Origin of the sequence: Flavobacterium coralii (assembly GCF_019891545.1) — a bacterium.
In the GTDB taxonomy this organism is placed as follows: Bacteria; Bacteroidota; Bacteroidia; order Flavobacteriales; family Flavobacteriaceae; genus Flavobacterium; species Flavobacterium coralii.
In genome coordinates, this window is record NZ_JAHDIU010000001.1 from 57,672 (window position 1) to 113,807 (window position 56,136).

Here is a 56,136-nt window from a genome sequence, read left to right on the forward strand (position 1 = left end):
CCTGAGGGTAAATGTAAGCACTACTGAACGTGTGCTTATGGTTGCTGCAGGGGCATACCTGCTTTACCGTGCTTTTAAGAAAAATGACAACAAAAAAATGATGGAAGGCATTACAGGCGGTACAATGCTTTTTCGTGGTGTAACAGGATACTGTCCTGCTTATGATGCTATAGAGCGCTCTAAGATGCTGAAAGGCTCTAATGTGGTTATTACAACTGCAATGACAGTTGATAAGCCTGTAAGTGAAGTTTATGATGCATGGAGAAATCTTGAAAACCTGCCGCTTTTCATGGATCACCTGCATAGTGTTACCGAAATAGACCAGTATAAATCTGAATGGAAAGCAAAAGTACCTGGAGGGCTTGGCACTATTAGCTGGGATGCCGAGATTTTAATGGATGAACCTAACAAGCTTTTAAGCTGGCATTCATTACCGGGTGCTACTGTACATAACTCGGGTAAGGTAAAATTTGTCGACAGGGGTACAGCTACTGATATTGAAGTAACCATTTCATACCATGCCCCGCTTGGCAAAGCAGGAGAGGCGGCAGCCAAATTGTTTAATCCGGTTTTTGAAGGAATAGTAACAAAGGACATTGAAGGATTTAAAGAATTTATCGAAGCGGGTACAGCTCCCGCACATTAATATAAAGGCTGCCTGTCATGGCAGCTTTTTTTATTTCAAGTATTTACAAGTGCCAATTTATCTTTTACTGTAACACCCTTACAAATAAAAAATTGCTTAATTTTGCACCTCTTAAACGGAGATATAAAATATGTTAGACAGGCTACAGTATATAAAGCAGCGTTTTGATGAAATTTCAGATTTAATTATCCAGCCGGATATTATATCCGACCAAAAACGCTATGTACAGCTAAACAAAGAATATAAAGACCTTAAAGCACTGGTAGAGAAGCGTGATGAATATGTAAAGCTTACCAACGATATTAAGGAAGCCAAAGAGATAATTTCAGATGGCAGCGATGCGGAGATGACAGAAATGGCCAAAATGCAGCTTGAAGAGGCTAACGACAGGCTGCCGCAGCTTGAAGAAGAAATTAAGTTCATGCTGATACCAAAAGACCCTGAAGATGCCAAAAACGTAATGGTAGAGATTCGTGCCGGTACCGGTGGCGACGAAGCCAGTATTTTTGCGGGCGACCTTTTCAGGATGTACACTAAATACTGCGAAAGCAAGGGCTGGAGAACCAGCGTTGTAGATGTTAACGAAGGTACATCAGGCGGGTTTAAAGAGGTTATATTTGAGGTAACCGGTGAAGATGTTTACGGAACCCTGAAGTTCGAGGCAGGCGTTCACCGCGTTCAGCGTGTACCCCAAACTGAAACACAGGGGCGCATTCACACCTCGGCGGCAACGGTTATGGTACTGCCAGAAGCAGAGGAATTTGATGTACAGATAGACATGAACGATGTGCGTATCGACTTGTTCTGTTCGTCAGGGCCGGGCGGGCAGTCGGTTAATACAACCAAATCAGCCGTTCGTATGACGCACATCCCTACAGGACTTGTAGCACAGTGCCAGGACGAGAAGTCGCAGCACAAGAACAAAGACAAAGCGCTACAGGTACTGCGTTCCCGTTTATATGAAATGGAGCTTGCCAAGAAACAGGAAGAAGATGCCGCCAAGCGTAACAGCCAGGTAAGTAGCGGAGACCGCTCGGCGAAGATACGTACCTACAACTACCCGCAGGGTCGCGTTACCGACCACCGTATAGGCCTTACCCTGTATGACCTTGACGGTATTATGAACGGAAGCATCCAAAAGATAATAGACGAGCTTCAACTGGTTAACAATACCGAGAAGCTTAAAGAAAGTGAAGTTTTTTAAAAAGTATAAAATTAAGTAACCCGCCAATCGGCGGGTTTTTTAATAATTGATAAACTCGTCGTTAAGCATTTTATCAACATATACCCATGTATCGCCTTTTTTCTTCATGATAATGAGCACATCTTTGATGCGGCCTGAAAGTATAACGTTACCACTTATCACCATTGAAAATATTGCATATCGGTTATTATCATAGTACATCACACCTGAAAAAACAAAAATCTTTTTGGGATTTCTAATGATTTCTTCAACCTCTTTTATATGTAGTTTTGTATTTTGATAGAATTCTTTTTGATATGTATTCGTAATCATCCTGTGGGGAATTTTAAAATCCGAAGTTACCCATTTACCATGTGTACTGTCTTTAGCAAACCTTTTAGTAAGGGCCTCCCAAGCCTCTTTTTTGTAATACTCCGACTCCAAAAAATTTACAGCATATTTCTCAAAGACCGGATCAGGCATAGTACCAGTTTCCATAGTACGTATAGCACGGGCATATGATAATCTATTTTCATGGATGTAGATGATAGAGTCTTTAGGAATCAACGTTTCAACGTAATCTACTATTGGCTGGTTGTTATAATAAGCAGGAACATTCTTATCAACAGTTTTGCAGGATATAAGTATAAATAATGAAAGTATAAATATGACTTTTTGCATCTACAGGTAAAAATAAAATTATTAATCTATTATTATAACGTCCGGCGGAATTCTAACCTCATCTTCAAGCTTCCATATACTATTTTCTTTCTTCATAATTATTACTGCCTCATCATAATCCATTTTAGAAGAGTGTGGTCTACCCTGCATGGTTGTAACCTTGAACATACAATATATACCATTATCATCATATATAATATTTGAAAAGTCATAAAGCCGTCCCTCTATATAAAAATTACCACGCATCATTCTTGATATTTTTTTCTCTTCCATAATTTTATACTCAAAGCCTAAGTCATTCTCACCCCAATACTGCAAATTATCATTATCTTGATCTTTATAAAATTGTTCAAATTGCTCTTTATGATAATATATTGATTCAGTGAATTTCTGAGCTTCATTTTGATTGGAAAGCCACCCATGTTGCAGTGTTTTATATACATATTTTAGAGGTGTTTCTAAACTAAAAACTCTCACTGGTTTTCGGTGTTGATTATAAAAATTTACATAATCTGAAATAGGTTGGTAAATTGTAGAAGCCTGTGTTTTACTGCTAGTGGTTTTGCAGGAATAAAAGCTTAAAAAGATTAATGGAAGTATAAAGAAATATTTCATAGAAGATGGTTTGCCTTAAAGATAACAAATTCCTGTTTTTTCCAAAGCTTATCTTCCATTAGGCTACTCATGTATATTGTTTTATTTTTGCACCAAACAACAACTGCATGACAACACAACAACTACATGAACAAATAATACAAAAGCAATCCTTCCTGTGTGTGGGACTTGATGTTGACCTTGACAAGATTCCGCCACACCTCCTGCAAACCGAAGACCCTATATTTGAGTTCAATAAAGCGATTATAGATGCCACGCATGATTTGGCCGTAGCCTACAAACCCAACACGGCGTTCTATGAGGCGCACGGGCTTAAGGGCTGGCACTCGCTCGAAAAAACCATTGCGTACCTAAATAACATGCATCCTGAGGTGTTTACCATTGCCGATGCCAAGCGCGGCGATATAGGCAATACCTCGGCTATGTATGCTAAGGCATTCCTGCAGGACATGGCGTTTGATTCGGTTACCGTGGCGCCCTATATGGGTAAAGACAGCGTAGAGCCATTCCTTGCTGTTAAAAACAAGTTTACCATTTTGCTGGCACTAACCTCTAACGAAGGCGCATTCGACTTCCAGACGCAAAAGGCAGGCAATGAAGAGTTGTATAAAACCGTTATTAAAACCTCTAAAACCTGGCAGGGCAGCGAAAACCTGATGTATGTGGTTGGGGCTACCAAAGCAGAATATTTTAAAGAAATAAGGGAGATTGCCCCGGATAATTTTCTACTCGTTCCCGGAGTTGGTGCACAGGGCGGCAGCCTTGAAGAAGTGTGTAGGTATGGGATGAACAAACAGGTTGGGCTTTTAGTTAACTCCTCACGTGGTATTATATATGCTTCTAAAGGCGAAGACTTTGCCGAAAAAGCCCGCGAAGAAGCCCTGAAGATACAGCAACAGATGGCAGTCATACTGAATAAATAGTAAACTGTTTCGGGTTGCGAGTTACGTGTTACGAGTGACAGGAGTATTGAAATACGTTTCGTCACGCAACCCGCAACCCGTAACCCTTAACTCACAACCCGCAACCCTTAACCCGCAACATGAAGACTTTCACCGACCAACTGGGCAATACCATAACACTTGCTACGCCTCCGCAGCGTATTATATCGCTTGTGCCTTCGCAAACAGAGCTGCTATTTGATTTAGGACTGGAAGAAAGGATTGTAGGGATAACAAAGTTTTGTGTTCACCCGTACCATCTTAAGTCGACCAAGAAAATTATTGGCGGTACAAAAAAAGTACACCTCGAAAAAATAAAGCTGCAGAATCCCGATATCATCATAGCAAACAAAGAAGAAAATACAGAGGAGATTGTAGCCTCGTTACAGGAAATTGCACCGGTATGGGTTAGTGATATCGCTACGATTGAAGACAGCCTGCACATGATTACCGAATTTGGTAAGATGTTCTCCGTGCGTACTAAAGCCCAACAATGGATAGATAAGATAAACTACGGGCACGCCGACTTCATTAAATTTATGGAGGGGAGGGAGCCGCTTAAAGCTGCCTATTTTATCTGGAAAAACCCGTATATGGCAGCAGGGGGCGGCACGTTTATCAATGAAATGCTCAAGCTGAATAAGTTCGTGAATATTTATGAAGACAGGGGGCGATACCCCGAAATCATAATCCAGAAAATGCGCATACAGGGCGATCCTGATGTGGTTTTTCTGTCTTCAGAACCCTATCCGTTCAAAGAGGAAGATGCTTTCGAGGTGGGGCGTTTTACACACCACGCCAAAACCGTTTTTGTAGATGGCGAAATGTTTTCCTGGTATGGCAGCAGGCTTGTAAAAGCTTTCGATTATTTTAAGCAACTACATAATAGATTGTAAATTTTATTATATTTGTTAAATAACTATAAAATTACAATCTAATTATGACTTCTCGTAGGATTACCTTTCATGTTTTAAAAATGTTTAAAAACAATAATAAGTCGACTTTATATAATGATTTTGATTTTGAAAGCTTTTTTTATTGGTTTAAAGATTTATCTGATGATTTAAAGGTCTATTACATTAGCAAAACTAAATTTACATCAATAGACTATTTTGAAGAGATCGATAAAAAATATTGTCAAGGTTTCAACAGAGTTTTCTTTGGGATGTTTAGCACGGGTAATCACGGTTCGAGAAGAAATTTAAAAGATAGCAAGGATAATTCCAAACGAGACAATCCTAAAAGAATTTCAGAAGGAGAGGAACAAGAAAATTATTTTTTGTTATGCTTTAACTCACCTGGAAATGTTGAATTGATATTACAGAATGCTGGTCGAGGTGTTACCTCTATAAATATTAAAAATTATTTTGATAAATTTTTTAATAGATTTCTATCTGAACATGGTTATGACAAAGAATTTATATTAAAAGAAGGCACTATTGTTGAAACGACTGACATAATGATAGACAGATTAGATAGAATAACTAAAACAAAAATTTTCATAGATAAATCGATTTTATCAGATGAACTTGATATATCAGATAGAACAGTGCAAGCAAAAGCTGATTTGATTATTGATGTGAGAGCTAGAAGGGGACAAGATATTAGAGAATTCCTTGAGGACTTAAGGCAAAAAGTTGTATATAAATCAAAGATTGATAAAGTTTGGATAGAAGGTAAGGACAATAATGGAAATTCAAGTAATTTTTTTATTGATCAAGTACAAAAGTCTGTATTTATTGATGTTGAGATTGATTTAAATACAGCAGCAATTGTAATGCCGGAAGTAAAGAAAGCTTTATTAAATTTAATCTAATGTATAAGAGCTACTTAATATTAGTTAATGATTATATCCTTATCTCAAGAAAAAACTTAATTTTTGATGTTCTCATTCCTTTGATAATTTCAATCGTTTTAGGAATATTGCTTTTCCATAAAAAAGTGTTTATAACAGTCGATGTTTTGGTTAATGTTACTACTGTATTAGGTATTTTAGCAGGTTTTAGTATGACTGCGATAACTATACTTACATCGTCAAACAGTGAAAACATAAAAAAATTAAAAAAACGTACATTAAAAATAGATTTGGATGGTGTACAAGTAAGTTATTTTCGAAAACACTATATATTAATAAGTTATTCAATATTAGTATGTTTATTTTCAATAATTTTGAACACAATTTGCTTCTTAGTGCCTTGGTCCACTCATTTCAATCATCTTTGGGTTTCAATTTTTAAAACACTTGATTTTAGTATTATCTTGCACATATTTTTTTTGAATATAAGAAATATAACTTCCCTTTATTTTATTTTTTTTAATGATACAAATCAATAGCTACAGTTTTTTCAGCATTGTAACGTATTCATCAGCCGTGTCAAACTCTTCATAACCGGTGCGGCCTAAAACCCTTCCGTACTTATCCAGCAAAACGATGTAAGGGAAAAAGCCGTTACGGTTATAGCGCTCGGTAAGTATCATGTTCATGGCGTTAACATCTACCGGTTCCGGCATACCGCCTTTCTGCGGAAAGTCAGCTTTCAGCAATACCCATTTTTCTTTTGCTTCAGCTTTAAACTCGGCTGTCTGCCATAATTTCTCTTCCAGTTCCTGGCAGCGCGGGCACCAGTCAGAGCCTGTAAATACCAGTAGTATCTGTTTCTTTTCTGCTGTCGCCTTTCGTTTGGCGGCATCAAAATCGGTAAGCCATTCCTGAGAATGGCAGGCTGCGCCCAGCATTATGCATAATAAAAATATGCTCGTTTTCACGCCTGTTCTATTTTTCGCAAAATTAGGAAAGTAAGCTGTGCCTGCAATAGGCCGGTAATTAATTTTGGGAGTAATTTAATAGAGTTAGGCAAACAAAAATGCCGATATTGTACAATACCGGCATTTTTCTAACTAACCCTAACCAAATGTGAGAAAACCATTTATTTTGAACTGCAAATTACTTAATTATTAAGCAGTCTATTGTTAAGGCTATGTTATTTATATGTTATTGATAATTAAAGTGATATGCTATTTGTCCTGTAGTGCAAAAACCCTTTTAAGTAGTACAGAGGTGCGTTCGTTTATATTATTGCGTATCTCTTTTTCCTCTACTGCTATCATAGTAAAAACACCATCAAGCGCTTTGTTAGTAACATAGTCGGTAAGGTCAGGGTTTACTTTATCTACCAATGGTACCGAGTTATATTTGCTAATTATAGTACTCCATATTTTGTTGGCACCCACCTTATCAAAAGAAGATTTTATTACCGGGTTAAACTTTGCATACAGTTGTGTGGTTGTGGTGCGCTCCAGGTAACTGGTTGCGGCAGTATCATTACCCATTAATATGTTTTTGGCATCGTTAAAGGTCATTTGCTTAACTGCCGAAACAAATATAGGTGTTGCTTCTTTTACGGCATCTTCGGCTGCGCGGTTCATGAGTTTAATACCTTCATCAGCAAGGCTTGCAAGCCCTATTTTTCGAAGCGTGGCATCTACTTTTTGCAGTTCCTGCGGCATCAGTATTTTTACAAGCTGGTTTTTGTAAAAGCCATCGGTCTGCGTAAGTCTTGTAACCTGCTGGTCTATACCTTTATCCAGTGCTTCTTTAAGTCCGGCGGCAATATCTGCATTACTAAGTACGCCTGCGTTGGGCAATTGAGACGCTACCTGTTGCAGCTCGGCACAACCTGACAATAAAAAAGAAACAGCAAGTAAGAGTGCAAAAACCTTCTTCATAAATTAAAACGTTACGATTAATCCTGTAAAGCAAATACTTTTTTCAGTAAATCGGAAGAACGTGACGATAAATTTGTCCTAATATTTTTCTCTTCTACCGCTATCATGGTAAATACCCCATCAAGCGCTTTGTTGGTAACATAATCGGTAAGGTTAGGGTTTACTTTGCTAACCAGTGGCAGGCTATTGTATTTATCAATAATTTTTGCCCACACTGCATTTGCACCTACTTTGTCGAGCGACTGGCTCACAACCGGGCTGAATTTAGAATACAACGGGCTGGTGGTAGTTCGTTGCAGGTATTGCGTAGCCGAATTATCAGCGCCCATCAAAATATTCTTCGCATCAGTAAAGCTCATGTTCATAATGGCATTGGTAAATATGGGGGTAGCCTCTTTAACCGCATCTTCGGCTGCACGGTTCAATACTTTAATGCCTTCATCGGCAAGGCTTGCCATTCCCATTTTGCGGAGAGTTTTATCTACCTTTTGCAGTTCTTCAGGTAATAAAATTTTCACAGCCTCATTTTTATAAAACCCGTCAACTGCGGTTAATTTTTGTACTTGGTCATCAACGCCTTTTTTAAGTGCTTCTTTAAGTCCTGAGCCTATTTCTGCATTGCTTAGTGCAGAAGTTCCGGTAGAGGTATTCAGTTTTTCTTTTGCCTTGTTCAGTACATTCTTAAACTGGGCATTTGCACTTACAGCAACTAATATAGTCAGGATTAATACTAATGATCTTCTCATAGTTTTTATTTTTCTTAACAGAAACAAAAACTGTTCCAATAAGCTTTATCAATGTATCTATAAGAACAAGTGATTAATAAGTTAAATATAGCTGGTTTAGCTACACTACATTTGCTGTAGAAATCAGGATGGACAGCATAATAAGATAAGAATTTCATGTGTAAGTAAGGTTGGATTGTTTGGCTCCCGTATTAAAGCGGGGGCTTTTTTTTATATGTTATTTAACGCTGTAAGGACAGGTATAGCAATATAAATAAACTAACTTAGTAACAGCCATTTACAATCAGGCCCGTATGAAAATACTTGAACTTGAACTGCTGAGCGACAACCTTATCCAAACTGAAGCTTTCTACAGAAGGGTGCTGGGGCTGCAGCCTTACCTTAAGCAGGACAATCGCAGGCTGTATTATCAAATAGGCTTTACAAGGCTGATTTTTAGTAAATCAGAAGATGTTAAGCCTGTTTACCACTTTGCTATAGATGTTCCTAACAATCGGTTTACAGAAGCACTACAGGCAGTTAAGCCATTGGTGGACATATTACCGGTTCAGGGTAATGATGTAGCCGATTTTACAAATTGGGATGCCCGCTCTTTTTATTTTTACGATAATAACGGAAATATAGTAGAGCTGATAACCCGCTATGCCAGCCGCAGTTATGATAATGCCGCTTTTAGTGCTGCTTCTTATATCTCTATAAGCGAGATTGGGCTGGTAGCATCTAAAGTGCCTGCATTTGCCGATATACTGAATCTTAAGTTTGGCATTCCTGATTTTCACCGGCAGCCACGCGGCGGAAAATTTACAGTTTTAGGCGATGATGACGGTTTGTTCATAGTAGCCGAGAGCGGCAGGGAATGGTTTCCGGTACATGATAAGGCTCATACTTTTAGAACACGAGTGCTTTTTATGCAAGATGGTGCTCTACATCATTTTGTTAAGTAAGGTTTGTTTGTTATGTTTGTTTCTGATGAAAATCTTTAAACTCATAGTAATATTTATAGTTATTGCTGCAGCACTAACTGCCGTGCTGTATTATGCTGCCGGTTTTAATATAAGCGACTCTTTATTCATAGGTATATTTACCACATTGCTCTCTCAGGCAATACCCGATGTGCTAAAGTTGACAAAGCAAAATACCAGTGAAAAGAATAGGCAATAAACACTTGTCATATATATTTTTATCTGCTGCATCTGCTTTGAAATTTTTAATAATTCCGTAAATTGCGTGCTTAAAATTGAATATTATTCATAATGGAACAAGCACAGCCCTATACTCCTAAAAATAAAGTAAGAATAGTAACTGCCGCATCATTGTTTGACGGACACGATGCCGCCATAAACATAATGCGCCGAATTATACAGGCAACCGGTGTAGAGGTGATTCACCTGGGGCATGACCGCAGCGTGGAAGAAGTTGTAAATACCGCCATTCAGGAAGATGCCAATGCTATTGCCATGACCTCTTATCAGGGTGGGCATAATGAGTACTTCAAGTATATGCATGACCTGCTTAAAGAAAAAGGGGCAGGGCATATAAAAATATTTGGTGGCGGTGGCGGTGTTATCCTGCCGGACGAAATAAAAGAACTTCATGATTACGGAATTACGCGTATATATTCGCCTGACGACGGGCGCGAGCTTGGCCTTCAGGGCATGATAAACGACCTTGTACAAAAGGCAGACTATCCTGTTGGCGATTCGCTTAACGGAGAAGTTAATCATCTGGAAGAAAAGAACCCAACTGCTATTGCAAGGGTTATTTCGGCTGCGGAGAATTTTCCGGATGTAGCAAAAGAAACGCTTGATACTATCCATAAAAAAAATGAAACCACACATATTCCTGTATTAGGTATAACCGGTACAGGCGGTGCGGGTAAATCATCTTTAGTAGATGAGCTTGTACGCCGTTTCCTTATCGATTTTCCTGAAAAAACCATCGGCCTTATCTCGGTTGACCCGTCTAAACGCAAGACAGGTGGGGCACTGCTTGGCGACCGTATCAGGATGAATGCCATAAATAACCCGAGGGTATATATGCGTTCGCTGGCCACAAGGCAAAGCAACCTTGCCCTTAGTAAGTATGTTGCAGAGGCAATACAGGTGCTTAAAGCGGCTAAATATGACTTAATAATATTAGAAACTTCGGGTATCGGGCAAAGCGATACCGAGATATTAGACCATAGTGATGTATCACTATATGTAATGACACCGGAGTTTGGTGCTGCCACACAGTTGGAGAAAATCGATATGCTTGATTTTGCTGACCTTGTGGCAATTAATAAGTTTGACAAGCGGGGTTCGCTTGATGCACTTCGCGATGTGAAGAAGCAATACCAGCGCAACCACAACCTATGGGATGCCAACCCTGACGAACTGCCTGTGTTTGGTACCATTGCCTCGCAGTTTAACGACCCGGGCATGAACACGCTTTACAAGCGTATAATGGACAAAATAGTAGAAAAAACAGGTGCAGAACTGAAATCTACTTTTGAGATTACACGCGAAATGAGCGAGAAGATATTTGTGATACCGCCAAACCGCACGCGCTACCTTAGCGAAATTGCAGAGAACAACCGCAAGTATGATGAGGTGGCTGCCACGCAGCAGGAAGTGGCCCAAAAGCTGTATGGTATTTATAAGACCATAGAAACCGTATCGGGTAAAAAACCCGAAATAACTAAAGCCGGGATAGAGGAAACTTCTGTTAGCCTTACTGCTTCTGAAGGGGCAGACGGCAGGCAGGAATTGCTGTCGCTTTTACTGAAAGAGTTTGACCGTGTAAAGATGGATCTCGACCCGTATAACTGGGAAGTGATACTTACATGGGATGATAAAGTAAACAAATACAAGAATCCGGTATATTCATTTAAGGTACGAGATAAGGAAATAAAAATACAAACGCATACCGAGTCACTTTCTCACACGCAGATACCAAAGGTGGCATTGCCGAAGTATCAGGCATGGGGCGATATACTACGCTGGTGCCTTCAGGAAAATGTGCCGGGAGAGTTCCCATACACATCAGGGCTTTACCCTTTTAAAAGGGAAGGCGAAGACCCAACCCGTATGTTTGCCGGAGAAGGTGGTCCTGAACGTACCAACAGGCGTTTCCATTATGTTAGTTTGGGTATGCCTGCAAAGCGTTTGTCTACCGCGTTTGACAGTGTAACCCTTTATGGTAACGACCCTGATTACAGGCCGGATATTTACGGTAAAATAGGTAACGCAGGTGTATCTATCTGCTGCCTTGACGATGCCAAGAAGCTGTATTCAGGTTTCAACCTGGCCCACCCGATGACTTCGGTGAGTATGACTATTAACGGGCCTGCGCCTATGCTGCTTGGCTTCTTTATGAATGCGGCTATAGACCAGCAGTGTGAATTATACATCAAAGAAAACGGCCTTGAAAAAGAGGTTGAAGAAAAGATAAACAAAATATACGCCGATAAAGGCATGGAGCGCCCTAAGTATAACGGGCCGTTACCGCAGGGTAATGACGGGCTTGGGCTTATGCTGCTTGGCGTAACCGGAGACCAGGTACTGCCTGCCGATGTATATAACGAAATTAAGATACGCACACTAAGCCAGGTACGCGGTACCGTTCAGGCGGATATACTTAAAGAAGACCAGGCACAAAATACCTGTATCTTCTCTACCGAGTTTGCCTTGAGGCTTATGGGCGACGTTCAGGAGTACTTCATACAAAAGAATGTAAGGAACTTCTATTCGGTTTCTATATCAGGTTACCATATTGCCGAAGCAGGAGCCAACCCGATTACACAACTTGCCTTTACACTGGCTAACGGTTTTACGTATGTAGAGTACTACCTGAGCCGTGGCATGAATATTAACGACTTTGGGCCTAACCTGTCGTTCTTCTTCAGTAACGGTATAGATCCTGAATATGCGGTTATTGGCCGCGTGGCAAGGAGAATATGGGCTAAGGCGCTTAAAAATAAATATGGTGCTAACGAGCGTGCGCAGATGCTTAAATACCACATACAAACATCAGGGCGTTCACTGCACGCACAGGAAATCGACTTTAACGACATACGCACCACATTACAGGCATTGTATGCTATTTATGATAACTGTAACTCACTACATACCAATGCTTATGATGAAGCCATTACTACCCCGACAGAGGAAAGCGTACGCAGGGCAATGGCAATACAGCTAATCATCAACAAAGAGCTTGGGCTTGCCAAGAATGAAAACCCGATACAGGGTTCGTTTATAATAGAAGAGCTTACCGATTTGGTAGAGGAAGCTGTGCTTACTGAATTTGACCGCCTTACAGAGCGTGGGGGCGTGCTGGGCGCTATGGAAACGATGTACCAGCGCAGTAAAATACAGGAAGAAAGCCTGTATTATGAAACGCTGAAACACACAGGCGAATTCCCGATTATTGGTGTAAACACTTTCCTGAGCAGTAAAGGTTCGCCAACGGTTATCCCGGCAGAGGTTATACGTGCTACCGAAGAGGAAAAGCAGTTCCAGATAAAAACACTTGAAAACCTGCAAAAGGTGTATGCGGATGCGGTTAAAAATCAACTGGCTAACATTCAGGATGCTGCCATTCAAAACCAGAATATCTTTGAACAACTGATGGAGGCGACCAAAGTTTGCTCATTAGGGCAGATTACTTCAGCATTGTTTGAGGTAGGTGGGCAGTACAGGAGGAATATGTAATACTGATTGAAGATTAAAGGATTTAAAGATTGTTCAACTATTACAGATATAACTATGAATACTGAAAAAATTACTGTTACAGCCACGGTTGATGCTGATGCTGCCAAAGCATGGCAATTCTACACACAGCCGGAGCATATTACGCAATGGAATTTTGCTTCGGACGACTGGCAGTGCCCGTGGGCGGAAAATGATATGAAACCCGGCGGTAAATATATTGCCCGTATGGAAGCAAAAGACGGCAGTATGGGTTTTGATTTTGAAGCGGTTTATGATGAGGTGAATCCGGGTGAGTCGTTTACCTACACCATGCCCGATGGCAGGAGGGTAGATGTAACTTTTACTGCAAACAATAATAGTACTGATGTAACGATAGTTTTTGACCCTGAAAATATACACCCCGCAGATTTCCAGCAAGCGGGCTGGCAGGCCATACTCGATAATTATAAAAAGTACACCGAGAATAATTAATCAAAAAGCCTTTCCACGTCAGGAAAGGCTTTTTGATTTGAATTAAAAATTGTTTATTTGCTCCTTAAACATCAAACTAATTATCAATGAAAATTAAATTATTTCTTGCTTTTATAGCTTTCTCATTGTTGTCGTGCTCATCGGATGACAATGAATCTGTTAACTCTAATACTGATGATAATCCTCCGGTTGAAAAAGAACTTATTAAAATAGAAAGGCAATATTTTAGTGACCAATCAACTGAAGTTGATTATATTGAAGAACAAATATACGATAATGGACTTCTGAAAGAATTAAGAGCTTATCGTTTAAGTACAGGCAATGTACACAGGGAAGCATTTTATACTCATGATAGTGAAGGTAGACTTATTGAAGTACACTATGAATATATCTTCACAGATAGAACTGATTACCTACATCAGATTCTTGAGTATGATAATCAAGGCAGGCTTACGAGCATACAACATAATATTTCAAGTACAAGCCCACATACTTCTCAGGGAAGTATAGACTTTAACTATGATGTACCCAATCAGGTACTGAGATCTTCATTTCAAGTTGATTCTTTCGGGCAGACTACCATCAGTAACACTTTTTTCTTTCTTGACGCAGAAGGTAACGTTTATAAATCGGCAGGTACTTCCGAGAACTCTGACTACATAGAAGGAACTTATGAAAATGGAAACTTAACTCAAAGGAAAATCTTTGAATTCGATGAAAATATTGGTGATTATGTGATTACTCAAACAGCATTTTATACATATGATATGGAAACTGAAGTTAAAGGGGATTACATTAATGTAAACTTAAGCGATGGCGGTGTATATGATATTGGTTTAAACCAGTTTGGAGCATTTAAAGCAAATGAAAATTTATACTGGGAGAGATCGGTGTCATTAAGAAGAGCAAATTATCCACTGCAAATATCTGAAGGAGGAGGGGTTGTAAAAAGAGAATATGAATTTGATGACGATGGGTACCCTGTTATTGTTACTTATATAGGGACTAATAATATTCCATATAAAAGAGATATTATTACTTATGAATAATAACTAATCAAAAAGCCTTTCCTGACGTGGAAAGGCTTTTCTCTTAAAACACATACCCCAACAGGTAGTATAGTATTATAAATGCTATAATGGTGCCAACACACCCCAGGCCCAGTTTGCGGGCGCCCCAGCCGGCAAGTAATGCTTTTAATAAACTTTTCATTGTAGGTTTAGTTTTTTATTAAAAGTAGCAACAACCCGCCATAGTGCATACAACATTAACTTTTAATAAACAAAGCCTTCCGTTAAGAAGGCTTTGTTGTAAATAATCCTGTTTGGCTATAAAAACTTGTACCCTAAGATAAGCCCGAATGTTTCATATTCTGAAGCCCAGTACTGGTACCTGTTCAGTAATCCCCTGCTGAAATCGTAGCGTATCTCGGCGCTCAGGTTACCTGTGGCGTAGCCTGCTCCTGCGGCAAAGTGGCTTGTTTTTTCAATGTCCAGTTTGTTGAGGTTGTATTTAATTGCGGCATCGCCCACCACAAAATCAAAAGACATCATGGCATTTACAAATATCTTCGAATCGTTGGTTATATAAAAGTAATGGCGTGCACCAACGGGCAATGATACAGAATTATACTCGGCGGAATAGCTGGTAGCACCATTATTTCCGTCAGCCGAATACGTACTGTAATACGGGTCTATAAACAATGACCATTTGTTATTGTTAAACGGCAGGATATATTCCATTTCGGCACCTATCCTGAAAACGGCTTTACTCTCAAAATCCATAGCATAATTATTTACAACATTTTCTGTAGTTAACATTGCAAGGCCTGCCCCGGCTTTTATCTTAAGGTTTACACTGTCCTTGTTTTGCTTTGCAGTAAGGTTTTTGCTGTCGGCATCGCCGTTATACTCTACAAAAAGATCTACAAGCGGAGCTTTTTTATATTGCAGTCTCTCAAACGTATTGGTAGAAGTTATTTTATCTTTCATCAGGTTGTAGAGTTGCTGTTTATAGGTACTGTTTTTCATTATTACACCATTTACAACATATTCTTTGTGCAGCAGTTGTTCGGCGGTTTCATGGTTCCCTGTGCTGAAGAAGTATTTAATCATGTTGCCGTCTTCATACTTATACAGGGTTGCATTACCTTCAACCAGCACATTCAGGAAAATAGTTTCCTCTTTCCATTGTGCTTCCGCTGTGCGGTCTAGCTTATTCACATCGCTTGCAGAACGTTCCATTTTGGTTGTAAACCTCCTGAATTTGTATGCATTATCTACACTAAATTCTTTCACGGTCTTTATATCGGCAATAACAGGCTGTTCATTCTCGCTCATCTTAAACTGAAATTCAGTTGGGGAATTTTTCCAGGCTATATTCAGTATAAGACAATCTATACGGTTACCGCTGTTAGTAATGTAGTAGCCCGGCTGGTAAGTGTTTTGTGCAGTAGCAATAGCGGCAATGCTGACTGTAAACAGTAGCATGATGAGTTTTTTCATTGGTTGGTTTTAACGGTTTGTCGGCTAAAATAGCCATTTTCTTCAATATAACAGTTCATCCCTTTCATTTAACAGTTCGGTACTATTTATTATTAAAGCTGTGTCTGCCTGTGCAAATTTGCAGTATCAAAACCAACCGACAGAATGAAAACTCTATTTACAATTTTACTGGCATTAACGGCAACATTAGCAGGTGCTCAAACAACAATAAGCGGAAGCGTAACTGATGAAAAAGGCAATCCTGTAATTGCTGCAAACATTTACCTGCAGGGTACATATGATGGTGCCCTTACAGCAGAAGACGGTACTTTTTCTTTTAAAACAACAGCAACAGGAGAGAAAATATTGGTAGTATCCTATCTTTCTTATGAAGAAATCCAACAGCCAATAACAGTAGAACAATATAAGCCACAAACATTTAAGCTGCGCGAAAATGTAAACACTCTTGATGCGGTTGTAATATCAGCAGGTACTTTTCAGGCGGGCGATAATACCAAAGCAACAGTTTTAAAACCGCTCGATATTGTTACAACGGCAGGTAGCGCAGGCGATATAATCGCGGCACTGCAAACACTACCCGGCACGCAGGCGGTAGGCGAAAGCGGAAGGCTTTTTGTACGTGGCGGCGAGGCCGACGAAACACAAACGTTTGTTGATGGCATAAGGGTAGCCCAGCCTTATGGTGCGGCGGCTGCTAATATACCGACACGCGGCAGGTTTTCGCCTTTTCTTTTTAAGGGTATGACATTTTCTACAGGAGGCTATTCGGCAGAGTATGGAGAAGCGCTGTCAAGTGTTTTATTGCTGAATACAATAGATGAACCGGTACAGGAGCAAACCGACATTTCTTTAATGACTGTTGGCCTTGGCCTTGGCAATACCCAAAAATGGGAAAAAAGTTCACTTACCTTTAATACTGCCTACATCAACTTAGAACCCTATCAGTGGCTTGTGCCGCAAGATGTAAGCTGGAATAAGCCTTACCAGTCGTTATCGGGTGAAACGGTTTACAGGTACCAGCTTAAAAACGGTTTGTTTAAAGCCTATGCCGCTTTTGACAGTGCCGATTTCAGCATTAACCAGGAAAGTATAAACGCGACAGTACCTGTAAGAACAGGTATTGATAATAACAACCTGTATGTTAATACATCCTATAATGGCGTTCTACCTAATATGTGGACAATACACACGGGGCTTTCTTACGGTTACAGCAACAATAAAATAGGAATTGATGTTAATGATGTAAATAATGATGAACACAGCAGCCATATAAAGCTAAAGTTTAAAAAGACTGTAACCAACAGGTTTAAACTTACGTTTGGCGCCGACTATTTTCTGACTGATTTTGATGAAAAGTACAAAGAACCTACAGGTTTCAGCTTTAAAAGCGGTTATACGAATAACATAGCTGCCACTTATGCCGAAACAGATATTTTCTTTTCTAAAAAGTTTGCGCTTAAAGCAGGTTTAAGAAGCTCATATTCGCAAATTCCTGATGAGGTATCAGTAGAGCCACGTGCGGCACTTGCTTATAAAACAGGTAAAAATGGACAATTTTCTTTGGCGTATGGCGATTTTTACCAAACTCCGCGTCAGGACTACCTAAAGTATGCCCAAAACCTGAATTATGAAAAGACAAAGCACTATATTTTGAATTATATGTATAGTCCCGACGGTTATACACTCAGGGCAGAAGCATATTATAAAGATTACGGAAACCTTGTAAAGTTTGATACCAACGCACCACAGTATAATTCGGTATTTAGTAACAGTGGTGACGGTTACGCCAAAGGGATCGACCTTTTTTGGCGCGATAATAAGTCGGTTAAGAATTTAGAGTATTGGGTGTCATACTCATATATAGACAGCGAGCGTGATTACAGGAACTACGAATATTCTGTAACGCCATCTTATATTGCAAAGCATAATTTTTCTGTAGTTACAAAATATTGGGTTAACAGCCTTCGTTCGCAATTGGGTGTTACCTATATGTATAACTCCGGAAGGCCTTATGATAACCCTAACGAAGATGCTTTTATGAATGGAAAGACTACTGCATACCATAACCTTAGCCTTAGCTGGGCATGGCTGGTTAGCCAGCAGAAAATTGTTTACTTTTCTGTTTCTAATATAACAGGCAACCAAAACATATTTGGCTATGAATATGCCAATGCGCCCGGTACAGACGGAACATTCGCAAGGCAGGCAATCACGCAGCCGGCTGACAGGTTCTTTTTTGTTGGCTTCTTTTGGACAATAAGTGATAACAAGCAAACTAACCAGTTAGATAACCTGTAATCAATAAAAAAGCCCCTGATATGGGGCTTTTACTATGGTGGTCATTTTTATTAGCTGTTGTACTGCTTCAAAGCTTCTTTTAAAATGGTGATAGAACGTTTAAGATCTTCTTTATTCAGCACATAAGCAATACGGATTTCATCCATACCTACATTAGGGGAAGAGTAAAAACCTGCCGCCGGGGCAACCATTACGGTTTCGCCCTCAAGTTCAAAACTTTCAAGCAGCCATTGTGCAAATTTATCGGCATCATCAACAGGCAGTTTGGCAATACAGTAAAAAGCACCTTTTGGTGTGGCAACCTTAACACCTTCAATTTCGGTAAGGCCTGCAACAAGCGTGTCGCGCCTGTCTTTATATTCTTTTATAACTTCGTCAAAATAGTCCTGCGGGGTGTCAAGTGCGGCTTCACTGGCTATCTGTGCAAGCGTTGGCGGGCTAAGGCGCGCCTGTGCAAACTTCATGGCAGCAGCCATAACAGCCTTGTTTTTAGAAACAATACAGCCTATCCTGGCACCGCACATACTGTAGCGTTTAGAAACAGAGTCTATCATTATAGCGTGCTCCTCTATGCCCGGCACATTCATTACCGAGTAATGCTGGTCGCCATCATAGGTAAATTCGCGGTACACCTCATCAGCAATCAGGAAAAGGTCATGCTTTTTAACCAGTTCTGCAAGTTGCTGTATTTCTTCCTCAGTATATAAGTAACCAGTAGGGTTACCGGGGTTGCATATAAGTATCGCTTTTGTTTTTGCAGTAATCAGTTTTTCAAAATCGGCTACAGGAGGCAGTGCAAAACCTTCCTCTATGGTAGATATTACCGGAACAACCTTTACGCCCGAAGCTACCGAAAAGCCATTGTAATTGGCATAAAAAGGCTCAGGTATGATTATCTCATCGCCTGCATCCATTGTGCTGCCTAAAGCAAACAGCAGTGCCTCAGAGCCGCCTGTGGTTATTATAATATCAGCCTTGTTAACCTGAACATTGCTTTTCTGGTAATAAGCCGCCAGTTTTTCCCTGTAGCTGTCAAACCCTGCCGAGTGGCTGTACTCCAGTATTTCAGGAATATTATCTTTTACGGCTTCCAGTGCGGCATGGGGCGTTTTAATATCAGGCTGCCCTATGTTAAGGTGATATACTTTTACTCCTTTTTGCTTGGCTGCTTCCGAGAAGGGAACCAATTTCCTTATAGGCGATTCAGGCATTTGCTGCCCTTTTAATGATACTTTAGGCATTGAAATAAATATTTACATATGTGTTGGGCAAATTTCTGATATTTTTTACATATTTTATAATTTTTACACCCTCAAATTCTGTAAAAGACAATGTTTTATTGTTATAAAAAATGCCCCTGCTTTGCAGGGGCATGAGTATTTGTAAAGTTATACCGTTTTATTGATTAGGTATAGCTTTTTTCTTTTCGAGTATATTGACATTTTCGGGGGCAATAACTTCCCCTTTAATTTTTACAGCCACCATGCCATTTTCTACGTTTACCGCATTTGTCATTATGGTAATGGTTTTACGGATTGGCCCCGGGTTCATGTTATATTTTATCTCAATCTTATCACTCTTGCCCGGCATTATTGGCTCTGTCGGTTTAGAAGGTACCGTACAGCCGCAGGTAGATTTTACATCTTTAACGATAAGAGGTTCATTACCCGTATTGGTAAACTCAAACGTGCGGATGCCGCTGTCTTCACCTTTATATACCGTACCAAAATCTACAGTATCAGATTTAAACTCAATTTTTGGCCCGTTCTGGGCATAGCCTGCCGCACTGATAAGTACTGCGGCTACTAAACCTAAAAATTTTTTCATTTTCTAATTTTTAATGTTCACCGTAAAAATAGCTAAGTTAATTTAAAGGGCAAATAATGCGCCCTGTTTTTTTTAAATTATACTTATATGGTTACTTTTGCATACAATTTTACAAAAATTAAACCAATTTTTGCAATACTTTATATACTAAATAAATTATGACTATACCTTCTCAATTTGACGCCAAAGCGGCAGAGCAGAAATGGTACGATTACTGGATGGAGAATAATTATTTCCATTCGGTGCCCGACAGCAGAAAGCCTTATACAATAGTAATACCGCCGCCAAACGTAACAGGGGTACTGCACATGGGGCATATGCTTAACAACACCATTCAGGATGTATTGATAAGGCGCGCGCGCCTTAAAGGCTTTAATGCCTGCTGGGTGCCGGGTACCGACCATGCATCTATTGCTACTGAAGCCAAAGTGGTAGACAAACTGAAGAAAGAAGGAATAAATAAAAATGACCTTACACGCGAAGAATTTTTAAAGCATGCTTGGGAGTGGACTGACAAATATGGCGGCGTAATACTGGACCAGCTTAAAAAGCTGGGCGCATCATGCGACTGGCAGCGCACCAAGTTTACTATGGATGATGATATGACCGCTTCGGTTATAAAATCGTTTGTAGACTTGTATAACAAAGGGCTTATATACCGCGGTTACCGCATGGTTAACTGGGACCCTGAAGCTAAAACTACCCTTAGCGATGAAGAGGTAAACTATGAAGAAAGACAGGGTAAACTGTATCATATAAGATATCAGGTAGAAGGAAATGAAGAATATATAACTATTGCCACCACACGCCCTGAAACAATATTAGGTGATACTGCTATTTGCATTAACCCTAATGATGAGCGTTACACCCATTTAAAAGGCAAAAAAGCTATTGTACCTATAGCCAATCGCATCATACCCGTAATTTTTGACGAGTATGTAGATATGGAGTTTGGTACAGGCTGCTTAAAAGTTACACCAGCACACGATGTTAATGATAAAGAACTTGGCGACAGGCACAACCTTGAAATTATAGATATTTTTAATGAAGATGCCACGCTTAACAGTTACGGCCTTCATTATGAAGGTAAAGACCGTTTTGAGGTTCGTGATGCCATAGCCAAAGAACTTGAAGAAAAAGGTTTCCTTGTTAAGACAGAAGTACATGTAAATAAAGTAGGTACCAGCGAAAGGACAAAGGCGGTAATAGAGCCGAGGCTTAGCGACCAATGGTTCCTTAAGATGGAAGGATTGGCAAAGCCTGCCATAAAAGCAGTACTGGAGAGTGATGAGGTAAAGCTGTACCCAAGCCGTTTTAATAACACGTATCGCCACTGGATGGAAAACATCCGCGACTGGAACATATCGCGCCAGCTATGGTGGGGGCAGCAGATACCGGCTTATTATTTTGGTGATGGCAAAGAAGATTTTGTAGTTGCCGAAACAAAAGAAAAGGCGCTTGAACTTGCTAAAGCCAAAACAGGTAATAGCTCACTTACTGCCGATAGCCTTAAACAAGACCCGGATGCGCTTGATACATGGTTTTCTTCATGGTTATGGCCTATGGCTGTTTTTGGTGGGATACTCAATCCTGAAAATGAAGAATTTAAATATTATTATCCTACCAATGATCTTGTTACAGGCCCGGATATATTATTTTTCTGGGTGGCAAGGATGATTGTTGCCGGATATGAATATACTGGCGAAAAGCCTTTCAGTAATGTGTACCTTACCGGCCTTGTTCGCGACAAGCAGCGCAGGAAAATGTCGAAGTCCTTGGGCAATTCGCCTGACCCGCTTGACCTGATAGAAAAGTTTGGTGCGGACGGAGTTCGCACAGGCTTATTGTTAAGCGCCTCTGCAGGAAATGACATTATGTTTGATGAAGAGCTTTGCAGCCAGGGGCGTGCTTTTGCAAATAAAATCTGGAATGCCTTCAGGCTTATAAAAGGGTGGGAGGTAAGTGATGCCATACCGCAACCTGAACACAGTAAAATGGCTATTGAATGGTACGAGGCCAAATTGCAGAAAACACTGGCAGAGATAGAAGACCACTTTGAAAAATACCGTATATCTGATGCTTTAATGGCTATTTACAAACTGGTATGGGATGATTTCTGCTCATGGTTCCTGGAGATGATCAAGCCGGGTTACCAGCAGCCTGTAGATAAGGCAACTTATGAAAAAGCCATTGAGATGCTGGAAAGTAACCTGAAGCTGCTGCATCCGTTTATGCCATTCCTAACTGAGGAGATATGGCAGTACATAACTGAAAGAAGTGCTGATGAAGCCCTTATTATTGCAAAATGGCCGGAGCTTAAAAGTTTTGATGAAAAAATCATTAGTGAGTTTGAAACAGCTTCAGAAGTTATATCTAACATAAGGTCGATAAGAAAAGACAAGAACATACCGTTTAAAGACGCAATAGCGCTTAAGGTTGTTAATAATGAAAATACTGCTGCTACATTTGACAGCATTATCAGCAAACTGGGTAACATTAGCAGCCTTGATTATGTAACAGAGGCCGTTAGCGGTGCTCTTGCCTTCAGGGTGGGCAGCAACGAATACTTTATACCTGTTGCCGGTGCCGTAAACGTTGAGGAAGAAATAGCCAAGCTAACAGCAGAGCTTGAGTATAACAAAGGTTTCCTTAAATCGGTTCAGGCTAAGCTTAGCAATGAGAAGTTTGTTAGTAGTGCTCCTGAAAAAGTAGTAGCTATGGAAAGACAGAAAGAAGCTGATGCCCTTGCCAAAATTGCAACTATAGAGCAAAGCCTGCTAAGCCTTAAATAAGTTTGGTACTTACTATGGATATAAATAAAAAGGCTGCCTTTATTAGGGCAGCCTTTCTTTTTGTGTTACTATTTAGTAATAGGTTATTTCCCTTTTTTCAATAAACTGAGGTTTCTCGTTTATGAAAATGATCTTTTCGGTCCAGTTACCTTTTTCATCATACTTAAAAACATACTTCCTGCTGTCAATCTGGTTTCCTGCACCATCTGTAATAATTGTTTCCCCAAGGCTGCCTTTGTCATCATAATTATAACTCATTTTCAGCGCAGGCTCACCATTTTTAACCACAGCAAAAGTCTGTTTATTGCCTTTGTCATCATAGGTATATACTTCCTGTGTTTCTGATTTGTCAAAATTATCATAAGAGGTTTTTGTCAGTAAGTTGCCATTTTTATCATAAACTGATTTCTCAGAATACTCCACCTCACCATCTTTATTGGTAACTTCTTTAAGGGCAAGTTTATCACCATCATACTCATAGCGGGTGGTGTATAATATATTACCGTCCTTATCATATCGCTTTTCAGCTTTTTTGCGGTTTTTGTTATCATACTGGTACGCATTTTTCACCTGTATGTACTCTGTACCCAAATAGAGATTTTCAACTAGCAGGTTACCTTTCTTGTCATATTCATAGGTAATCCTGTCTATGGGGTTGTCAACCTGGTTGTAAGAAGTTTTTTCTGCAAGCATCCCTTTTTCATAGCGCATTACCTTTCGGTCAATCTGGCTGTTATCAGGGTTTCTCCTTGCAATCTGCGTATTATGTGTTCCTGTTTCATCCCAGGCAAACTCTGTTTTAATACCGGGTGCATTATTAACAAACTGAATAATTTCAGTTTTGTGTTCACGCCCGTTGTATTTTATTTGTTCAAAAGGTCCGCCTGAAGAGTTGGTTTTTTTCTCTAAAACAAGCATACCTTCTTCATTAAAGTGCAGTTCTTTATTGTGCTCTGCCGGATTTTCATGCCTTGTCTGGCCCGGTTCCATCTTTACATTAAGCACCTCATTAGAGGTATGCTTTACAGTTTTTACTTCGCCTTTAAGCTCATAAAAATCCCAGTCAGTAGGCTTGTTTTCGGTTTTTGCTTTTTCCTCGTCATTACAGGAAACCAAAAGCAGCACAAGCGCTGCATATATAAATGAATATTTCATCTTAAATAATAGTTAAGATATCAAAAGTCTGTAATTTTTTTTAAAAAGACAACGGTATATAAAAGAAAATCCGCCCCTTGCGAGGCGGATTGTTCCATTATAGGTATCAATTATTATTTGGCAACTGCAGCATCATATTTTTTTCCTACAGCATCCCAGTTTATAACATTGTAAAAAGCTTCTATATAATCAGGCCTCTTGTTCTGGTAGTTAAGGTAGTAAGCATGTTCCCATACATCAAGTCCTAATATAGGTTTACCTGATACCGCAGCTCCGGGCATTAGCGGGTTATCCTGATTTGGCGTGTTGGTAACCATCAGCTTATCGTCTTTGCCTACAACAAGCCATGCCCAGCCTGAACCGAATTGTTTTGAAGCAGCATCAGAGAATTGCTTTTTAAATTCATCATAAGAGCCAAGATCTTTTTTAATAGCTTCTGCAAGCGCACCTTTTGGTTCTCCGCCGCCGTTAGGGCCCATTATCTCCCAGAAAAGTGTGTGGTTGTAATATCCGCCGCCATTGTTCCTTACGTCCTTGTTATTCATGTCAAGGTTCATAAGTATTTCTTCTATGGTTTTGGTTTCCATATCTGTACCCTTAATAGCAGCATTAAGTTTATTGGTATAGCCAAGATAATGTTTAGAGTAATGTACTTCCATTGTTTTGGCATCAATATTTGGCTCCAGTGCATCATATGCATAAGGCAGTTTTGCAAGGTTAAAGGCGCCCTCATCGGCTTTTACGTCATCAGGGTTACCTACTTTCGGGGCTTCTTCTTCCTGAGGCTCCGGTACTGCCACAACCTCCTTTAGCTCTTCTTTGTCTTTGCATGACTGCAATGCCGAAAGCACTACAAGTGCAGAAAGGAATACTTTTACTTTTTTCATACTTGGATTTTTTATTTGATTACTGAATTTATAGTTTCAATATACAACTTTTTTGCTTCATCTGCCGAAAGATGCCGCACCTGCATCCATGCATTCATTTTAAAACCGTCCCGAAGGTCTGCTGCCTGAAAATACCTTAGCTGTTCGGCATTCTGCGTTGCCTGTTTATAATAGGCATATATACGCAGCATAACATCAGGCGGCAATGCTTCTTTTACATTAGAGGCTTTTTCATAAGCCTCCTGAAAAAGGGTATCTAAATCCTTTTCAGGCATAGTATTATGCTTTTGTTGCAATTATTGTTTTACCTCCAATAGCTTTATCGTTCAGCTTTACATTAATTTCGGTGCCCAGCGGCAGGAAAATATCTACCCTCGAACCAAATTTAATAAAACCGGCATCGGTACCCTGAACTACCTGCATGCCTTCTTTCGCATAGTTAACAATGCGCCTTGCAAGCGCTCCTGCAATTTGCCTGTATAGTATTTCGCCAAACAGTTTAGTTTCTATAACTATTGTGGTACGCTCGTTTTCTTCACTTGCTTTAGGGTGCCATGCCACCAGGTATTTACCCGGGTGGTACTTACTGAATTTAATAAGCCCGCTTGCGGCATAGCGTGTTACATGCACATTAATAGGCGACATGAATATTGATACCTGAAGCCTCTTTTCCTTAAAATACTCCGGTTCATAAACTTCTTCTATTACAACTACCTTTCCGTCAACAGGCGCTATAACATAATGGTCTGAAACCTGAACGGCACGTTTTGGGTTCCTGAAGAACTGTAATACCAGCACAAGGAATATCAGCGCAAAAACCTGAATACCCTTTACTATCCAGTAGTTATCTAAAAATTTATCTGCCAGTATTACTACTGCCAGGCACAGTGCCATGGATACAAGGATTATCCTTCCGCCTTCTTTATGAAACATAGTGTATAATTTGATAGTACAAAAATAAGAAAGGTATTGCAAATATTATACTGTCCAGCCTGTCAAGTATGCCACCATGCCCCGGCATAATGTTGCCGCTGTCCTTAACACCTGCCAAGCGCTTAAACCTCGACTCTACAAGATCGCCCAAAGTTCCGAAAATAACAACTATAATACCTGTAGCTATCCAGTGGGGTAGGCCAAATATTTTTAAGTATATACTTAATATTACGGCACCTGCTATGGTAAAAACCATACCCCCGGCAAAGCCTTCTACGGTCTTTTTAGGGGAAATACGTTCAAAGAGCTTGTGTTTGCCAAAACTTTTACCCGTTATATAAGCAAAGGTATCGTTTATCCAGATAAGGATAAAGATACTTATGATAAAATCAGGAACAAAAATAAAGCCTCCCGCACATTTGGTAAGGTAGGGCAGGCGCATTATAAGCAGGAAAGGTAAAATTATATATCCTATTACTTTTACTAATTTAAGTGTGCGGGTAAGTGCGCGTGGCGGCCTCTTATTAAATAGCTGGTAAAGGAGTATGCTGTTTACAATTACAGAAATTGAGATAAATATATTTGTGAGCAGCTCCCTGTAATCTTCGGCATAAATAAATAAAGCCAGTAAAGCTAAGGCAATTATATAAGGGAGAACAGGTTTGTAGTTAACAAGGCGGCAAAATTCGGTAATGGCAATCAGCATAAAAAAAGCAAAAAGCAACACGAAGGTTACCTCAGAAAAAAAAGTAGCGCTAACAAGCACTAAAATATATACGATGCCCGAAAGCGCCCTTACGATGCTTTCTTTCATGTTAAAGGTCTTCTAAAAGCAGCAGATAAAGGTTTTTAGGTGCACTGCCATATTGCAGGAAATCTTCTTCTTTTGCTTTTTCGAAATATTTTATAGTGGTAATATTGGTTGGGTATTCTTTGTCGTATTTCTTTTTAATAACTCTCAAGCCGTCACTCTTGTTTGATACAATCTGGCTTGTAGTGGCAAAAATAACAATGTTGGCAGGCAGGTCATTTGGCTTGTTTTGCTTTATCTGGTTAGATGATAACAGTACAGAGCCTTCATCTGCAACAAGGTTTTCGCAACCGGCAAGTAAAAATTTAGGGTTTGATGGTTTATCGTGCATCAGCCTGTTTTCATCCAGAAGGCTGTAGAGCTTTGGCTCAAAGCAAAGTGCCTCGCACTCAAACCAGTCATTTTCTTCGAGTATATTTAAAAACTGCTCATGAACCTCTGGCAGGTTTTCGCAATAAAGGAATTTTCCGCCGTTTTTCCTGAAATTCTGGGTAAACAGCTCATCGGCAGGCAATTGCTCATCCGGAAGAAAAGGGCTTGTTTCCTGGTTCTTCTCCTCATTATTTACATCACTTGCGCCACCAAAGATTTTTTTAAAAAGACTCATATAAAATTAATTCCCTTAGTTTATCCAGAAGTAACCCAAAGATAAAAAAATCTTAATTCAATTGTGGAACTGAATTAAGATTTTTGTGAAATTTTATGAAGGTGTAATCCTTATGCTTCGGTAATTACCTCTGCCTCATGCGTGTCAAAAGGGCGTTTGCCAAATATAACTTCAAGGTCATCTTTAAAAATAACTTCTTTTTCTATCAGTATATCGGCAAGCTTAAGCAGTTTGTCTTTATTCTCGTCAAGAATTTTAATTGCCCTTTGGTACTGCGACTCTATAAGAGTAGATATTTCTTCGTCTATCATTTTAGCCGTTTCCTCAGAGTATGGCTTCGAGAAGTTATATTCTGCCTGTCCTGTAGAATCGTAATAGGTTATATTACCAAGCTTATCATTAAGTCCGTAAATGGTAATCATAGCGCGTGCCTGTTTGGTTACCTTTTCAAGGTCGCTAAGCGCCCCGGTAGATATTTTATCAAATATTACCTTTTCGGCAGCGCGCCCGCCCATGGTGGCGCACATTTCGTCAAGCATCTGGTCCGGTCTTACAATAAGGCGCTCTTCCGGCAGGTACCATGCTGCACCAAGGCTTTGCCCGCGTGGCACAATAGTTACCTTTACCAGTGGGTGAGCATGCTCCAGCATCCAGCTTATTGTAGCGTGCCCCGCCTCGTGAATGGCAATAGCTTTTTTCTCTTCTTTAGATATTATCTTGTTTTTCTTTTCAAGTCCGCCCACAATACGGTCAACGGCATCCAAAAAGTCCTGCTTATCTACAGCTTTTTTGTCTTTCCTTGCCGCTATAAGCGCAGCTTCGTTACACACGTTAGCAATATCAGCCCCTGAGAAGCCCGGAGTTTGCTTGGCAAGAAAATCAGTATCAAGGTCTTCCGACTTTTTAAGCGGTTTAAGGTGAACTTCAAAAATTTCCTTACGCTCCCTGATGTCCGGCAGGTCAACATATATCTGCCTGTCAAAACGTCCTGCACGCATTAAAGCTTTATCAAGAACGTCGGCACGGTTAGTTGCTGCTAACACAATAACATTGGTGTTGGTGCCGAAACCATCCATTTCTGTCAGTAGCTGGTTAAGGGTGTTTTCACGTTCGTCGTTAGAGCCGGAAAAGTTATTTTTACCACGGGCACGGCCCACAGCGTCTATCTCATCAATAAATATAATTGCAGGAGATTTCTCTTTTGCCTGTTTAAACAGGTCGCGTACCCTTGAGGCACCCACACCCACAAACATTTCAACAAAATCTGAACCTGAAAGTGAGAAGAATGGCACTTTTGCCTCGCCTGCCACTGCTTTTGCAAGCAGGGTTTTACCGGTACCGGGTGGGCCTACAAGCAATGCACCTTTAGGTATCTTACCACCTATGCTGGTATATTTTTCAGGATTTTTAAGGAATTCTACAATCTCCTGAATTTCTTCTTTCGCACCTTCTAATCCTGCAACATCCTTAAAGGTTACCTTAATATCGTTTTTCTCATCAAACAGCTTGGCTTTAGATTTTCCAATATTAAAAATCTGTCCGCCCCCGCCTGCGGCACCCCCGCCTGCCATGCGGCGCATCATAAATATCCATAATGCAACCAGTACAATAATTGGAAGCAGTGTTAAGAACAGGTCTCCCCACATGCTTTCCGCTTCAGGGTCATAGCTGTTCAGTTTGCCTGCGGCAAGCGCATCGTCAAGCTTTTTCTGGAAAAGCTCGCCATTACCTATTTCTAAAGAATAGTGAGGCCCTGAGTTTTCATTATTTAGCAGGTCTTTTTTTGGTACCTTTTCGTGTTCCGGCTTTGCAAGGGCTTCTTTTTTAAGAAAAACCTTTGCTGTAGATTTATTAAAAACAACCTTATCTACCTCACCACTATCCAGGTATTTATAGAAATTGGAAAGTGATGTGGATTTTGGGTCCTGCCATGCTGAACCGCCGGCAACCAGCTGAATTGCAAGAAATATTAGCAGTATACCGCCATATATAAGCCAGGGGCTTATTTTTGTTTTACTTGGTTTATTATCTTTTGACATTATTAGCTTTTCTCCTTTCTTAAGAAACTTAAATTAGTAGTTAGTGCTTATAGATGTAATCCTTGCATCACCCCAAAGGCTTTCTATGTTGTAGTACTCGCGGATGTGCTTCTGGAAAACGTGAACAACAATATTAACATAATCCATAAGTACCCACTCGCCGTTCTCTGTACCTTCTACATGCCACGGCTTATCTTTTAAAGCTCTCGAAACTGTTTTTTGTATGGAGTGAACAATGGCATTCACCTGAGTGTTGGAGTTACCGTTGCATATTACAAAATAATCGCACACGGTGTTGTCGATTTCCCTTAAATCCAGAATATCTATATCATTTCCTTTAACTTCTTCAATCCCTTTGATGATATTCGCTAAAAGCTCATCGTTTCCTGTGTTTTTTTTCGCCATTTAAAAATTTATATATATCGCAAAGTTATCATTTTTTGTATTTACTTTTGAACCTTAACACAAGATTAAAAAGATATACTTTATTTTTTAAATGAATATTATCAAACTCAGTGCCATTAACTCTACCAATGATTACTTAAAAGAGTTATCAGGTACACAACATGTTGATAATTTTACAATAGTGGCTGCCGCACACCAAACCCTTGGCAGGGGGCAAATGGGCACACAGTGGAACGCTGAGCCGGGCAAGAACCTAACATGTAGCATATTAATAAAAGATTTGCTTACAGAAGTTGCCTCAATATTTTACCTTAATGCAGCAGTAGCTGTAAGTATAACCGATGCACTTTTGCAGTTTAAAATACCGCAATTAAGTATAAAATGGCCTAACGACATTTTGGCAGGCAATAAAAAGCTTGGCGGTATCCTTATAGAAAACAGCATACGCAGCAATGGGGAAATATATACCATTGCCGGTATCGGGCTTAATGTTAACCAGCAAAGTTTTCCGGGGCTGCCAAAGGCTACCTCTATGGCTGTTGCAGCAGGGCGGGAGTTTGATGTTGATGCTGTTATGCTGCTGATAGCCGAGAAGCTGAAGCACAATGTGCAAAGGCTGCTGCATCATGATGAAAGCCATATCTGGAACAGCTATTTACAGCAACTATATAAAAAAAATGTACCCATGACTTTCCAGAAAAATAATCAGAAATTCATGGGTATTATAAAGGGTGTTTCTATTAACGGGAACCTGCAGGTGCAGCTTGAAGATGACACCGTTGCAGAATATTCGCTAAAAGAAGTGCAGCTGTTGTATTAATCCTCCTCTTCAATGTCAAGGTCATCATCATATTCCAGCCCGTCTTCATTATCATATTCGTTTATCAGGAAGTCGATAACAAGCTCAATAGTATTGCCTTCTTCATCAAGCCCCCAGTAAGCAGGGTAGTAGCCGTCGCCCCAGCCCGATGCAAACATGATAACATTATTATCAGATTCTTTATCCGGATGGTGGTCGTTCCAGTCGCCAAGTTCGCGTGAAAAATTATTCTTGCCGGAATATTCCCTGAATTCCTCTGCAAGCACTTCATCATAATAATTGGCTTCAGGATTTCTTTCCTGTAATTCATCCATTTTTGCTATCAGTTGCGCATTGGTTTCCTCATCCAGAAAGCAGGCCAAACCGCTTTCAACAGGAAAGCCATAAAATTCTTCATCTCCCAAATCATTAAGCTCTTCTTCTGTCAAATCATCAGTAAGGGCAAGTATCCATTTTGTAGCTTCTTCAGGCCTGAACTTTATCTTTGCATAAGCCACGCGGTGGTGCAGCCTGTCAATTTCAGAAACATATATAAATACAGGGTATTTATCAGGCTCCACAGTACGCGAAAATGTGCTTTGTTCGTGCGTAAAGAACGGGTCGGCAGCAATAATTTTTCCTGTTGGCAGGTTAACATCGCCCACGTGTATCTCTACCAGTTCCTGCGCATTCATTTCATCGTCAAGGTCGTAGTGGATGTGGTAATCGTTAATGTCTTTCATGGCTGGTGTTTTTATGTGATGAATTTACAAAAAGCTTTTGTTGCATACCCTGTTTTATAAAATCTTTAACCTGTTACGGCTTTTCTTCATTGGGTTCAAACCCCGGATCAAGCCCGCCCGGCAGTTGCAGCTTAGGGCTCAGTGTAGGTATAATTTTTCGCATGGTGTTAATGTCCTGGTCTCCCGGGTCTATAAAATACCACGACTTTCCGTTATCCATAGATACGGCTATAAGTATGGTACTTGTTGTAACAGTACCGCTTTCTACCTCCATTTCTATAATTTGTGGCAGTGTACATTGCAACTGCCCCTCATAAACCAATGCTTCAGATGGGGCACCATAGCTAATATCTGTAAAAGATACTCCTTCTAATTTCAGTTGTTCAAAGCTGCGCCTTACTTCGGATACCAGCTTTTCTTTACCGCCCATCATAATTTCTATCGTCGGGTGCGTATATCCGGAAAAATCTTCATATCGGGCTTCTATAAATGCCTTACCCATAGCATTGGCCTGTGCAAGCACGGCAGCATCAAGCTCTGCTTTAGGAGGCTGAGCATAGCTTAAGCCGGCAACCAGAAGCATAATTATCATAATTGTTTTTCTCATAGCAGTTTTACGAATTTGTATAAAAGTAAATAAAAAAAGCCTTTCAGGCTAACTAAAAGGCTTTTTATGATATTTGTAAATTGCTTTTACAGTTTGTGCATGTTGCCTGCAAGGGTTTCTATAAACTTGCTGATAGGCCCTTTAACCATCATGGCCATCATGGCATTAAATTCACCTTCAAAATCAAGCTGGATTTCGCATGAATCATCTGATACGGCAGTTATGTTACCAGTAAGGCTAAATGGCAGCTTATCGCTTGCAGCGCCTAACACCAGTTTTGTGTAAGGTACTTTCTCTTTTATCCTAAGCTTAATTTCGGGCATGCCTTTAAGGGCGAATATAAAAGACTCTTCGCCTGTAATCTCAAATTTTGAAATGTTTTCAGGCATCAGCTTTTCAAAATTCTTTACATCCGATAGGGAATCAAATATATATTGAGCCGATTTTTCAACTTTTACTTTTGGGCTTTGTAACTGCATATTATTTTGTAGTGTGGTTTATTGATTATATGGAATTTACACCCCAGGTTGAAGGGTCTTTGCGCCATGCCGACAGTGTCTCCTGTTCCTGCTCTGTGATATATTGCTTGGCTACGGCAAGTTCCAGCAGGGTGTCATAATTACCGAGTGTATTAAGCTGTATGTTCGCCTTTTTAAAGTTCTCCGTCGAAACGTCGAACCCATATGTAAATATTGCTACCATGCCTTTTACGTTTGCCCCTGCTGCCTTTAGCGCCTCAACGGCCTGCAGGCTGCTGTTACCTGTACTGATAAGGTCTTCTACCACCACAACGGTTTGACCTTTCTGTAAAAAGCCTTCTACCTGGTTTTGGCGTCCGTGCTTCTTAGGCTCAGGGCGCACATATACAAACGGCAATCCCATATACTCTGCCACAAGCATACCTATGCCAATGGCCCCTGTAGCTACCCCGGCTATAACATCTGGTTTTCCATAAAGTTTTTCTATATTGCGGGCAAATTCCTCCCGTATAAAATTCCTTATCTGTGGAAATGAAAGGGTTATGCGGTTATCGCAGTAAATAGGAGATTTCCATCCTGAAGCCCATGTAAAAGGGCTTTTGGGATTTAATTTAATTGCGTTTATTTGTAAAAGCAATTCAGCAGTTTTTTTGGCTGTGTCGGTATTAAAAATCATACTGCAAATGTATAAAGTTTTTGTAAACGATAAACCGCTTTTTTTAACTAACAGGGTTGAAAAGGAAACCGATTTCCAGATGTTTTTACTGGAAAGCGTAGATATAGAGCAACTGATTATTAAGATGTTTAATAATCAGGTTAATAAGGCTTTTTTATATTATCCTGACGAAAAAGCCATCCTTAAAAAAATGAAGGAAAAGATACCTGTTGTTAAGGCAGGCGGCGGACTGGTGTATAATGACAGGGGAGAGGTGCTGTTTATTTTCAGGAACGGTAAATGGGATTTACCAAAAGGCGGAACTGAAAAAGGCGAAGATATGGAGCAGACTGCCATGCGTGAGGTAGAAGAGGAGACTGGCGTTAAAAACCTGAAGGTTGTCAAGAAACTTCAAAAAACCTATCATATATTTAAGCGTAACGGGCAGTATAAACTGAAAGTTACTTATTGGTATGAAATGAAAACGAGCTATACAGGCAAACTACTGGGGCAGGCCGATGAAGGAATAGAAAAAGTGGTATGGCTTAAACCCGATGACATTAAAGAAGTGCTTACCAATTCTTATGAAAATATAAAGCTGCTCTTTGAAAAAGAAAAAGCAATTTTATAAAAGTACTGTATAAAACAACAAAAGCGGCCTAAGCCGCTTTTGTTGTTTTATTCGTTATTGTTATTTCGCATTTACAATGGCAAGGAAATCATCTGCTTTTAAAGCTGCACCGCCAATAAGCCCGCCGTCAACATCCGGTTTAGAGAATATTTCGGTAGCATTATCCGGCTTAACGCTGCCACCGTAAAGTATAGAGGTGTTTTCTGCAACCGTGCTGCTGATGTTATCCCTTAACAAAGAACGGATAAATGCATGCATTTCCTGCGCCTGCTCAGGGCTTGCTGTTTCGCCTGTACCTATAGCCCAAACAGGCTCATAAGCCAGTACAACGCTGCCCCATTGCTCTTCGGTAATATGAAAAAGGCCTTCCCTTAGCTGTGTTTCAACCACGTTAAAATGGTTTCCTGACTGCCTGTCGGCAAGCTCTTCACCAAAACAGAATATAATAGTAACATTATTTTTTAAAGCTGTCTTTACTTTTTCTGCCAAAATGCTGTTGGTCTCGCCAAAGTAAGCACGCCTTTCAGAGTGTCCCAGTATAACGGTGTTAACGTTAATGCTTTTAAGCATACCCACAGAAATCTCTCCTGTATAAGCACCGCTTTCGGCCTGGTGCATGTTTTGTGCCGCTACAATAATGTTGCTGCCCGCTGCCTGCTCTACCGCCTGCTGAAGGTTTACAAACGTAGGGGCAATTACAATTTTTGTGTTGGTGCTTTGCGGCCTTTTGGCAAGCAGTTCATCCAGCAAGGCTTTTGTCTGCTTGCTGTCGTTATTCATTTTCCAGTTACCTGCAACAATCTGTTTTCTCATTATTTAATAGTATTTAAGGTAGCAATAAGTTTTTCATCGTCAGCTTCTATCGCCCTGAACAGCGCTATTTTGCCTTCGCTGTCAACAACCATATAGCGCGGTATCCAGTCAAGGTTTATGGCTTCGCTGAAAGCGCCTCCTTTCCACTCAGAGCCAATCAGGTAGTGCTCACCTTTCACGCCATATTTGTCAATGCCTTCCCTCCACGATTCAGGAGTTTTGTCATACGAAAGGAAAAGATACACCACATCAGGGAATTGTTCCTGCAATGCCTGTAGTTTCGGCATGCCTTTTATACAGTCGGGGCACCACGAAGCCCATACATCTATCACTATTGGCTTGGTTTTATACTGTTCCAGCACATCTTTAAAACTCATTTCAGTTCCGTCAATGGCGGTCATTTTATCCTGTAGTGCCGCTTCGCTGAAGGTTTCAGGATTTTCTTCTTTTTTGCAGGCTGCAAAAGCTAAAAGTATAATGGGCAGTAATAAGAGTTTTTTCATATTTATAATTTTATAATCTACAAATTTAAACAGTAATGCCATACCTGCTGTTATGCATGCATGAAATTATTCGAGCCTTATTTTCGGGTCGAGCCATGCATAAATAACATCTACAAGTATGTTTATAATAACAAAGGTAGTAGCTATAACAAGCACAGCACCCATTATAACAGGCAAATCTAACGTGTTCAGGGCTTCAACCACTTCTTTGCCCAGGCCGTTCCACCCGAAAATATATTCTACAAATACAGCTCCCGCCAGCATAGAGGCAAACCACCCGGATATGGCTGTTACAACAGGGTTTAGTGCGTTTTTAAGTGCATGTTTACGGATAATCTGCATCTCACTTAAGCCCTTTGCCCTTGCAGTTCGGACGTAGTCCTGCCCCATAACTTCGAGTAGCGAATTGCGCATTAGCTGTATTACAACACCAAGCGGACGTATGCCCAGTACTATAGCGGGCAAAATAAGGTTTTTCCATTGTATGTAGGTGCCCTCGCCAAAATCGTCCACTTCGTAAAGGCTGCCTGTCATATTAAGGTTGGTATAGCGGTGCAGCAGGAAACCGAACACCCAGGCAAAAAGTATGGCTGCAAAAAAAGAGGGCAGGCTCATACCCAGGGTGCTTACCAATGCAATTGCCCTGTCGGTGCCTGTGTCTTTTTTAAGCGCGGAAACAACGCCCAGTGCAACACCTGTCACAATAGCTATAAATATGGCGCTAAAGGCAAGTACTATAGTGTTAGGCAGGGTATCGCCAATAACCTGTGTTACTTTTTTACCACTTTTCTGGAAGCTCTCGCGAAGGTAAGGCGCTTTTATAACAGTGGTTGTTGTTCCCACCGTAAAAAGTGGTAATGCAGTATATTTATCTTGAGAAAGATAAGTATAATCATCAGTATTGGTACTGTGTAATGATACCGGCGATAAATCGTTAAGGTAATACAGATATTGCGTGGCTACTGGCTTATCAAATCCGTATTTTTTACGGATTATCTCCAGTTGCTCGCTGTTTTCATTCTGGTCGAGCATCATGCGTGCAGGGTCGCCGGGCAAAACGGTAAACAGAAAGAAAATAACCGTTACCACGCCAAAAAGCGTGAGCAGCGCATAACCTGATTTATATAGAAAATACCTTAACAACCGCGATTATTTTGTATAAGGTTTTTTGTAAGCCTTTTCAAGTTCTGAAGCTACAAAATGCTTTTCGTTAATCCCATTCCAGTCTTTCATAATATTACCGTTCCACAGGTAAACTATACCGGGTGTGTCTTTATCGTTACCCAAAACTTTCCAGAAGGTAATGATATCCAATACTTTGTACGGATATTTAGCCCCGGCATACTTGAAGAAATCAGGTATCAGGTTGGCTTCTTCATCCATAAATATAATTTGCAGTTCGGGGAAATCTTTGTTTTTTGCTTTTAGCGCAGTAAGCTCTTTGGCAGCATCGCGGCAATGCTCGCAACCCGGCGCAAAAAGGGCAATTATTTTTTTGCCTTTATCTGCATTAGGAAAATATTGCGAATAAACCGATTTTACTTTGGCAGGCTCATTTACCGTTACAGGGGCAGGTGTTGCGGCAGTTGCTGCTTCCTGTGGTTGGGTAGTAGCGGCTGGTGTATCTTGTGGTATTGTTGTTGTAGTTGCTGTATCAGCAGGGATAATATTGATATCGTCTTCAAAAACCGTATCAGTTTCAGCACTTTGTATCTCTGAAAGATCAGGTTGTCCTGATTGTACGGGCTGTATCGGTGCTGCCATAAATACACCAAGTATGCAGGCAAACAATACAGTTGTAAGCACCCAGATGTTCCTGTTTTTATAATCTGCAGGCAACAGTCTGTACAGCCATATCAGCAATACTACCGATATAACATTTTTAATGATGGCTTCAACGGGCGTCATGGGTAATAATTCGCCAAAGCAGCCGCAGCTACCGGAGTTGCCGTTACTGATGGTATCTATGGTAAGGTGTGCTATAAATACTACGAGCATGGCTATCGTGGCAGGTATAACCAAACGCTTCAGGTAATGTGGTTGCAGTAATAACAGCCCCAGCGCAAACTCTATCCCTATCAGTGTCCTTGAAAAATAAGGGGCAAAACTTTCAGAAAAGCCCATGGCATATAACTGCTTAACCTCGAAGGTTGAAATAGCAAAATAAGGCGACGGGTACAGTTTGGCTACTGCCGAAAGCAGGAACAAAAAGGCAATAAGAATGCGTATTACTATGGCAATGGTTCTTTTGTTGTTTTCCATCTGTTACTGTTTTTCTTCAAAAATAAGGCTAAAATTAACCCGATTTGTTAATGACTTGTTATTGATTAAAACCCATGTGTATTAGAGCAAACACGGCATAGTTTATCATGTCCTGGTAATTGGCGTCTATTCCTTCAGATACTATGGTTTTACCTTTATTATCTTCTATCTGCTTTACGCGGAGCAGCTTTTGAAGTATCAGGTCGGTAAGCGAACTTACCCTCATATCGCGCCATGCCTCGCCATAATCATGGTTTTTGGCTTCCATCAGGGCTTTGGTTTGGGCTGTTTTTTCATCATACAGCCTTGCTGCCTCATCGGCAGAAAGGTCAGGCTGCGAGGCAATGCCTTTGTCAAGCTGTATAAGTGCCATTACCGAATAGTTGATTATCCCTATAAACTCGCCGGTTTCATCTTCATCTACCCTGCGCACTTCATTTTCCTGAAGGCTGCGTATGCGCTGTGCCTTTATAAAAATCTGGTCGGTTAAAGAAGGCAGCCTTAATATGCGCCAGGCACAACCGTAATCTTTCATTTTGTTAATATACAGCTCCCTGCATTTTGCAATCACGCTGTCATATTCGGCTGAGGTATTACTCATTTAAGTAGTATCTTTGTGTGAAGATTCAAAAGTAGTAAAAAACGCCCCAATACAAAAGGGGTACAGCCAAATCAGACTATGCTTATTAACTGTAAGGGCACATTAACCGACCTTTCATCGCCGAAAGTAATGGGTATTTTAAACTGTACCCCCGACTCTTTTTATGATGGCGGAAAATATAAAGATGAGGCCGGGTTGCTGCGCCAGGCCGAAAAAATGCTTAACGACGGTGCGGACTTTATTGATGTTGGCGCTTACAGCAGCAAGCCTAACGCACACTTTGTAAGTAATGCCGAGGAATTAAAGCGCGCCGTGCCAGTGGTGGAGCTGCTGCAAAAGAACTTTCCTGACGCACTGGTATCTATCGATACTTTCAGGGCTGATGTGGCCGAAGCCTGTGTACATGCGGGGGCTGCGATAGTGAATGACATTTCTGCCGGAAGGCTTGACGATGCCATGATGGAAACCGTAGGCAGGCTAAAGGTGCCCTATATCATGATGCATATGCGGGGTACGCCGCAAACTATGGTTAAGCTTACCAATTATGAAGATGTTGTAAAGGAAATGCTGTTTTATTTTTCTGAACGTATTGAGGAAGCGCGGAAGCATGATATAAATGATATTATCATAGATCCGGGGTTTGGTTTTGCAAAAACATTGCCGCAAAACTATGAGGTACTGCAAAAGCTGGAATTGTTTAAAATGACAGGATTACCAATTTTAGCAGGAGTATCGCGCAAATCGATGATTTACAAATTACTGGGCACAACGCCACAGGAAGCCCTTAACGGCACTACAGTGCTCAATACCATTGCACTTACCAAAGGAGCAAATATATTGCGTGTGCACGATGTAAAAGAAGCTGCTGAGGCCGTGAAGATTTTTAAACAATTTGAAAATTAGCGAATTTTAAAATTTGAAGATTCTTCTCAGAAAGCTAATTTTTCAATCTTTCAATCTTAAATCATCGATGATGATACGGCTCATTGCGAAGTATGGTAAATGCCCGGTACACTTGTTCTATAAAAAAAAGGCGAACCATTTGATGCGAAAATGTCATTGCTGAAAGCGATATTTTACCCTGTGCTTTGCTATATACTGCATCCGAAAAGCCGTAAGGCCCGCCGATTACAAACACAAGGGTTTTAATCCCGGAGTTCATTTTCTTTTGTAACTCATCTGCAAAGCCCTCACTGCTGAATGTCTTGCCTTTCTCATCGAGCAATATTAACTGGTCGGTTGGTGTGAGTTTAGAGAGTATCAGTTCGCCTTCCTTTTCCTTTTGCTGTGCCTCGCTAAGGTTTTTTACGTTCTTGATGTCAGGTATTACTTCAAGGTCAAATTTGATATAGAATGACAGTCGCTTCAGGTAGTCGTCTATCAGCGTTTGTAGTGCCTTGTTATCCGTTTTGCCTATAGCGAGTAGTTTGATGTTCATTTTGATTGTATCTTAACGGCTTAACTTATCTCTCATTAAGTATATTGTTCACTTCTGTTTCAGTTAGCCTTCTGTCATGCTGTATGTACCCGGATTTATCCTGTCCAATACATTCTTCTTTATCAATAATTTTAAAAGTATGAACATCAACATCATCCAGCATACCGAAGCGCAGGTCATAAATATGATATTTATCTTTCAGGAAACAGCTATTCATCACCTTGAACGTTTTATAATCTGCGTCTTCAACATAAAAACCACCGCCACATGAATTTCCCCAAAAGTGATAAATATTGTTTTTATCCTTAAAATATCCGCCCCACCCAAGGTCTCCGGCAATTAGCTTAAATGTAGAAACATCTATAATATCTTTGTATGGTGTTTTTTCAGCATCATTAAAATTGGTAAGATAACACTCTGTAAGCTCGCCAAGGTATCGTTGTGACCTGATGCCAATGTCACCATGTTTGTTTCTCCACAATAAGCTGTCTTTATTTATGGGTTTCCAATTCAATTCCAAATTGCGCTTTTTTTCTATAGCCCTGATGCTGTCAAGGTTGGTATGCCCAACATCTTCGACCAATTCAATCTGATTTTCTTCCTGTCCTTTACAACTGTAGGATAATATCAAAACGATAAAAACGATTATGCAGTGGAGAATTTTTTTCATAGCTAATTATTTATCATTTCAATAAACTCATCTTCACTAATAATCTTCACACCGATTTTTTGCGCTTTTTCAAGTTTGGCAGGGCCCATATTGTCGCCCGCCACCACATAGTTGGTTTTAGAGGATATGGAGCTGCCCACTTTGCCGCCGTTGTCTTCAATAGCTTTTTTAATCTCATCGCGTGAGAACTTGGCAAATACACCCGATACCACGAAAGTATTACCTGCAAGCTTGTCGCTTACAGCAGTACTGGCAGTCTCTTTAACCTCAAGCTGAACGCCATAACCTTTAAGCCTTTCAATAAGTGTCCTGTTCTGTTCATTCTCAAAAAAGTCAACCACACTTTGTGCAATGCGTTCGCCTATTTCATCCACCAAAATCAAATCCATCAAAGAGGCATTGGCAAGATTATCTATAGTTTTATAATGCTTAGCGAGTTTTTTGGCAACTGTTTCGCCCACGTAGCGTATGCCTAAAGCATACAACACACGCTCAAAAGGTATTTCTTTCGACTTCTCAATACCGTTGATAAGGTTTTCCGCCGACTTATCTGCCATACGTTCCAGTGGTACAATCTGCTCTTTTTTGAGTTCGTACAAGTCAGCATAGTTTTCTATAAGTCCCGAGTTATACAACAAAGCCACCGTTTCGCCGCCCAACCCTTCTATATCCATTGCCTTGCGGGATATGTAGTGCTGTACGCGCCCTATTATCTGCGGCGGGCATCCGTAAAAGTTGGGGCAGTAATGCTGTGCCTCGCCCTCTTTCCTAACCAGTTCGGTTAAACATTCAGGGCATTTGTGTATGTATTCGGTAGGCATAAGGTCTTCCGGCCTTTTGGTAAAATCTACCGCTATGATTTTAGGTATAATCTCGCCGCCTTTTTCTACAAATACTGTGTCACCAACACGCACATCCAGTTTTTCGATCTGGTCGGCATTGTGCAAAGAGGCTCGTTTTACAATGGTGCCTGCCAGTTGTACCGGCTCGAGGTTGGCAACAGGGGTAATAGCGCCTGTGCGCCCCACCTGATAAGATATGGAGTTAAGCTTTGTAGAAGCCTGTTCTGCCTTAAACTTATAGGCAATGGCCCAGCGTGGCGACTTGGCTGTATAGCCCAGTTCTTCCTGCTGGTGTATGTCGTTTACTTTTATAACCACGCCATCTGTTTCATAAGGCAGGTCGTGGCGGTGGGTGTCCCAGTAATCTATAAAAGCCAGTACTTCTTTCATGTTCTGGGCAAGCCTGGCTTCTTTGGGTACTTTAAAGCCCCAATTACGGGCTTTCTCTAAGCCTTCATATTGTGTTGCTATTGGCAGGTTATTGCCTATGATAGAATAGAGCAGGCAATCCAGAGGGCGTTTTGCCACCAGTGCGCTGTCCTGTAATTTAAGACTGCCGGAAGCTGTATTTCTCGGATTGGAGTAAGGTGTTTCGCCAAGCTCAATAAGTTCCTGGTTCATTTTGGCAAACCCTTCAAGCGGAAGGATGATTTCTCCGCGTATGTCGAACTTCACAGGATAATCGCCCTTTAATTTTAAAGGAACCGATTTTATGGTGCGCACATTTGTGGTAACATCATCTCCCTGAAAGCCGTCGCCACGGGTAACTGCTTTTGCCAGTTTGCCACCTTCATATGTCATGCTTATAGAAGCGCCGTCATATTTCAGTTCGCAGGTAAACTGCACAGGGGCATTGCCCAGGCCACGCTGCACACGGGCCTCCCAGTCGGCAAGCTCTTCTTTAGAATAAGCGTTATCTAACGAGTACATGCGGTGCTCGTGCACAACAGTAGTAAAGTTTTTGGTAATGCCGCCCCCCACGCGCTGGGTAGGGGAGTCTTCGTCAAAAAATTCCGGGTGTTTTGCTTCCAGTTCCTGAAGTTCTTTCATTTTCATATCAAACTCCAGGTCGGTAATTACCGGTGCATCCAGTACATAATAATTATAATTGTGCTGTTGCAGCTCTTCGCGCAATGCGGTTATTTTTTGAAGAATATCCATTTACCCAATTTATTGATGCGCTAATTTAGCCAAACTTTTGCGAGTACAAAACAAAAACCTGTCGGCTTAAAACATATCTTCAAGCTGGCGGTACAGCGTTCCTTCGCTTAAAATAGCCCCTTGTTCTATTAGTGCAAAAACCTCTGCATTGCGGTCTTCTCCGAAAGGCTTTTTACCACGCGATACCTTTACCTCGTCAGAAAATATATTTTCATTAAGCCATTGCAGGCCACCCTCGCTCATAAAATCAACATGGGCACCGTGGGCATGTATTACAATGCTTTCCATTTCTTCCCTGCCCAGCTTAAATACAAAAATGTGGTTTTTGCTGTAATGCTCCAGCCACCCGGCTTTGTCAACCACGGCATCCCATATCAGGTCGCTGAAAACATCCAGTTCCTGTTCGGCTACTTCCGGTTTTTCGGCTTTAATGGTATCCCATTCATTTTTATCTATCTGTTGGGAAGCAAGGAAGCGTATAAATTCCGGGTGCAGTTCTTCAAGCTGTTCTTTGGTTAGGCGGGTATATTTCATTTGTAAAGTTTCAGGTTTAAAGTTTAAGTTATTTATTTTGTCAGTTAATCCGTATAGCGTATAAATAAAAAAGCCTCCCGGGTTAGCGGAAGGCTTTTTCTATAATCGTATAGATTAGTTTTGCTGCTCGGCAACAATTTCGTAAGGAAGCTCTACGATAACATCGCGGTGTAGCCTTACGTTAGCAGTATATTTACCGGTACGCTTAACGATACCACTGTTAATATACTTCTTCTCTATGCTGTGTCCGTTTTTCTCAAGAGCCTCGGCAATATCGGCATTGGTTACAGAACCAAATAGTTTTTCGCCGCCTGCTTTTGCAGAAATTTTTATTTCAAGGCCTTTAATCGCTTCGGCAATTTTGTTAGCATCATCTACAAGCTTTTGCTCTTTAAATGCCCTTTGCCTAAGGTTTTCTGCCAATACTTTTTTTGCAGTTGGGGTTGCTACTGTAGCAAGTCCCTGAGGAATTAAATAGTTACGGCCATATCCGGGCTTTACTGTAACGATATCATCTTTAAATCCTAAATTCTGTACGTCCTGTTTTAGTATAAGTTCCATAATATTGCCTCTTTTTTATTTTAGTAAATCAGCCACATATGGCATTAATGCAAGGTGACGTGCCCTTTTGATAGCTACAGATACTTTTCTCTGGTATTTTAGAGATGTACCGGTAAGGCGGCGAGGAAGTATTTTACCCTGCTCGTTAACAAATTTCAATAAGAAATCAGGATCTTTATAATCTACATATTTGATTCCTGCTTTCTTGAAACGGCAATACTTTTTAGTCTTATTCGTCTCTATGTTTAAAGGCGTAAGATACCTGATATCCCCGTCTTTTTTTCCTTTAGCTGACTGTTCTATACTTGACATAATTAGTTTGCTTTAGATTTTAGTTTTTCTCTCCTTCTTTCTGCCCATGATAGAGCGTGTTTGTCAAGGCTTACGGTTAAGAAACGCATAATCCTTTCATCGCGCCTGAATTCAGTTTCAAAGCCAAGCATAACTTCGCCTGAAGCTTTAAACTGGAAAAGGTGGTAAAATCCGCTTTTCTTGTGCTGGATTTCGTAGGCCAGTTTTTTAAGGCCCCAGTCTTCTTTTGCTACAATCTCGGCACCCTTAGAAGTAAGATAATCTTCAAATTTACTTACTGTTTCCTTTACCTGGGTTTCAGATAAAACGGGATTCAAGATGAAAACAGTTTCATAGTTGTTCATAATGATAAATTTTAATGTAAAAATTGGGTGCAAAAATAGTGATTTTTATTTATTGCGCAAGGTTTAAAAAAGCTTTTTTCTCTTAACAAAAATGGTAATTTTCTTTATATTTGTAATCACGCCCAACAAAAAAAGCTTATATTACCATAAACCTTACTAATAAGACCTGAAATGAAACTTAACTGTGTAGTTGTTGATGACAGCACCATACATAGGATAACTATAGCTAAACTGGTTAACGAACATCCGGACCTGAATCTTATTGGTGATTTTTCGAATGCATCCGAAACCCGTGCCTGCATTTTGCACAAGGATGTAGATTTGCTTTTCCTTGATATAGAAATGCCGGTACAAACGGGCTTTGACCTGCTTGACGGGCTGAAGACCAGGCCGCAGATTATTTTTGTTTCGGCAAAGTCTGATTATGCCTTAAAGGCTTTCGACTATGCCGCAATAGATTACCTGCACAAACCCGTTACTAAAGACCGTTTTAATAAAGCGGTACAAAAGGCGATAGAGCTGCACCAGATGCGAAAGGAAGTGCCAGAAGAGGAGGGGGAGTTCATTTTTGTAAAGAGCAACCTTAAGAATCTTAAGATTTATATAGCTCGTATTAAATGGGTTGAGGCTTTTGGCGATTATATTAAGATTATTACTGATGAAGGCTCTCACCTGGTATTAAGCACAATGAAATCTTTTGAGGCTGAACTGCCATCTGATAAGTTTTTAAGGGTGCACAAATCGTATATCATTAATATTGAAAGGGTACAGCGCTTTAACAGCAAATTTGCCGAAATAGGCACTACACAAATACCGCTTAGCCGTAACAAAAAAGAAGACCTTGCAAAAGCGATAAACAATCTTCAATAAGGATCTGCGTTTACTGATACTTTTACCGACCTGTACTGGGGTATAGCTTCAAAACTTGCTAATGCCCTTTCTATAACTGCTTTTGTGCCTGCAAGCGCACTGCCCTGCGGTATTTTTACCATTATTGTACGGATATATTCATTCCTTATCCTGCTTATGGCAGGTTCTTCCGGGCCAAGGACAGGCGTATTGAGATTATTGCTCAGCACATTATACAGCCACATAGCCCCGTCTTTAAGCTTCTCGAAGTCTTTGTGTTTAAGCGTTAGCTTTACAAGCCTGTAGAATGGCGGATACTTAAAATTATTCCGCTCATAAAGCTGCTCTTTATACATAGCCTCATAATCATTATCCGTAACCTGCTGGATGATATTGTGCAGCGGGTTATAGGTTTGTATATATACCTTACCTCGTTCATCTTTACGCCCGGCACGGCCTGCTACCTGAACCATCATCTGGTAGGCGCGCTCAAAAGCACGAAAGTCAGGCTGGTACAGCATATTATCGGCATTGAGTATGCCCACAAGCCCCACATTATCAAAATGTAATCCTTTGGCAAGCATCTGCGTGCCTACTAATATATCTATCTCCTGATTTTTAAACGCATCAATAATTTTTTCATAGCCATATTTACCTCGTGTTGTATCCTGATCCATACGCCATGAGTTTTTATCAGGAAAAAGCTCTTTAAGCTCCAGTTCTATCTGCTCTGTACCAAACCCTTTTGTAGAAAGGTCAGCAGAGTGGCACTGGTGGCAATGTGTAGGGTTGGCTATATGGTAGCCGCAATAATGGCAGCGTAGCTGGTTTTTATATTTATAATAAGTAAGGCTCACATCGCATTGGGGGCATTGCGGCACGTGGCCGCAGGTCATACACTCTACCCACGGCGAAAACCCCCTGCGGTTCTGGAAGAGTATTACCTGCTTACCATTAGAGAGTGTTTCGGCAATCGCTTCGGTAAGCGTGTCGCTAAAGTGGCCCGTCATGCGTTTGCGCTTGTACTTGTCTTTAAGGTCAACCAGTACAATTTCCGGCGGCACAACTTTGCCATAGCGTTCTTTAATTTCGGCATAGCCATATTTGCCGTGTGTGGCGTTATAGTAGCTTTCTATGCTCGGCGTAGCAGAGCCTAATAAAACTTTAGCATCAAAATAGCCTGCCAGCACAATTGCTGCATCACGGGCGTTGTAACGCGGGGCAGGGTCCTGCTGCTTAAAGCTTTGCTCGTGTTCTTCATCTATTACCACCAGCCCCAAATTATGGAAAGGCAAAAACAGAGCCGACCTTGCCCCAATAATAACCTGTGCCTTTTCTGAACCCTGCAAAACCTGTTGCCAGGTTTCTATGCGCTCGTTATTGGTATATTTAGAATGATAAACTGCCACCTTATTGCCAAAATGAGCAGTTAGCCTCTTTACCAGTTGCGTGGTAAGCGCTATTTCAGGCAGGAGGTATAAAACCTGTTGGCCGGAAGCTATATATTCCTCAATAAGTTTTATGTATATTTCGGTCTTGCCGCTAGATGTTATGCCATGAAGCAAGGTTACAGGGTGCTTTGCAAAAGCGGTTTTTATATCCTGTAAAGCCGCTTCCTGCTTATCGCTCAGTCTAAAGCCTGTTTCTTCTGTCTGTTTAAACTGTATGCGGTCTTCTTCAAGATAATATTCTTCAAAAATACCTTTGTCTGAAAGCGCTTTAATAGCTGCAACAGAAACCCCTCCGGTTTCTGTGAGTGTTTTAGCCTTAACAGGTTTTTTAGATGATGCCTGTAACTGGAAGTATTGCAGTACTGCCTCACGTTGCTTTTTAGCACCGGAGAGCATATCAAGCAGTTCGCTTAATTTATCCTGTTGCAGAAATTCGTCTTGGAGGCGAATGTATTTTATGGTTTTTGGCTTGTACTTTTCAGATATTTCTTCTTTAAGCAAAACTACATTCTTACTAATAAGCCGGTTAATAACCGGTAGAACCGTTTTTTTATTTAATATGCCTGATATTTCCTGAATTTTGAGTGAGGTCTGCTTTTGCAGTGCTTCATAGATAAGGTATTCTTCATCAGTAAGCGTGTCCTGCTCAAAATCGTCCTGTTTACCCGGCAGTATAATAGTTTCGCTTTCCAGCAGATAACCTGACGGCATAGCCGAACGGTACACATCGCCTATGGTACACATGTAATAAGAAGCTATCCAGTGCCAGTGCTCTAACTGTACGGGGGTAACAACCGGAGCATCATCCAGTATCTGGTGAATGTCTTTAGCTTCATAAAGCTGGGGTGGGTTTTGGTGCAGGTCTTTAACCAGTGCCGTATAAATTTTACCACGTCCAAAGGGTACCGCTACACGCATGCCCGGCTGTAAAAAAGCATATTCTGCTTCGTTTACAGCATAAGTAAAGGTTTTAGGCAGTGCCAGCGGTAAAATTACTTCGGTGAAAAACGGCATAGGCAGTATTTGATACAAATATAACCTTATGCGGGCATAAAAAAAACACTCCGCAAAGGGAGTGTTCAGGGAAACTATTATTCCAATGTATTTATACTCTTGTCCAGGTCTGGCTCCTGCCCAATAAAGAGAAGCCAAGATATCCTCTTACATTCAGTTTGTCTTTACCTTCCAGTTTAATGGTGCAGCTGTACAATTTGCCCTTATTAGGGTCCAGTATGTCGCCATCGGTATATTCGTCACCGTCTTTTTCAAGCCCGCGGATAATTACCAGCCCAAGTATCGGCTTGTCTTTATCAGAGCCTTCACATTTAGTGCATTTTGCATTTTTCTTGGCAGGGTTTAAAATTTCTACCACCTTGCCGTAAATTTTCCCGTTCTGCTCATAAATTTCGACAATGGATTTAGCCTCACCGGTTTCGTCGTCTATTGTTTTCCATTTACCGATAACTCCCTGTGCAGCAGCCGAGAAAATACCCGCAACTGCAACCATAACGAATGTTAGAAAGTATTTTTTCATAATAACCTTATTAGTTTTTTGTTAAATATATAAATTTTTTCGTTTCAATTTATGAATTAACGCATTTAATTCGAAACCGAGCAACAAAATAAAGCAGTTAATCCATATATACAGCATTAATACAAGTAGCGTGCCAATAGAACCATATAATTCATTATATTGAGCAAAACGGGTAACATAAATACTGAACAAATAGGAGGTTATAATGAAAAGTATGGTTGTAAATACTGAGCCATAGCTGAAAAAAGCAGCCTTTTTTGTTTCTTTTGCAGCGAATTTAAACAGCACGGACGTAGTGGTTAAAATCATAAGCACAAGAAATACATAACGCCCTATTTCCAGCAAGTAAACATCATCTGTAAGGAAACCGTTGCTTTTGAGGATGTGTATTACTACCTCTAGCGTAATAATGGCTGCAACCGTAATAATAAGTAATACCGAAAGTATCAGTGAAAGCCCGATAGCAACTGCATATTGCCGTAAGAAAGTGCGCTTTATAGTAATGTGCAACGACGACTGAAAGCCGCTTAATATGGCATTCATACCGTTGCTCATAAGCAATATGGCCAATAATATACCTGTAGAAAGCAGGCTGCTGTAACTGGTTTCGGTTATATCTTTAATAATCTCTGCAATGGCCTCATAGGTGTTGGGCGGTACATTTTCTTCTACAAACTCCAAAAAGTCGTTTTGGAAATTTTCTACAGGTATGTGCGGTATAAGGTTAAGTATAAAAAGTGCAAAAGGGAACAACGACATAAAGAAACTAAACGCAATGGCACCCGCCCTGTAAGAGAGGTCGCCCTTAACGATCCCTGTAATATAAAGCTCGCTGAGGTGGTAAAGCGTTAACCCTTCCGACCAGGGGAGCTTAATGCTTTTGCCAAAGCGTACTACCTGCTTAATTACGGGTATGCGTTCCAGCTTATGTTCCAGTTCCGCCGACATTAAAATGCTTTTAGGCTCAGGTCCATATTATAAACCGAATGGGTTATGGCGCCTGATGAAATATAATCTACCCCGCACTCGGCATATTCACGCATGTTGCTCTCATTAATACCTCCCGAAGATTCTGTCTGGCAAAAATCACCTATCAGGGCTACCGCTTTGCGGGTCTGCTCATAATTAAAGTTATCCAGTAATATGCGGTGCACGCCCGGGTTTTCCATAATCTCGCGGACTTCGTCCAGGTTACGCGCTTCTACAATTATTTTAAGGTCGAGCCCTTTCGCTTTAAGATAGCCCAGTGTTTTTTGTATGGCAGGGGTAATGCCACCTGCAAAATCAATGTGGTTGTCTTTCAGCATTATCATGTCATACAAACCGAAGCGGTGGTTTTTACCCCCGCCAATGGTTACTGCCCACTTTTCGAGGGCGCGTATGCCCGGCGTAGTCTTGCGGGTATCAAGTATTTTTGTAGTGGTACCTTTAAGTAGTTCGGTATATTTTTTTGTTTTTGTAGCTATGGCACTCATGCGCTGCATGGCATTAAGCACCAGCCTTTCAGCCTTTAAAATGCTTTGTGAGCTGCCGGTTATGTGGAAAACCACATCTCCATGCTGCACAGGGGAGCCGTCTGTTATAAATGTTTCCATTTTAAGGGCAGGGTCAACATAAGCAAAAACCTGTTTGGCAAAATCTACACCTGCAAGTATGCCGTTATCTTTAACCAGTAGTTTTGCCCGTCCTGTAGCATCGGCAGGAATACACGCGAGTGAACTATGGTCGCCATCGCCAACATCTTCGCGAATGGCATTTGCAATAATTATATCAAGTTCTTTTTGAAACTGTTTGTCTGAAATCATGTTTTTGTATGGCTTTTCTAATTGTATAGCTAAAATAGCGGTTTTTTTTGAGAATGATGTGCAAGTGCAGTGAAGAGTTTACGGGGATTTATAATTAATATTTTTTTAAGCAGTGTGTTAATGAATGATATAAATATCTACATTAGCGGCATTAACTGACTAATAATTATAAACATGAAAACAATTAAGTATTTAGGGTTTTTCTTAGCATTTTCATTACTGTCTTTTCAGGGCGTAAACACTATTCAGGATGTTTCTCCGGCAACTGTTGTAACGGCTGAAGGCGGTTATTTTGATGTGTATTTAAAGAACAACTGCTCTAAAGAAGTAAAAGTAACCGTAAAAGCAGACGGATCATCTTCAACTTCAACCTACAAATCGGGCGACAAAACAAAAGTATCTGTAAAAGCTGGTTATGAAGTTTCGGTTGATGGTAAACTGCTTATCAAATTAGCTGAATCTGACAGCGGTAAAGAAATCAATCTTTGCAAGTAAATTGATTAAAATATTAATCGGGCTGTTTCAAAGTAATTTTGAAACAGCTTTTTTTATAATTTGTTTTGAATTGTTCCCTTTTCTTCTCCCAAAAGTTTAGTAAGGTATTCTATGCCTTTGTTATTTACACCTTTTAAAGTCTCAGTATCAGGCTCATTATTAAGGTTTCGAAAAATAATTTTGATATCATTTTGATCGATTAAAATTATACTATCAATTTTCGAAAGTGGTATTTTATATTGGAGTCCAAAGTCTCTCCTTGTGTAATTAAAGAGTAGAAACAGACCAGCACCAATTATTAAGACGGGAAGAATTATTGATTTGAAGGCGTTATTATAAAAGAAAAAGCCTGTAAGGATAATCCCAATTGCTACTAAGAAATTCTGCTTGTTAGCAATACGACTAAAGTTGTCTCTTTTAGAGACTGTACTTTTTTCAATAATATCTTTCGTTTCAGACCAATTACCTGTAGTGGTTAAATAAAGATTTTCATCATCTATATTTATATAGCCGTTGTGATATTTAAAGAAATGCTTCATTTGTTAGTTTCAAGTCTTGTAAAAATAGTAATAATTCTAATTTTCTAATTCTGAAATCTAACTTCTACATTTAGATTATCCCACATTAATTGTCCTGCCCTTAAAGCTTTTCCTGCCTTTTTCAAAATAGAAGTCAATCTGGCCCAGGTTAATGCCATAGCAGCCCACCTGGTTTACCAATACTTCCTTGCCTTCCAGGTTCTCTGCGACATAAGGTTTGCTTAAAAAAGTGTGGGTGTGCCCGCCAATAATAAGGTCTATGTTTTTGGTGGTGCGCGCCAGCACAAGGTCACTTACCTTTTCTTTGTCTTTATCATAAATAAAGCCCAGGTGCGAAAGGCATATCACAAGGTCGCACTGCTCATCATTTTTAAGGATACGGCTCATATCCTGCGCTACATCTATGGGATTCAGGTAAACCGTTTCTTTGTAGAGTTTTTTATCTACAAGCCCGTCAAGCTGTATGCCCAACCCGAATATACCGACATTAATGCCATCTACCATAAAAATTTTGTAGGGCTTTACAATGCCATCAAGCACTGTATTCTTAAAATCGTAATTAGCCGAAACAAAATCAAAACTGGCGTGGGGCAGTTGCTTGTAAAAACCGTCTATGCCGTTATCAAAGTCGTGGTTGCCCATAGTGGCAAGGTCATACTTCATCATGCTCATTACCTTAAACTCCAGCTCCCCGCCATAGTAATTAAAATAAGGCGTACCCTGAAATATATCGCCGGCGTCCAGCAGCAGCGTGTTGGGGTTCTCTGCCCTTAGTTGTTCTACAAGTGTAGCCCTTCGCGCTGCCCCGCCCATGTTGGGGTGCTTGGGGTCGTCTGCGGCAAGCGGGTCTATATGGCTGTGGGTGTCGTTAGTATGCAGTATGGTAATGCGTTTTGTACCTTCGGTATCAGGTATGTTGGCAAAACTGCTTAATGAAAGCCCGCCTAATACCATTGCCGATCCTGCTGCCGATTTTTGTATAAAATCTCTTCTTCTCATTTTTACTGCTCAATTATTATACGTTCAGAGGTATTAACCGGCAAAGTGTCAACTTCCTTAAAATAATCAATATACAGGTTTCTCAGCTTGTAGTCCATATCGTAAGATGCGGTTGCTTTTTTAAAGAAATCCATGTGGTCGCCGCCGTTGCTCAGGTAGTCAGATGTTGCAACATAATAAATCCTGCTGTTATCTACCGGTTGCCCCTGCACGGTAACCCGCTTAACCGAATTGTCTTTATCCATCACAATCTGCATCCCGGCGAGCGGGTGGGGTTTGCGCTCGTTGGCAATATAGGCTGCAATTTCCCATATCTGTTGTCCTTTCAGCGCCATAATAATAAGGCTGTTCTCAAAAGGCATAATCTCATAAGCGGTTCTGGCGGTTACAAAGCCCTGTGGTATTGTTGCGCGTATGCCGCCGTGGTTCAGCAGGCATATATCTACATGCTTTTTTTCGCGGATGTAAAATATCTTGTCGGCTTTTTCAAAGGTTACATCGGCCATAAGGTTGCCAATATTGGTTTGCCATTTGCCTTTGCTTTTATCAAAAGTTACGGGAGACCATGCTAAAACACTGTCAAGGTCGTTATCAATGTGCTCACGGTAGGGCGCTATAAAATTTTCTATCTGGCTGTCGGGGGCATACTGTTCCGTTACCGGGATTTTTTTGCCGTCAACCCTGTTGCTGTAAAATTTTTTAGGCCCGCAGGAAATAAAGGCAAAAAGAGTTAAAAATAACACAAACATATAATATGCAGCGTTATTCTTTTTTAGGTTTATCATTTGTGATGACACTTATTTGAAGTAATTTTGCATTCAATCAGTAAAGGTAAGATGTTTTTGAAGTTTATTAAAAACTTTGGCTTAAAAAAAACCATTAAGAAATTATTAGCCAAATATCAACCGGGCCCTATGCCCGATGCCGTTAACACAGTAGGCGTAGTTATAGACGAGCGGTATTTTAACGACAGGAACGCCATTGTAAAAGAGCTTGTTAAGCATGGCATAGCCGAAAAAAACATTGAACTGCTGAGCTACAGGGAGCGGCTTAATGCAAAAGAAACGGTAGACTGCTGCTACTATACTTATAAAGATATAGATGCCGACGGTAACTTTAAAAAAGATGATGTTGCGGCATTTATAAATAAGCCGTTTGACATGCTGGTAAGCTATTATGATACGGATAGTTTTCCGCTTATGCTGGCAACGCTTAAGAGTAATGCAAAGTTTAAAGCAGGCTTTTCGTCAACAGATAGCCGCCTCCATCATTTTATGGTAAATACTACGGCAGAAAAACACAAAGAGTTCTTAGCAGAGCTTTTTAAATATTTAAAAATCTTAAACAAAATATAACTATGCAGGCATTAACAGGTACAGGCGTAGCGCTGGTAACCCCTTTTAAAAAAGATTTTTCAGTAGATGTTGAGGCACTGAAAAGAATTGTAAACTTTCAGGCAGATAACGGTATAGATTACCTTGTGGTACTGGGTACCACAGCAGAGTCTGCAACGCTGTGCAAAGAAGAAAAACAGCTTGTTATAGATACTGTTACAGAAGCAAATGCAGGCCGCCTGCCGCTTGTTTTAGGAGTAGGAGGTAATAATACCTATGAAGTTTGCGAAGAATTAAAAAACCGAAACCTTGAGGCTTTCACCGCTATACTATCGGTATCGCCATACTATAATAAACCAACCCAGGAGGGTATTTACCAGCATTTTAAAGCTGTGGCACAGGCGTCTCCGCTGCCAATTATCCTTTATAACGTTCCGGGCAGGACGGCAAGCAATATGCTCCCTGCAACGGTGATGCGCCTTGCGAATGACTTTGATAATATTATCGGCATAAAGGAAGCCGCCGGAGATATCGTTCAGGCTATGAAGCTTATGCAACATGCACCAAAAGGCTTTTTAGTAATATCGGGAGATGATATGATAACCCTGCCAATGGTGCTTGCAGGCGGGGCAGGGGTAATATCTGTAATTGCAGAAGGTTTCCCGAGGCAGTTTTCAGACATGGTGCGCCTGGGTCTTGAAAGAAAAGCAGATGAAGCTTATAAACTGCACTACCTGCTTGCCGATGCTATAGACATGATCTTTGAGCAGGGTAACCCTGCGGGTATAAAAGCTGTGTTTAAATCACTCGGGCTTTGTGAAGATGTTTTAAGGCTGCCGCTTGTAAATGTGAATGACGACCTGGCAGGCCGCATTGATGCTTTTGTAAAGAAAGTAGTATAGGTTACAATAAAATATTTATATATGAGTTAAAGGAGATGCCGCAAGGCATCTTTTTTATGTACAATTGGCTGCGAAAAAAAGATTTTGTAGTGTGTAATTATTAACTAAATTTGCAGTTGCTTTAAAATCCGGCGGCGGCTGTGGCTAAAACTTAATCCAGACAAATGGCGAAATACCTATACATATTATTAATTGCCGTAGTATTTACATCTTGCAGCGAATACCAGAAAGCGCTTAAATCTGAAGATTTAAAGCTGAAATATGAAGTTGCAGATAAAATGTATGAGAGTGGCAAATATTCTAAAGCCATACGCCTTATAGAACAGATATCGCCTTCATATAAAGGAAAAAGGCAGGCAGAAAAGCTGTTTTATATGTACCCGATGGCATTATACAATACAAAACAATACTATACTGCCGGCTACCAGTTTGAATATTTTACCTCTACATATCCTATGAGCGAAAAGCTCGAGGAGGCTTCTTTTCTTGGTGCCAAGAGTTATTATATGCTTTCCCCTAAATATTCGCTTGACCAGGAAAGTACCTATAAGGCGCTTGACAAGCTTCAGCGTTTTATAGACCGTTTTCCTAACAGCCAGTTTATGCCGGAGGCCAACCTGCTGGTTAAAGAGCTTAATGAAAAACTTGAAAAGAAAGCTTTCGAAATTGCAAAGCAGTACCACACTACTGCCGAGTACTTTGGCGACTTTAACGCTGCAATTAAATCGCTTGATAATTTTATACTGGATCATCCGGGTACTATCTTTAAGGAAGATGCCCTATACTATAAGTTCGATGCGGCCTATACACTTGCCATTAATAGTGTGCAGTCTAAAAAGCTGGAAAGGCTTGAGGCTGCCAAAGGCCACTATGCAGCGCTTATAAAGTTTGCCCCTGAAACGAAATACCGCAAAGAGGCAGACGAAAAACTGGAAAAGCTGAATGCTGAATTACAACAAATATCTAAATAATAACGAGTCATTTTTATGGATTTAAAGAAAACCCATGCTCCCGTAAACACTGTTACCTACAACAAGAGCAAGATTGAGGAACCGACCGGTAACGTATACGAGGCTATAACCATTATAGCTAAAAGGGCTAACCAGATCAATACCGAAATTAAAAAGGAACTGATCGAGAAGCTTGAGGAGTTTGCTACTTATAATGACAGCCTTGAAGAAATTTTCGAAAACAAAGAACAGATAGAAGTTTCCAAGTTTTACGAAAAGTTGCCAAAGCCTCATGCACTTGCTGTAGAAGAGTGGCTTGACAACAAAATATCATACAGGGAACCAAACAAATAACAGCATGTCAGTTTTAAGCGGTAAAAAAATAATACTGGGTATATCCGGTGGCATTGCCGCATATAAAACAGCATCGCTGGTAAGGCTTTTTATAAAGGCAGGTGCACAGGTACGCGTTATCATGACACCTGCCGCTAAAGATTTTGTTACCCCGCTCACACTATCCACACTATCCAAAAACCCTGTAAATTCTTCTTTTTACAATGAAGAAGATGAAAATGCGGTGTGGAACAACCACGTAGAGCTGGCACTTTGGGCGGATTTATTCCTTATTGCCCCTGCCACAGCCAACACACTTTCTAAAATGGTATCGGGCAGTGCCGATAACCTGCTTATAGCTACCTATCTTTCTGCTAAGTGCCCTGTTTATTTTGCTCCGGCTATGGACCTTGATATGTACAGGCACCCTTCAACCCTTACAGCTTTTGAAAAACTTTCCGCATACGGTAACATCATGATACCTGCCGAATCCGGTGAGCTGGCAAGCGGGCTTTCGGGCGAGGGACGCATGGCTGAGCCGGAAAATATTGTAGCTTTTATAGAAAAGCATTTAGAAGATGCATTACCGCTTCGCGGAAAAAAAATACTGGTTACCGCAGGCCCAACATACGAAGCTATAGACCCTGTACGTTTTATAGGAAACCATTCATCCGGTAAAATGGGATATGACATTGCTATTGCCGCCGCAAATGAAGGTGCCGAAGTAATACTGGTTAGTGGGCCAACGCACCTGCAACTGAAACATGATAATGTAAAGCTCTTGCGGGTTACCTCGGCAGAAGAAATGTATAATGCCTGCCATGAGTATTTTGCTAATGTTGATGTTGCCATTGCAGCCGCAGCGGTAGCTGATTACAGGCCAAAAACAGTGGCATCGCAAAAAATAAAAAAGGCAGATGCAGAGTTTACCATAGCATTAGAAAAAACTAAAGATATACTGGCATCATTGGGTGAAGCAAAACAGCAGCAGTTTTTAGTAGGCTTTGCGTTAGAAACAGAAAATGAAAA

At 40.5% G+C, this 56,136-nt stretch carries 61 protein-coding genes (2 of these 61 running past the window's edge); 22 read left to right on the forward strand and 39 right to left on the reverse strand.

Annotated features, from left to right (window positions below; genetic code table 11):
• Both KJK34_RS00270 and prfA read left to right on the forward strand, forming a co-directional pair.
• Positions 1–646: the 3' portion of an SRPBCC family protein gene (locus tag KJK34_RS00270; protein WP_223051842.1), read on the forward strand. It extends 146 nt beyond the left edge of the window; only the last 646 of its 792 coding nucleotides appear in the window; the start codon falls outside the window, past its left edge; the stop codon is at positions 644–646.
• A 130-nt stretch (positions 647–776) separates the two neighbouring features.
• Positions 777–1,850: a peptide chain release factor 1 gene (prfA, locus tag KJK34_RS00275; protein ID WP_223051843.1), complete on the forward strand. Its 1,074-nt coding sequence runs from the start codon at positions 777–779 to the stop codon at positions 1,848–1,850.
• A gap of 39 nt (positions 1,851–1,889) precedes the next feature.
• Here the strand turns inward: prfA and KJK34_RS00280 are convergent, their stop codons facing one another.
• Together KJK34_RS00280 and KJK34_RS00285 are read right to left on the reverse strand one after the other, a co-directional pair.
• Positions 1,890–2,510 (reverse strand): hypothetical protein, encoded by a 621-nt coding sequence (locus KJK34_RS00280; protein WP_223051844.1) that lies wholly within the window; start codon positions 2,508–2,510, stop codon positions 1,890–1,892.
• A gap of 21 nt (positions 2,511–2,531) precedes the next feature.
• A complete protein-coding gene (locus KJK34_RS00285) occupies positions 2,532–3,125 on the reverse strand; it encodes a hypothetical protein (protein WP_223051845.1) in 594 nt (197 codons plus the stop codon).
• Positions 3,126–3,232: 107 nt separating this feature from the next.
• On the opposite strand from KJK34_RS00285, the gene pyrF reads away from it, so the two are divergent.
• The 3 genes from pyrF (at position 3,233) to KJK34_RS00300 (ending at position 5,882) form a co-directional block, all read left to right on the forward strand.
• Entirely contained in the window at positions 3,233–4,048 is an 816-nt protein-coding gene (gene pyrF, locus KJK34_RS00290) for an orotidine-5'-phosphate decarboxylase (protein ID WP_223051846.1), read from the forward strand.
• Between the two features lie 119 nt (positions 4,049–4,167).
• Complete coding sequence (locus tag KJK34_RS00295) at positions 4,168–4,962, forward strand: ABC transporter substrate-binding protein (protein WP_223051847.1); 795 nt, start codon at positions 4,168–4,170, stop codon at positions 4,960–4,962.
• An 80-nt stretch (positions 4,963–5,042) separates the two neighbouring features.
• Positions 5,043–5,882, forward strand: coding sequence for a hypothetical protein (locus KJK34_RS00300; RefSeq protein ID WP_223051848.1), 840 nt, complete (start codon positions 5,043–5,045; stop codon positions 5,880–5,882).
• A 518-nt stretch (positions 5,883–6,400) separates the two neighbouring features.
• On the opposite strand, the gene KJK34_RS00305 is transcribed toward KJK34_RS00300, so the two are convergent.
• The 3 genes from KJK34_RS00305 to KJK34_RS00315 all read right to left on the reverse strand — a co-directional run bounded on the left by KJK34_RS00305 (position 6,401) and on the right by KJK34_RS00315 (position 8,538).
• Positions 6,401–6,832, reverse strand: a complete 432-nt coding sequence (locus tag KJK34_RS00305; protein ID WP_317196847.1) for a thioredoxin family protein — start codon at positions 6,830–6,832, stop codon at positions 6,401–6,403.
• A gap of 249 nt (positions 6,833–7,081) precedes the next feature.
• Positions 7,082–7,792: a DUF4197 domain-containing protein gene (locus KJK34_RS00310; RefSeq protein WP_223051849.1), complete on the reverse strand. Its 711-nt coding sequence runs from the start codon at positions 7,790–7,792 to the stop codon at positions 7,082–7,084.
• 17 nt (positions 7,793–7,809) lie between these two features.
• Positions 7,810–8,538 (reverse strand): DUF4197 domain-containing protein, encoded by a 729-nt coding sequence (locus KJK34_RS00315; protein ID WP_223051850.1) that lies wholly within the window; start codon positions 8,536–8,538, stop codon positions 7,810–7,812.
• Positions 8,539–8,831: 293 nt separating this feature from the next.
• On the opposite strand from KJK34_RS00315, the gene KJK34_RS00320 reads away from it, so the two are divergent.
• The 5 genes from KJK34_RS00320 (at position 8,832) to KJK34_RS00340 (ending at position 14,752) form a co-directional block, all read left to right on the forward strand.
• Positions 8,832–9,482 (forward strand): VOC family protein, encoded by a 651-nt coding sequence (locus tag KJK34_RS00320; RefSeq protein ID WP_223051851.1) that lies wholly within the window; start codon positions 8,832–8,834, stop codon positions 9,480–9,482.
• A 25-nt stretch (positions 9,483–9,507) separates the two neighbouring features.
• Complete coding sequence (locus tag KJK34_RS00325; protein WP_223051852.1) at positions 9,508–9,699, forward strand: hypothetical protein; 192 nt, start codon at positions 9,508–9,510, stop codon at positions 9,697–9,699.
• A 92-nt stretch (positions 9,700–9,791) separates the two neighbouring features.
• A complete protein-coding gene (locus tag KJK34_RS00330; protein WP_223051853.1) occupies positions 9,792–13,232 on the forward strand; it encodes a methylmalonyl-CoA mutase family protein in 3,441 nt (1,146 codons plus the stop codon).
• 54 nt (positions 13,233–13,286) lie between these two features.
• The gene (locus KJK34_RS00335) at positions 13,287–13,703 is read left to right on the forward strand and encodes an SRPBCC family protein (RefSeq protein WP_223051854.1); all 417 of its coding nucleotides are present in this window, start codon (positions 13,287–13,289) and stop codon (positions 13,701–13,703) included.
• Positions 13,704–13,789: 86 nt separating this feature from the next.
• Positions 13,790–14,752, forward strand: coding sequence for a hypothetical protein (locus tag KJK34_RS00340; RefSeq protein ID WP_223051855.1), 963 nt, complete (start codon positions 13,790–13,792; stop codon positions 14,750–14,752).
• 279 nt (positions 14,753–15,031) lie between these two features.
• Here KJK34_RS00340 and KJK34_RS00345 read toward each other — a convergent pair whose 3' ends face one another.
• The gene (locus KJK34_RS00345; RefSeq protein WP_223051856.1) at positions 15,032–16,207 is read right to left on the reverse strand and encodes a hypothetical protein; all 1,176 of its coding nucleotides are present in this window, start codon (positions 16,205–16,207) and stop codon (positions 15,032–15,034) included.
• A gap of 144 nt (positions 16,208–16,351) precedes the next feature.
• On the opposite strand from KJK34_RS00345, the gene KJK34_RS00350 reads away from it, so the two are divergent.
• Positions 16,352–18,505 (forward strand): TonB-dependent receptor, encoded by a 2,154-nt coding sequence (locus tag KJK34_RS00350; RefSeq protein WP_223051857.1) that lies wholly within the window; start codon positions 16,352–16,354, stop codon positions 18,503–18,505.
• A gap of 50 nt (positions 18,506–18,555) precedes the next feature.
• Here the strand turns inward: KJK34_RS00350 and KJK34_RS00355 are convergent, their stop codons facing one another.
• Positions 18,556–19,746, reverse strand: coding sequence for a pyridoxal phosphate-dependent aminotransferase (locus tag KJK34_RS00355; RefSeq protein ID WP_223051858.1), 1,191 nt, complete (start codon positions 19,744–19,746; stop codon positions 18,556–18,558).
• A 157-nt stretch (positions 19,747–19,903) separates the two neighbouring features.
• Positions 19,904–20,332, reverse strand: coding sequence for a DUF1573 domain-containing protein (locus KJK34_RS00360; RefSeq protein ID WP_223051859.1), 429 nt, complete (start codon positions 20,330–20,332; stop codon positions 19,904–19,906).
• A gap of 158 nt (positions 20,333–20,490) precedes the next feature.
• On the opposite strand from KJK34_RS00360, the gene KJK34_RS00365 reads away from it, so the two are divergent.
• Positions 20,491–23,124 carry a valine--tRNA ligase gene (locus KJK34_RS00365; RefSeq protein WP_223051860.1) on the forward strand — a complete coding sequence of 878 codons (2,634 nt, stop codon included), beginning with the start codon at positions 20,491–20,493 and terminating at the stop codon, positions 23,122–23,124.
• Positions 23,125–23,196: 72 nt separating this feature from the next.
• Here the strand turns inward: KJK34_RS00365 and KJK34_RS00370 are convergent, their stop codons facing one another.
• The 8 genes from KJK34_RS00370 to rsfS all read right to left on the reverse strand — a co-directional run bounded on the left by KJK34_RS00370 (position 23,197) and on the right by rsfS (position 29,961).
• A complete protein-coding gene (locus KJK34_RS00370) occupies positions 23,197–24,279 on the reverse strand; it encodes an RHS repeat domain-containing protein (protein ID WP_223051861.1) in 1,083 nt (360 codons plus the stop codon).
• Between the two features lie 113 nt (positions 24,280–24,392).
• Positions 24,393–25,166, reverse strand: a complete 774-nt coding sequence (locus KJK34_RS00375) for a superoxide dismutase (protein ID WP_223051862.1) — start codon at positions 25,164–25,166, stop codon at positions 24,393–24,395.
• Between the two features lie 11 nt (positions 25,167–25,177).
• Entirely contained in the window at positions 25,178–25,441 is a 264-nt protein-coding gene (locus tag KJK34_RS00380; RefSeq protein WP_223051863.1) for an acyl-CoA-binding protein, read from the reverse strand.
• 4 nt (positions 25,442–25,445) lie between these two features.
• Positions 25,446–26,099 (reverse strand): phosphatidylserine decarboxylase family protein, encoded by a 654-nt coding sequence (locus KJK34_RS00385; protein ID WP_223051864.1) that lies wholly within the window; start codon positions 26,097–26,099, stop codon positions 25,446–25,448.
• Positions 26,089–26,913 (reverse strand): phosphatidate cytidylyltransferase, encoded by an 825-nt coding sequence (locus KJK34_RS00390; protein ID WP_223051865.1) that lies wholly within the window; start codon positions 26,911–26,913, stop codon positions 26,089–26,091. Before KJK34_RS00390 ends, KJK34_RS00385 begins: the two co-directional genes overlap by 11 nt.
• A 1-nt stretch (position 26,914) precedes the next feature.
• Positions 26,915–27,517 (reverse strand): LUD domain-containing protein, encoded by a 603-nt coding sequence (locus KJK34_RS00395; RefSeq protein WP_223051866.1) that lies wholly within the window; start codon positions 27,515–27,517, stop codon positions 26,915–26,917.
• 110 nt (positions 27,518–27,627) lie between these two features.
• Positions 27,628–29,556: an ATP-dependent zinc metalloprotease FtsH gene (gene ftsH / locus KJK34_RS00400; protein ID WP_223051867.1), complete on the reverse strand. Its 1,929-nt coding sequence runs from the start codon at positions 29,554–29,556 to the stop codon at positions 27,628–27,630.
• Positions 29,557–29,589: 33 nt separating this feature from the next.
• Positions 29,590–29,961 (reverse strand): ribosome silencing factor, encoded by a 372-nt coding sequence (gene rsfS, locus KJK34_RS00405; protein ID WP_223051868.1) that lies wholly within the window; start codon positions 29,959–29,961, stop codon positions 29,590–29,592.
• 91 nt (positions 29,962–30,052) lie between these two features.
• On the opposite strand from rsfS, the gene KJK34_RS00410 reads away from it, so the two are divergent.
• Complete coding sequence (locus KJK34_RS00410) at positions 30,053–30,781, forward strand: biotin--[acetyl-CoA-carboxylase] ligase (protein WP_223051869.1); 729 nt, start codon at positions 30,053–30,055, stop codon at positions 30,779–30,781.
• Here KJK34_RS00410 and KJK34_RS00415 read toward each other — a convergent pair.
• The 4 genes from KJK34_RS00415 to pyrE all read right to left on the reverse strand — a co-directional run bounded on the left by KJK34_RS00415 (position 30,778) and on the right by pyrE (position 33,265).
• The gene (locus tag KJK34_RS00415) at positions 30,778–31,503 is read right to left on the reverse strand and encodes a DUF4241 domain-containing protein (RefSeq protein ID WP_223051870.1); all 726 of its coding nucleotides are present in this window, start codon (positions 31,501–31,503) and stop codon (positions 30,778–30,780) included. The genes KJK34_RS00410 and KJK34_RS00415 overlap by 4 nt on opposite strands.
• Before the next feature lie 73 nt (positions 31,504–31,576).
• Positions 31,577–32,110 carry a hypothetical protein gene (locus KJK34_RS00420; protein WP_223051871.1) on the reverse strand — a complete coding sequence of 178 codons (534 nt, stop codon included), beginning with the start codon at positions 32,108–32,110 and terminating at the stop codon, positions 31,577–31,579.
• An 86-nt stretch (positions 32,111–32,196) separates the two neighbouring features.
• Positions 32,197–32,589 carry an SRPBCC family protein gene (locus tag KJK34_RS00425; protein WP_223051872.1) on the reverse strand — a complete coding sequence of 131 codons (393 nt, stop codon included), beginning with the start codon at positions 32,587–32,589 and terminating at the stop codon, positions 32,197–32,199.
• Between the two features lie 25 nt (positions 32,590–32,614).
• Complete coding sequence (gene pyrE / locus KJK34_RS00430; protein ID WP_223051873.1) at positions 32,615–33,265, reverse strand: orotate phosphoribosyltransferase; 651 nt, start codon at positions 33,263–33,265, stop codon at positions 32,615–32,617.
• 7 nt (positions 33,266–33,272) lie between these two features.
• Between pyrE and KJK34_RS00435 the strand changes: the two genes are divergently transcribed.
• The gene (locus KJK34_RS00435; RefSeq protein WP_223051874.1) at positions 33,273–33,875 is read left to right on the forward strand and encodes an NUDIX hydrolase; all 603 of its coding nucleotides are present in this window, start codon (positions 33,273–33,275) and stop codon (positions 33,873–33,875) included.
• Positions 33,876–33,935: 60 nt separating this feature from the next.
• Here the strand turns inward: KJK34_RS00435 and tpiA are convergent, their stop codons facing one another.
• The 5 genes from tpiA to KJK34_RS00460 form a co-directional block, all read right to left on the reverse strand.
• Positions 33,936–34,688 carry a triose-phosphate isomerase gene (gene tpiA, locus KJK34_RS00440; RefSeq protein WP_223051875.1) on the reverse strand — a complete coding sequence of 251 codons (753 nt, stop codon included), beginning with the start codon at positions 34,686–34,688 and terminating at the stop codon, positions 33,936–33,938.
• The gene (locus KJK34_RS00445) at positions 34,688–35,191 is read right to left on the reverse strand and encodes a TlpA family protein disulfide reductase (RefSeq protein WP_223051876.1); all 504 of its coding nucleotides are present in this window, start codon (positions 35,189–35,191) and stop codon (positions 34,688–34,690) included. Before KJK34_RS00445 ends, tpiA begins: the two co-directional genes overlap by 1 nt.
• Before the next feature lie 66 nt (positions 35,192–35,257).
• Positions 35,258–36,334: an ABC transporter permease gene (locus KJK34_RS00450; RefSeq protein WP_223051877.1), complete on the reverse strand. Its 1,077-nt coding sequence runs from the start codon at positions 36,332–36,334 to the stop codon at positions 35,258–35,260.
• A 6-nt stretch (positions 36,335–36,340) separates the two neighbouring features.
• A complete protein-coding gene (locus tag KJK34_RS00455) occupies positions 36,341–37,453 on the reverse strand; it encodes a MauE/DoxX family redox-associated membrane protein (protein WP_223051878.1) in 1,113 nt (370 codons plus the stop codon).
• Between the two features lie 58 nt (positions 37,454–37,511).
• Entirely contained in the window at positions 37,512–38,054 is a 543-nt protein-coding gene (locus KJK34_RS00460; protein ID WP_223051879.1) for a DUF1599 domain-containing protein, read from the reverse strand.
• Positions 38,055–38,132: 78 nt separating this feature from the next.
• Here KJK34_RS00460 and folP point away from each other — a divergent pair, with 78 nt between their 5' ends.
• Entirely contained in the window at positions 38,133–38,957 is an 825-nt protein-coding gene (gene folP / locus KJK34_RS00465) for a dihydropteroate synthase (RefSeq protein ID WP_223051880.1), read from the forward strand.
• Between the two features lie 61 nt (positions 38,958–39,018).
• On the opposite strand, the gene rlmH is transcribed toward folP, so the two are convergent.
• The 7 genes from rlmH to rpsF form a co-directional block, all read right to left on the reverse strand.
• On the reverse strand, positions 39,019–39,492 hold the full coding sequence (gene rlmH, locus KJK34_RS00470) for a 23S rRNA (pseudouridine(1915)-N(3))-methyltransferase RlmH (RefSeq protein ID WP_223051881.1): 474 nt from the start codon (positions 39,490–39,492) through the stop codon (positions 39,019–39,021).
• A gap of 25 nt (positions 39,493–39,517) precedes the next feature.
• Positions 39,518–40,162, reverse strand: a complete 645-nt coding sequence (locus KJK34_RS00475) for a DKNYY domain-containing protein (RefSeq protein WP_223051882.1) — start codon at positions 40,160–40,162, stop codon at positions 39,518–39,520.
• Between the two features lie 2 nt (positions 40,163–40,164).
• Positions 40,165–42,165 carry an NAD-dependent DNA ligase LigA gene (gene ligA / locus KJK34_RS00480; protein ID WP_223051883.1) on the reverse strand — a complete coding sequence of 667 codons (2,001 nt, stop codon included), beginning with the start codon at positions 42,163–42,165 and terminating at the stop codon, positions 40,165–40,167.
• 66 nt (positions 42,166–42,231) lie between these two features.
• Entirely contained in the window at positions 42,232–42,699 is a 468-nt protein-coding gene (locus KJK34_RS00485; RefSeq protein WP_223051884.1) for a DUF6495 family protein, read from the reverse strand.
• 114 nt (positions 42,700–42,813) lie between these two features.
• Positions 42,814–43,260 carry a 50S ribosomal protein L9 gene (gene rplI, locus KJK34_RS00490; protein ID WP_223051885.1) on the reverse strand — a complete coding sequence of 149 codons (447 nt, stop codon included), beginning with the start codon at positions 43,258–43,260 and terminating at the stop codon, positions 42,814–42,816.
• A gap of 15 nt (positions 43,261–43,275) precedes the next feature.
• Positions 43,276–43,572: a 30S ribosomal protein S18 gene (gene rpsR, locus KJK34_RS00495; RefSeq protein ID WP_223051886.1), complete on the reverse strand. Its 297-nt coding sequence runs from the start codon at positions 43,570–43,572 to the stop codon at positions 43,276–43,278.
• A 2-nt stretch (positions 43,573–43,574) separates the two neighbouring features.
• Complete coding sequence (rpsF, locus tag KJK34_RS00500; protein ID WP_223051887.1) at positions 43,575–43,916, reverse strand: 30S ribosomal protein S6; 342 nt, start codon at positions 43,914–43,916, stop codon at positions 43,575–43,577.
• 171 nt (positions 43,917–44,087) lie between these two features.
• Here rpsF and KJK34_RS00505 point away from each other — a divergent pair, with 171 nt between their 5' ends.
• Positions 44,088–44,786: a LytR/AlgR family response regulator transcription factor gene (locus tag KJK34_RS00505; protein ID WP_223051888.1), complete on the forward strand. Its 699-nt coding sequence runs from the start codon at positions 44,088–44,090 to the stop codon at positions 44,784–44,786.
• On the opposite strand, the gene priA is transcribed toward KJK34_RS00505, so the two are convergent.
• The 4 genes from priA to nadC form a co-directional block, all read right to left on the reverse strand.
• Positions 44,780–47,230 (reverse strand): replication restart helicase PriA, encoded by a 2,451-nt coding sequence (gene priA, locus KJK34_RS00510; RefSeq protein WP_223051889.1) that lies wholly within the window; start codon positions 47,228–47,230, stop codon positions 44,780–44,782. The two genes, KJK34_RS00505 and priA, sit on opposite strands and share 7 nt — an antisense overlap.
• Before the next feature lie 91 nt (positions 47,231–47,321).
• Complete coding sequence (locus tag KJK34_RS00515; RefSeq protein ID WP_223051890.1) at positions 47,322–47,750, reverse strand: DUF2147 domain-containing protein; 429 nt, start codon at positions 47,748–47,750, stop codon at positions 47,322–47,324.
• Positions 47,751–47,771: 21 nt separating this feature from the next.
• Positions 47,772–48,698 carry a YihY/virulence factor BrkB family protein gene (locus KJK34_RS00520; RefSeq protein WP_223051891.1) on the reverse strand — a complete coding sequence of 309 codons (927 nt, stop codon included), beginning with the start codon at positions 48,696–48,698 and terminating at the stop codon, positions 47,772–47,774.
• Positions 48,698–49,555 carry a carboxylating nicotinate-nucleotide diphosphorylase gene (gene nadC / locus KJK34_RS00525; protein ID WP_223051892.1) on the reverse strand — a complete coding sequence of 286 codons (858 nt, stop codon included), beginning with the start codon at positions 49,553–49,555 and terminating at the stop codon, positions 48,698–48,700. The genes KJK34_RS00520 and nadC overlap by 1 nt, the downstream gene beginning before the upstream one ends.
• A gap of 174 nt (positions 49,556–49,729) precedes the next feature.
• Here nadC and KJK34_RS00530 point away from each other — a divergent pair, with 174 nt between their 5' ends.
• Positions 49,730–50,050: a hypothetical protein gene (locus KJK34_RS00530; protein ID WP_223051893.1), complete on the forward strand. Its 321-nt coding sequence runs from the start codon at positions 49,730–49,732 to the stop codon at positions 50,048–50,050.
• 53 nt (positions 50,051–50,103) lie between these two features.
• Here KJK34_RS00530 and KJK34_RS00535 read toward each other — a convergent pair whose 3' ends face one another.
• The 3 genes from KJK34_RS00535 to KJK34_RS00545 all read right to left on the reverse strand — a co-directional run bounded on the left by KJK34_RS00535 (position 50,104) and on the right by KJK34_RS00545 (position 52,373).
• Positions 50,104–50,589 (reverse strand): hypothetical protein, encoded by a 486-nt coding sequence (locus KJK34_RS00535; protein ID WP_223051894.1) that lies wholly within the window; start codon positions 50,587–50,589, stop codon positions 50,104–50,106.
• A 75-nt stretch (positions 50,590–50,664) separates the two neighbouring features.
• Positions 50,665–51,588 carry a bifunctional metallophosphatase/5'-nucleotidase gene (locus KJK34_RS00540; RefSeq protein ID WP_223051895.1) on the reverse strand — a complete coding sequence of 308 codons (924 nt, stop codon included), beginning with the start codon at positions 51,586–51,588 and terminating at the stop codon, positions 50,665–50,667.
• A 2-nt stretch (positions 51,589–51,590) separates the two neighbouring features.
• Positions 51,591–52,373 (reverse strand): 5'-nucleotidase C-terminal domain-containing protein, encoded by a 783-nt coding sequence (locus tag KJK34_RS00545; RefSeq protein ID WP_223051896.1) that lies wholly within the window; start codon positions 52,371–52,373, stop codon positions 51,591–51,593.
• 57 nt (positions 52,374–52,430) lie between these two features.
• Here KJK34_RS00545 and KJK34_RS00550 point away from each other — a divergent pair, with 57 nt between their 5' ends.
• From KJK34_RS00550 to coaBC, 5 genes are all read left to right on the forward strand, one after another.
• Complete coding sequence (locus KJK34_RS00550; RefSeq protein ID WP_223051897.1) at positions 52,431–52,943, forward strand: DUF6913 domain-containing protein; 513 nt, start codon at positions 52,431–52,433, stop codon at positions 52,941–52,943.
• A 2-nt stretch (positions 52,944–52,945) separates the two neighbouring features.
• Positions 52,946–53,824: a 4-hydroxy-tetrahydrodipicolinate synthase gene (gene dapA, locus KJK34_RS00555; RefSeq protein WP_223051898.1), complete on the forward strand. Its 879-nt coding sequence runs from the start codon at positions 52,946–52,948 to the stop codon at positions 53,822–53,824.
• Positions 53,825–53,988: 164 nt separating this feature from the next.
• Positions 53,989–54,795, forward strand: a complete 807-nt coding sequence (locus KJK34_RS00560; RefSeq protein ID WP_223051899.1) for an outer membrane protein assembly factor BamD — start codon at positions 53,989–53,991, stop codon at positions 54,793–54,795.
• A 15-nt stretch (positions 54,796–54,810) separates the two neighbouring features.
• On the forward strand, positions 54,811–55,128 hold the full coding sequence (locus KJK34_RS00565; protein WP_223051900.1) for a DNA-directed RNA polymerase subunit omega: 318 nt from the start codon (positions 54,811–54,813) through the stop codon (positions 55,126–55,128).
• Between the two features lie 4 nt (positions 55,129–55,132).
• On the forward strand, positions 55,133–56,136 hold the 5' portion of the coding sequence (gene coaBC / locus KJK34_RS00570; RefSeq protein ID WP_223051901.1) for a bifunctional phosphopantothenoylcysteine decarboxylase/phosphopantothenate--cysteine ligase CoaBC. 208 nt of this gene lie beyond the right edge of the window; only the first 1,004 of its 1,212 coding nucleotides appear in the window; the start codon lies at positions 55,133–55,135; its stop codon lies off the right edge, out of view.

Excerpts from the sequence above, each read along its gene's own strand:
- prfA (WP_223051843.1), top strand. The coding sequence starts at position 777 with ATGTTAGACAGGCTACAGTATATAAAGCAGCGTTTTGATGAAATTTCA.
- KJK34_RS00280 (WP_223051844.1), bottom strand. The coding sequence starts at position 2,510 with ATGCAAAAAGTCATATTTATACTTTCATTATTTATACTTATATCCTGC.
- KJK34_RS00285 (WP_223051845.1), bottom strand. The coding sequence starts at position 3,125 with ATGAAATATTTCTTTATACTTCCATTAATCTTTTTAAGCTTTTATTCC.
- pyrF (WP_223051846.1), top strand. The coding sequence starts at position 3,233 with ATGACAACACAACAACTACATGAACAAATAATACAAAAGCAATCCTTC.
- KJK34_RS00295 (WP_223051847.1), top strand. The coding sequence starts at position 4,168 with ATGAAGACTTTCACCGACCAACTGGGCAATACCATAACACTTGCTACG.
- KJK34_RS00300 (WP_223051848.1), top strand. The coding sequence starts at position 5,043 with ATGTTTAAAAACAATAATAAGTCGACTTTATATAATGATTTTGATTTT.
- KJK34_RS00310 (WP_223051849.1), bottom strand. The coding sequence starts at position 7,792 with ATGAAGAAGGTTTTTGCACTCTTACTTGCTGTTTCTTTTTTATTGTCA.
- KJK34_RS00315 (WP_223051850.1), bottom strand. The coding sequence starts at position 8,538 with ATGAGAAGATCATTAGTATTAATCCTGACTATATTAGTTGCTGTAAGT.
- KJK34_RS00320 (WP_223051851.1), top strand. The coding sequence starts at position 8,832 with ATGAAAATACTTGAACTTGAACTGCTGAGCGACAACCTTATCCAAACT.
- KJK34_RS00325 (WP_223051852.1), top strand. The coding sequence starts at position 9,508 with ATGAAAATCTTTAAACTCATAGTAATATTTATAGTTATTGCTGCAGCA.
- KJK34_RS00330 (WP_223051853.1), top strand. The coding sequence starts at position 9,792 with ATGGAACAAGCACAGCCCTATACTCCTAAAAATAAAGTAAGAATAGTA.
- KJK34_RS00335 (WP_223051854.1), top strand. The coding sequence starts at position 13,287 with ATGAATACTGAAAAAATTACTGTTACAGCCACGGTTGATGCTGATGCT.
- KJK34_RS00340 (WP_223051855.1), top strand. The coding sequence starts at position 13,790 with ATGAAAATTAAATTATTTCTTGCTTTTATAGCTTTCTCATTGTTGTCG.
- KJK34_RS00345 (WP_223051856.1), bottom strand. The coding sequence starts at position 16,207 with ATGAAAAAACTCATCATGCTACTGTTTACAGTCAGCATTGCCGCTATT.
- KJK34_RS00350 (WP_223051857.1), top strand. The coding sequence starts at position 16,352 with ATGAAAACTCTATTTACAATTTTACTGGCATTAACGGCAACATTAGCA.
- KJK34_RS00355 (WP_223051858.1), bottom strand. The coding sequence starts at position 19,746 with ATGCCTAAAGTATCATTAAAAGGGCAGCAAATGCCTGAATCGCCTATA.
- KJK34_RS00360 (WP_223051859.1), bottom strand. The coding sequence starts at position 20,332 with ATGAAAAAATTTTTAGGTTTAGTAGCCGCAGTACTTATCAGTGCGGCA.
- KJK34_RS00365 (WP_223051860.1), top strand. The coding sequence starts at position 20,491 with ATGACTATACCTTCTCAATTTGACGCCAAAGCGGCAGAGCAGAAATGG.
- KJK34_RS00370 (WP_223051861.1), bottom strand. The coding sequence starts at position 24,279 with ATGAAATATTCATTTATATATGCAGCGCTTGTGCTGCTTTTGGTTTCC.
- KJK34_RS00375 (WP_223051862.1), bottom strand. The coding sequence starts at position 25,166 with ATGAAAAAAGTAAAAGTATTCCTTTCTGCACTTGTAGTGCTTTCGGCA.
- KJK34_RS00380 (WP_223051863.1), bottom strand. The coding sequence starts at position 25,441 with ATGCCTGAAAAGGATTTAGATACCCTTTTTCAGGAGGCTTATGAAAAA.
- KJK34_RS00385 (WP_223051864.1), bottom strand. The coding sequence starts at position 26,099 with ATGTTTCATAAAGAAGGCGGAAGGATAATCCTTGTATCCATGGCACTG.
- KJK34_RS00390 (WP_223051865.1), bottom strand. The coding sequence starts at position 26,913 with ATGAAAGAAAGCATCGTAAGGGCGCTTTCGGGCATCGTATATATTTTA.
- KJK34_RS00395 (WP_223051866.1), bottom strand. The coding sequence starts at position 27,517 with ATGAGTCTTTTTAAAAAAATCTTTGGTGGCGCAAGTGATGTAAATAAT.
- ftsH (WP_223051867.1), bottom strand. The coding sequence starts at position 29,556 with ATGTCAAAAGATAATAAACCAAGTAAAACAAAAATAAGCCCCTGGCTT.
- rsfS (WP_223051868.1), bottom strand. The coding sequence starts at position 29,961 with ATGGCGAAAAAAAACACAGGAAACGATGAGCTTTTAGCGAATATCATC.
- KJK34_RS00410 (WP_223051869.1), top strand. The coding sequence starts at position 30,053 with ATGAATATTATCAAACTCAGTGCCATTAACTCTACCAATGATTACTTA.
- KJK34_RS00415 (WP_223051870.1), bottom strand. The coding sequence starts at position 31,503 with ATGAAAGACATTAACGATTACCACATCCACTACGACCTTGACGATGAA.
- KJK34_RS00420 (WP_223051871.1), bottom strand. The coding sequence starts at position 32,110 with ATGAGAAAAACAATTATGATAATTATGCTTCTGGTTGCCGGCTTAAGC.
- KJK34_RS00425 (WP_223051872.1), bottom strand. The coding sequence starts at position 32,589 with ATGCAGTTACAAAGCCCAAAAGTAAAAGTTGAAAAATCGGCTCAATAT.
- pyrE (WP_223051873.1), bottom strand. The coding sequence starts at position 33,265 with ATGATTTTTAATACCGACACAGCCAAAAAAACTGCTGAATTGCTTTTA.
- KJK34_RS00435 (WP_223051874.1), top strand. The coding sequence starts at position 33,273 with ATGTATAAAGTTTTTGTAAACGATAAACCGCTTTTTTTAACTAACAGG.
- tpiA (WP_223051875.1), bottom strand. The coding sequence starts at position 34,688 with ATGAGAAAACAGATTGTTGCAGGTAACTGGAAAATGAATAACGACAGC.
- KJK34_RS00445 (WP_223051876.1), bottom strand. The coding sequence starts at position 35,191 with ATGAAAAAACTCTTATTACTGCCCATTATACTTTTAGCTTTTGCAGCC.
- KJK34_RS00455 (WP_223051878.1), bottom strand. The coding sequence starts at position 37,453 with ATGGAAAACAACAAAAGAACCATTGCCATAGTAATACGCATTCTTATT.
- KJK34_RS00460 (WP_223051879.1), bottom strand. The coding sequence starts at position 38,054 with ATGAGTAATACCTCAGCCGAATATGACAGCGTGATTGCAAAATGCAGG.
- folP (WP_223051880.1), top strand. The coding sequence starts at position 38,133 with ATGCTTATTAACTGTAAGGGCACATTAACCGACCTTTCATCGCCGAAA.
- rlmH (WP_223051881.1), bottom strand. The coding sequence starts at position 39,492 with ATGAACATCAAACTACTCGCTATAGGCAAAACGGATAACAAGGCACTA.
- KJK34_RS00475 (WP_223051882.1), bottom strand. The coding sequence starts at position 40,162 with ATGAAAAAAATTCTCCACTGCATAATCGTTTTTATCGTTTTGATATTA.
- ligA (WP_223051883.1), bottom strand. The coding sequence starts at position 42,165 with ATGGATATTCTTCAAAAAATAACCGCATTGCGCGAAGAGCTGCAACAG.
- KJK34_RS00485 (WP_223051884.1), bottom strand. The coding sequence starts at position 42,699 with ATGAAATATACCCGCCTAACCAAAGAACAGCTTGAAGAACTGCACCCG.
- rplI (WP_223051885.1), bottom strand. The coding sequence starts at position 43,260 with ATGGAACTTATACTAAAACAGGACGTACAGAATTTAGGATTTAAAGAT.
- rpsR (WP_223051886.1), bottom strand. The coding sequence starts at position 43,572 with ATGTCAAGTATAGAACAGTCAGCTAAAGGAAAAAAAGACGGGGATATC.
- rpsF (WP_223051887.1), bottom strand. The coding sequence starts at position 43,916 with ATGAACAACTATGAAACTGTTTTCATCTTGAATCCCGTTTTATCTGAA.
- KJK34_RS00505 (WP_223051888.1), top strand. The coding sequence starts at position 44,088 with ATGAAACTTAACTGTGTAGTTGTTGATGACAGCACCATACATAGGATA.
- priA (WP_223051889.1), bottom strand. The coding sequence starts at position 47,230 with ATGCCGTTTTTCACCGAAGTAATTTTACCGCTGGCACTGCCTAAAACC.
- KJK34_RS00515 (WP_223051890.1), bottom strand. The coding sequence starts at position 47,750 with ATGAAAAAATACTTTCTAACATTCGTTATGGTTGCAGTTGCGGGTATT.
- KJK34_RS00520 (WP_223051891.1), bottom strand. The coding sequence starts at position 48,698 with ATGTCGGCGGAACTGGAACATAAGCTGGAACGCATACCCGTAATTAAG.
- nadC (WP_223051892.1), bottom strand. The coding sequence starts at position 49,555 with ATGATTTCAGACAAACAGTTTCAAAAAGAACTTGATATAATTATTGCA.
- KJK34_RS00530 (WP_223051893.1), top strand. The coding sequence starts at position 49,730 with ATGAAAACAATTAAGTATTTAGGGTTTTTCTTAGCATTTTCATTACTG.
- KJK34_RS00535 (WP_223051894.1), bottom strand. The coding sequence starts at position 50,589 with ATGAAGCATTTCTTTAAATATCACAACGGCTATATAAATATAGATGAT.
- KJK34_RS00540 (WP_223051895.1), bottom strand. The coding sequence starts at position 51,588 with ATGAGAAGAAGAGATTTTATACAAAAATCGGCAGCAGGATCGGCAATG.
- KJK34_RS00545 (WP_223051896.1), bottom strand. The coding sequence starts at position 52,373 with ATGATAAACCTAAAAAAGAATAACGCTGCATATTATATGTTTGTGTTA.
- dapA (WP_223051898.1), top strand. The coding sequence starts at position 52,946 with ATGCAGGCATTAACAGGTACAGGCGTAGCGCTGGTAACCCCTTTTAAA.
- KJK34_RS00560 (WP_223051899.1), top strand. The coding sequence starts at position 53,989 with ATGGCGAAATACCTATACATATTATTAATTGCCGTAGTATTTACATCT.
- KJK34_RS00565 (WP_223051900.1), top strand. The coding sequence starts at position 54,811 with ATGGATTTAAAGAAAACCCATGCTCCCGTAAACACTGTTACCTACAAC.